Here is a 57,671-nt window from a genome sequence, read left to right on the forward strand (position 1 = left end):
GAAAGGTTGTTGATGGAAAAGTAACAGATGAAATAGAATATTTGACAGCTCATGATGAGGAAAAATACCATATAGCAGATGCTAATGCTCCTTTGAATGAAGATGGTACTTTCAAAGATAATCTTATTTCAACAAGATTTAGAAGTGAATTCCCATATTCTTCACCAGATCAGGTACAGTATATGGACGTTTCACCTCAGCAGATCGTTTCACTTTCAAGCTCTTTGATACCATTCTTGGAGCATGACGACGCTAACAGAGCTTTGATGGGTTCAAACATGCAGCGTCAAAGTGTGCCTTTATTGTATCCAGAAGCTCCTATAGTAGGAACAGGTGTAGAGGCTAAGATTTGTCAGCCTGGAACAGGTATAGCAGTTCATGCTAAAAGAGCTGGTAAAGTTATAAAAGTAGTTCATGATGAAATCATAATTAAGCCTACTAAACAAAATAGTGATGATGATTTAGATGTTTATGAATTAGTAAAATATCAAAGAACCAACCAAGATACAAATTATCACCAAAGACCAGTAGTTAATGTTGGTGATGTAGTTAAGGCTGGAGGACTTTTAGCTGATGGTCCTGCAACAGATCATGGTGAATTAGCTTTGGGAAGAAACGTTCTTGCTGCTTTCATGATTTTTGAAGGTTATAACTTCGAGGACGCTATTCTTTTAAGCAGAAGATTAGTTCAGGAAGATGTATTTACTTCTATACATATAGAAGAGTTTTCAGTTGAAGCTCGTGAAACAAAATTAGATAAAGAAAATATTACTAGAGATATACCTAATGTATCAGATGCAGCTTTCAAAAACTTAGATGAAAGAGGTATTGTAAGAATAGGTGCTAAAGTAAAAGCAGGAGATATATTAGTTGGTAAAGTAACTCCAAAAGGAGAAACAGAAATAACTCCTGAATACAGACTTCTTCACTCAATATTCGGTGAGAAAGCTAGAGATGTAAAAGATACTTCTTTAAGAGTACCGCATGGTAAGGATGGTACTGTTATAGATGTTAGAGTATACAGTAGAGAAAATGGCGATGAATTAAAGCCTGGTGTAGAGGAAGTTGTAAAAGTATTCCTTGCTAAGAAACGTATAATACAGGAAGGCGATAAAATGGCAGGACGTCACGGTAACAAAGGGGTTGTTGCCAGAATCATGCCTATAGAGGATATGCCATTCTTAGAAGATGGTACTCCTGTAGATATATGTCTTAACCCATTAGGTGTACCTTCACGTATGAACATAGGTCAGGTAATTGAGATGTTACTTGGTTGGTCTGGTCATAAAATGGGACTTAAATATGCTTGTCCAGTATTTGAGGGTCCTAAAGAAGAGGCTTTAAGAGAAGCATTCGTTGCAAGCGGTATGAATCCTAATGGTAAAGTTAGACTTTATGATGGAAGAACAGGAGAACCTTTCAAAAATGATGTAGCTGTAGGATATATGTATATGCTTAAGCTTAATCACTTGGTTGAAGATAAAGTACATGCTAGAAGTACAGGTCCTTACTCACTTGTTACTCAGCAGCCTTTGGGTGGTAAATCTCAATTCGGAGGTCAGAGATTAGGAGAGATGGAAGTTTGGGCATTAGAGGCTTATGGAGCTGCTAATATGCTTCAAGAGTTCTTAACTGTTAAATCAGATGATATGACAGGACGTGCTAGAATATATGAATCTATTGTTAAAGGTGATGTTATATCCTCTCCGGGTATACCAGAAAGCTTTAACGTATTAGTTCAAGAGCTTAGAGGTTTGGGTCTTAATATTACTATTCATGATGAAGAAGGCAATCAGCTTCCTTCTACTGAAAAAGAGCTTAGACAAAAAACTAAGAAACAAACCAAGATTTTTAAATAATTAGGAGAAGTTTAGGTATATGCAATTTTCAAACTTTGACCAAATAAAAATTAGTATAGCAAGTCCTCAGGTTATGAGAGAATGGAGTTATGGTGAAGTAAAAAAACCTGAAACTATCAACTACAGAACTTTAAGACCTGAAAGAGACGGACTTTTTTGTGAAAAGATATTCGGAACTACTAAAGAATATGAATGTTATTGCGGTAAATTCAAAAGTATTCGTTATAAAGGTGTAGTTTGTGATAAATGCGGTGTTGAAGTTACTCATTTCAAAGTTAGAAGAGAAAGAATGGGGCATATAGAATTAGCTGCTCCTGTTGCTCATATTTGGTATTATAGAAATACTCCTTCAAGAATAGGACTTCTTCTAAATATGAATATTGCCCATTTAAGAAGCGTACTTTATTTTGAAAGATATGTAGTTATTGATCCAGGCGATAGTTCTTATACTAAAGGAGATCTTTTAACTGAAGATGAATATAATGAAGCTTTAGATAGATATGGTGATAATATAAGAATAGGTATAGGTGCTGAGGGCATAAGAGATATGCTTAAAGACCTTGATATGGATGAAGAAATCAGAAAACTCAGAGAGGAAATGATTAAAAAAGGTGAAAAGAGTGATAGGCGTTTGAGAAAACGTCTTGAAATCTTTGAAGACTTCAAAGCAAGCGGAAATGATCCTACTTGGATGATACTTGATGTAGTTCCTGTTATTCCTCCAGAGTTAAGACCTATGGTTCAGCTTGACGGCGGAAGATTTGCGACTTCAGATTTAAATGATTTATATAGAAGAGTTATAAACAGAAATATTCGTTTAAGAAGATTATTGGTTTTAAGAGCTCCTGATATTATCATAAGAAATGAAAAGAGAATGTTACAAGAAGCTGTAGATGCTTTATTTGATAACAGCAGAAGAAAGAAAGTAGTTAAAGGACCAGGAAACAGACCTTTAAAATCTCTTTCTGATATGCTTAAAGGTAAGCAAGGTCGTTTCAGACAGAACCTTTTGGGTAAACGTGTTGACTATTCAGGACGTTCCGTTATCGTTGCAGGTCCTAGACTAAAAATGCATCAATGCGGACTTCCTAAAAAAATGGCTGTAGAATTATTCAAGCCATTCATAATGAAAAAATTAGTTGAAATTAATTCAGCTCATAATATAAAATCTGCTAAGAGATTTGTAGAAGAGGGCAGAGAAGAAGTTTGGGGAGTATTAGAGGATATTGCTAAAGAACATCCTGTACTTTTAAACAGAGCACCGACTCTTCACAGACTTGGTATTCAGGCATTTGAACCTGTACTTGTTGAAGGAAAGGCAATTCAGCTTCACCCATTAGTATGTCACGCTTATAATGCTGACTTTGACGGTGACCAGATGGCTGTACATACTCCACTTTCTGCTGAGGCTCAGATTGAGGCTTGGACTTTGATGCTTGCTCCTCATAATATATTAAACCCTGCTAACGGTGAACCTATTGTTAACCCTACACAGGATATAGTACTTGGTATCAGCTATCTTACTAAGTTAAGAACAGGAAGTAAAGGTGAAGGAAAAATATTCTCATCTCCTAAAGATGCTTTGCTTGCTTATGATAATAATTTGGTAGAGCTTGAATCAAGAATTAAAGTTTTAATGAAAAATAAAGACGGAGAGGAAGAATTTGTTGAAACTTCTGTTGGAAGATTAAAATTCAATGAAGTTATTCCTGAAGATTTCAGATATCAAAACAGAGATTTTAACAGTAAAGATTTAGCTAAATTTATTCATGAGGTATATTTAAAACATGGTACAGCAGTAACAGTTAATATGCTTGATGATATTAAAGAACTTGGTTATCAAAGTGCTACAGTATTCGGTTCTACTATTTCTATTGCTGATATACTTATACCTCCAATGAAAAAACAAGAAATCGAGGAAGCTACTAAACAGGTAGAATTCATTGAAAATCAGTATATGAACGGTATTATCACTACTGATGAGAAAAAGCAGAAGGTTATGGACCTTTGGACTACTGTTGAAGGTAGAATAACTGAAGCTATGATGGATAATTTAAGACAAGACCAAGACGGATTCAACCCTGTATATATAATGGCTGATTCTGGTGCGAGAGGTTCTAAACAGCAGATAAGACAGCTTGCTAGTATGAGAGGTTTGATGGCTAAGCCTTCCGGTGAAATTATCGAACTTCCTATTATTTCAAACTTTAAAGAAGGTCTTACTGTACAGGAATACTTTATTTCTACTCACGGTGCTAGAAAAGGTCTTGCAGATACTGCGTTAAAAACTTCAAGTGCTGGTTATCTTACTAGAAAGCTAGTTGACGTTGCAATAGGTGTTGTTGTTTCAGAACATGACTGCGGTACTGTTAAAGGTATTGCTATAGAGGCCATAAAAAATGGAGATGAAATCAAAAAATCTCTTAAAGAGCGTGTTGTTGGTTTCTTTACAAGCGAGCATATATACCATCCTGTTACTAAAGAGCTTATATGTTCTGCTAATACTGAAATTACAGAAGAAATAGGTGATTTAATAGAGAAAGCTGGTATAGAAAAAATAAGCATTAGACATCCTCTTACTTGTGAAAGCAGAATGGGTGTATGTCAGAAATGTTATGGAAGAAGCTTATCTACAAATAATTTAGCTTCTATTGGTGAGGCTGTAGGTGTAGTTGCCGCTCAAAGTATTGGACAGCCTGGTACACAGCTTACAATGAGAACTTTCCACATCGGTGGTGTTGCTACTCAGATGGTAGAAGAAAATGAAATTAAAGTTAATTATCCTATATATATAGAACAATTCTCTAACTATGTTGTTCAGCCTAATGGTATTAAAATAACAGCTAGAAAGGGTGATTTGGTTATTAGAAGAGTTTTAGATAAATGGGAAAAATCTGCTCTAAAAGATATTATAACAGAACATAATACTAAAGTACTTATAGGAGATGTTATAGCTACTCTTAAAGATGGTACAGAAATTAAAGCTACTTATAATGGTACTTTTAAAATCACTGATGATGATAAATATATAATGATTACTGGTGATAAGCATACAATTGTAATTAAAGTTGGAAGTGAATATAAAGTAGATGAGCATGTATTTATAGAAGCTAATACAGTTATTGCTAGCTTCGATACTTATAATGAACCTATCATCTCAGAAAAAGCTGGTATAGTAAGATGGCAGGATATCATTCCTGGAAGAACATTGGTTGAATCTATAGATGATCAAACAGGAAATGTAACTAATATTATTCAAGAGTTTAAAGATGCTAGTATGCAGCCTAAAATCTTGATTACAGGAGAGGGAGATCCTTTTGAAACAGATATACCTAATGGTGCACAGCTTCTAGTTGAAAACAACCAAAGAGTTGAAATAGGAGAGGTTATTGCTAAAACTACTCGTATACAGCAGAAAAGTAGGGATATTACAGGAGGTCTTCCAAGAGTACAGGAATTGCTTGAAGCTCAGAAACCTAAAGATACTGCTATCATTGCTGGTATTGACGGTGAAGTTGAAATAGGTGGTTCTCATAAGGGTAAAAAAGTAGTTAAAATCAGAAATGAATTTGATGAAACTAAACATTTAGTACCTCATGGTAAAATGCTTCTTGTTAGAAACGGAGACCAGGTAAAAACAGGTACTCAATTATGTGCTGGTAAGATAAACCCTCATGATATATTGGAAACTCAAGGTGATTTGGCTTTACAAACTTACTTGCTTGAAGAAATTCAGACAGTATACAATCAGCAGGGTGTAGGTATTAACGACAAACACTTCGCTCTTATCATAAGACAGATGTTAAGAAGACTTGAAATAACTGATCCAGGCGATACTAAATATATTGTTGGTCAGTATGTTGATAAATATGAGTTTGAAGAAGAAAATAGACGCTATGAAGAGGCTGGCGGTTCTCCTGCAAGTGGTAAGCCTGTACTTTTAGGTTTAACTAAAGCTGCTCTTAATACTGAAAGCTTTATATCTTCTGCTTCATTCCAAGAAACTACTAAAGTATTGACTAATGCTGCTATTAAAGGAAAAGTTGATAAATTGCTTGGATTAAAAGAAAATGTTATTATAGGACATTTAATACCTGCTGGTACTGGTGTTAAATTGTATAACAAACTTCATGTCTACAACAAGCAAAGCGGAGACTTGGATAAGAAAGATAATATAGATAATAGTGCTAAAGAAGAAGAGGTTATGCAAATAACTGTATAAATAAATCATTTCAATAAAGGAGGTTTTCATAAGTATTTATGGAAACCTCTTTAATTATATTGATTATCAATTTCTAATTTAAAAAGTCTTAATAATGAATAATTCAAAAATCTAAATAATAAAGTGTAATAAAAAATGATAAGTAAAATTAATAAAATGCCTTTGGCTCTCACTGGTTTAGCACTTGGTGTAGGAGGTATATTTAATGCTTGGACTATATTCACAGGTATTAAATATTTTGCCTATGTAGGTGCTTTAATCTCATCTATTTTAATATTAACCATTATAACTAAAATATTTTCATCATTCGGAGATTTTCTTAATGATTTAGAACATCCTGTTGCAGGAAGCACTATTCCTACTCTTGATATGGCTGTTATGGTGATATCATCTTCAGTAGTTCAATTTGTAAAACCCCTTGGTATTGCTATGTGGTTTACAGCGATTGCAGTTCATGTGATATTTGCTTTTACTTTTTTAGCTCATAGAATCAATTTAAAAGATTTGCATCATATACTTCCTAGCTGGTTTGTTCCTCCTGTGGGAATAGTTGTAGCTGCTGTTACTGGTACTAATATGGGATTTCCTCAAGTATCGCAAGTTATAGTTTATATAGGTACAGTTCTATATATTATACTATTTCCATTTATATTTTATAGAATAATTTTTCATGATCCTTTGGCTGATGACAGATTTCCGGCATTTGCTGTAATGGGTGCACCTGCTAATCTTTGTTTATGCGGTTATTTAAGTGCATTTACCGATTATAATACTGCTTTGCTTAATTTTCTTTTGGCATTGGGATTATTTACTACATTCAAAGTATATTTATCTCTTATAAGGGCTTTTCAAATAAAATTTATACCTTTATTTGCAGCTTATACTTTCCCTTTGGCGGTTGGTGCTCAAGCCTTACTAAAATATGCTAATTATTCTAAAAGCATTAATGGAGAGTATTATTATATATGGAATATTGTTTCTATATTTGAACTTATAGTTGCAAGTATGATGATAATTTATGTATTTGTTAATATGATGTTCTTCGTTCATAATAATGTTATAAAAGAAAAGAAATAATATTTTTGATAATTAATAAATATATTTATATTAATAGAGTAATATAAATATATTTTTATTTTATACTTAAACAACTATATTTTGTAAGAAATTATTTTTGAAAAAATATAATTGTTTGGGTATATTTTATTAAAAATTGTAATATTTTCTATTTAGCTTTAATTACATATCCCGCCCTTTATTCATTATTGTTTAATGAAAAAATCTAATTTCAATTATCTTTATAGTTTAATAAGAAATTAAAGCACCCACCCAAGTTTTTATTAAATTAAAAATGCATTCAACGCACGGTGAGCTAAACTTTATATCTAAATAAAATTAATATTCAAAATCAATTTATATTTTTAATTTTGTTCAGCGTGCGGTGAAGAGATTATAAATTTAAATAACGCTAGGGTGGGATTTATAATTACAGTAAAAGCTAAAAAGAAAAATAGTGTAAAAATGATAAATTGAAGTTATAAATCAAAAAGGGTGGGCAAGTGAAAGTAAAATTTACTTTCACTTTTTATAAATTAAATACTATTAAAACCTTACTTTTACAGAGTTTGCATGTGCTTCTAAACTTTCATGCTCTGCAAAATTGATTATATTATCTTTTACTTTGCTCAAAGCATCTTTAGTGTAGTATGTAATATAAGATTTCTTTATAAAGTCATCTACTGATAATGGAGAAGCAAATTTAGCTGTTCCGCTTGTAGGTATTACATGGTTTGCCCCTGATAAATAATCCCCTAATGCTTCCGGTGTATAATCTCCTAAAAATATTGAACCTGCATTTTTTATTTTGCTTAATACACTGAAAGGCTCTTTTATACTTATCTCTAAATGCTCCGGTGCTATTTCATTGCTTATATATATTGCTTCATCTATAGTTTCGGTTATTATTATTCTTCCGTTATTTTCTATAGATTCTAAAGCTATATCTTTACGGCTTAATTTTTCTAATTGTTTGTATAATTCTTCTTTTGTTTTTTCAGCTATTTCTTTAGATATTGTTACTAATATGCTTGAAGCTAATTTGTCATGTTCAGCCTGTGCAAGCATATCAGAAGCTATATGTATATGATTTGCTGTTTCATCTGCTATTATTAATACTTCGCTAGGACCAGCCACCATATCAATAGAAACCTCACCATATACAAGTCTTTTAGCCATAGCAACATATATATTTCCCGGCCCTACTATTTTATATACTTTTGGAATAGACTCTGTGCCGTAACTTAAAGCTGCTATTGCCTGAGCTCCGCCTGTTTTGAATACTCTGTTTACTCCTGCTATTTTTGCTGCTGCTAATATATTATCATTTATTTTTCCTTCTTTGTTTGGAGGAGATACCAATATTATTTCATTTACTCCGGCAACTTTTGCAGGTATTACATTCATAAGTACTGTAGAAGGATAAACTGCTGTGCCTCCAGGAATATAAACTCCAACTTTTTCTATTGGGTTTATAATCTGTCCCATTACTATGCCGTCTTCTTCATTTGTTATATAGCTATTTCTTAATTGTTTTTTATGGAACTTTTCTATATTGTTATATGCTAGATTTAAAGTTTCTTTAAACTTATCATCAACTCTGTTATATGCTTCTTCTATTTCTTTTTCTGTTACTTCTAAAGTTTCTATTTCAGCATTATCAAACATCTTAGAATATTTTTTTAATGCATTATCTCCATTTTGTTTTACATCTTCTAATATAGCCTTCACTTTTTCATTAACATCATCATGACTGAATTGGCTTCTTAATAATATATCATCTAACGATTTGCATTCTTTATAATTAATTACTTTTATCATAAAACTTCCTTATAAAACTTCTTCTATATTTTTCACTATAGTTTTTATTAAATCATTTTTAAACTTATAGCTTACTTTATTAACTATTAATCTTGCACTTATATAGTCAATAATTTCTTTTATAACTGTGAGATTATTTTCTCTTAAAGTGCTTCCTGTTTCTACTATATCAACAATCACATCAGAAAGATTAAGTATAGGAGCTAACTCAATAGAGCCGTTCAATTTTATTATTTCAACATCTCGGTTAATAGAATTAAAATAATTTTTTGATATATTAACATACTTTGTAGCAACTCTTAATCTTCTTTCAATATCTTCTTTATATCCATTTACAGAAGCCATACAAACTCTGCATTTTCCGAATTTTAAATCAAGAAGTTCGTATACATCATGATTATTTTCAAGAAGTATATCTTTTCCCACAATACCTATATCAGCAACACCTTTCTCAACATATATTCCAACATCAGAAGGCTTTACTATTAGATATCTCACATTTTTATCTTTATTTTCAAATACTAATTTTCTATTATCTTCTAATAGTTCTTTATTCTCATAACCTATTTTTTCAAATAGAGTATATACTTTATTTACTAATCTTCCTTTTGGTAATGCTATATTAATCATAATCTGTATTCTTTGATATATTTTAAATTTTGGAAAATATTATAATATTAATAAGACATTTTTTCAAATAGTAATATTTAAAAAGTTTCAAATATTTGTTTTATATTATAAAAAACAAATAATGTGAAATAAAGTATTAATATATTGTTTGTAAAATAGTATACTGTATAAAGAATTTTGTATCAATAACTTTTATTAGTATCTTATTATAAATAATGTGTAAAAAATACTTAATAAAAATAATATTTGTTGATATTTTCTTGACAATAATAACATGATTTATATACTTTAAATTAGGAGTGCAGTATATGTCAAATAAAAAAACTAAAAAATTACAAAATTTACCGGTTATCTTGACCGAACATAAATTAGATGATGGAACAGTTGTAAAAGTTAATCCTACAGTTACAAGAATAGTATTGTTTGATAGTGATAAACGCTAATAGATAATTATGCATTATTAGTTAAATATCATTTTCAAATTTCTCTATTTGTATTTATATTCTGTATTGTAGTTATTAGTGTGTGTATCTGTTCTTTTTGTTATCGCTAATAGAAATTTCTCATTCATAAACAACTGTCATTTTTACAAATATTAGTCATTTGCAATTTTTATAAACTAACAAAATTATCGTTTTCAAATATGTATTTTTCTCTGTAGCTATAATCTGTATTATAATCATCGCTGTATATATCAGTTCTTACTTTCTTATTCTCTTTTATAAAACTTTGTACTTTGCTTAATAAAATTTTTTATATTATTGCTAATAAAAATTGCTCATTTATAATCCATGCCATTTTTACAAATATTAGTCATTTGCAATTTTTATAAACTAACAAAATTATCGTTTTCAAATATGTATTTTTCTCTGTAGCTATAATCTGTATTATAATCATCGCTGTATATATCAGTTCTTACTTTCTTATTCTCTTTTATAAAACTTTGTACTTTGCTTAATAAAATTTTTTATATTATTGCTAATAAAAATTGCTCATTTATAATCCATGCCATTTTTACAAATGTCAGGCATTCGCAATTTTTATGAATTAATTAAATCATCATTCTCAAATATGTATTTTTCTCTGTAGCTATAATCTGTATTATAATCATCGCTGTATATATCAGTTCTTACTTTCTTATTCTCTTTTATAAAACTTTGTACTTTGCTTAATAAAATTTTTTCATCGCCGCTTTTATATAGTATAAGTATATCAAAATCATATTCATTTTTAGCTATGTCGTTTGTGTATAGCTTGTCCATATAAACAGCGAAACCTATTGCATTCTTTTTGTTTTTTTCATTTTGAGTATGGGCATTAAATTTTGCAAGAAGTTTATCATATCTTCCGCCTGATAATACAGCATCATTATTGCCTTTTATATATCCTTTAAAAATTATTCCGTTATAATAACCAAGTTTGCTTTCTATTGAGAAATCAAGTAAAATTTTATCAAAGTTATTATAGTTTTCAAATACAGCTGATAGGCTTTTTAATTCATCGTATGCTTTTTGCATTTTGTCATTTATTATTATGCTTTCTATTTTTTTTAATATTTCTTTATAGTTTCCGCATAAGTCTATTAATGATATTATATTGTTTTTGTATTTATCATCTATATTATTAGATATTAATGTTTTTTCTAAATCATGTTTATTTTTGCTGTATATGAAATTAAGTATTTCTAGTTTTTTATCTTCATCTAAATTAAGTTCATCTATCAAAGAAAACATAAAATCTATACTTGATATTTCTAATATATATTCATCATTTATAGATTTTAAACTATCTACTGCCATACTTATTATTTCTAAATTTGAATATGTGCTTAGAGTTCCTATTATTTCTACTCCTACCTGTTGTATTTCTTCATATTCATTTGAAACGCTGTCTATTTTATAAATATCCTCTATATAATAAATTTTGTTTGTATATTTATTATTATCTTTCAAAACTTTTTTAACTATTGATAATGTAACATCCGGTCTTAATGACTGTAAATTTCCATTTAAATTCATGAATGTTAATATATGTTCTGTTTGAAGAAAATCTTTATAATTGTTATATAAATTATAATCTTCAAATTTACTTAATTTGATTTTTTTGTATCCGTATTGTTCATATATTTTTGTTAATTTAGAAACTATATTATTTTCACTCATAATTTTATTCTTCTCTATTATCTATTTTCATTTTGAATATATATTATAATCTAAAAAATAAAAATTACCATATAAAGTAATTAAAAGATTTATATTTTTAAGCATTAATTTGAAATAAGTATAAAAAAAGTATATTATTATTTATAAATTTAATTAAAGGTGTGTTAATGAAAACTCCAGAAGAATTAATAAAAAAATTAATGAAAAATCAAATGGATTATAATATATTTATAAAATTTAATTCAAAAACAGCTTTAGAAAAAACATCTCTCACTAATTTGATAAGAAAAGCTATAAGCAGCGGATATATAGAAAAAACAGCAGGTAATTTACTTCGTGTAACAAAAGAGGGAAGACAATATATTAATAAATTAGAAGGTAAAGAGGAAGCTCCTAAAACTGTAAAATCTGTAAGGGTGAATGTTGATCCTAAAGATGCTAAATCAGATTCTAAGATCATAGCTAAATCTTATAATATAAAATTGGATTTCAGCGAAGAGCTTTTAAAATTGGCTGAAGAAATTAATAATAAAGCTGATTTCACAAATATAGAAGATGACAGAGTTGATTTAAGAAATTTAAAAACAATAACTATAGACAGTGAAAGTTCAAAAGATTTGGACGATGCTTTCAGTATAGAAAAAACTGATAATTATAAAGTGTATGTTCATATTTCTGATGTAAGCCATTTTATAGAGCTTGATTCTCCATTAGATTTAGAGGCTAGGGCAAGAGGAAATTCTACTTATTTGATTGATACAGTTTATAATATGTTTCCTGAAGTTTTGTCTAATAATATAATTTCTTTAAATGAGAATGAAGATAGATTTTCTATTACTTTTATTTTTGATATAAATAATGAAGGTGAAATATTATCTTCATCTGTTTGTAAAAGCGTTATAAGATCAGACAGAAAATTATCTTATGATTATGCTGAGAAGCTTATAAAAAAAGAAGAAAGTGATGAGGATTGGATTTTAGAGCTTATTGATAATGGTTTAAATATAAAAAATATTTTGTATAAAAAAAGAAAAGAGGGCAGGGGAGTAGAGTTTGAAAATCAGGATATAAAAATAGTTCTCAATGATGAAGGTATGCCTATAGAGTTTTATGCAGAAGAGAAAAAAGAATCTATGGCTATAATAGAAGAATTAATGCTTCTTGCTAATAGTCAAATAGCTGAGAAGTTATCTAATTATGACGGCGTTATATTCCGCTATCATGGACTTCCTGATGAATACAGATTCAATAATTTTAAAATACTTGCCCATACTAAAGGTTATAATTTAAAAGAAAATCCTGATAAAACTTATGATATAAAAGGATTCATTGATAATGTTAAAGGAAAACCTGAAGAAAATTTGCTTATACCTGTACTTCTTCGTTCTATGACTCCTTCATCTTACAGTATAGTTAATAAGAGCCATTTTGGTTTGGGACTTGATTATTATACTTATTTCACTTCGCCTATAAGAAGATATGCAGATTTACTCATTCATAGAATAGTTAAAGATACTATTTTATCTAATAAAGATGTGATAAATGAAAAGTTAAAAAATATATGTAAGGATTCTATTGAAAGTTTATCTCTGCTTGATAAAACTTCAAAGAAGGCTGAAAAATATCTCATTCAAATAAAAGCAGCAAGATATATGAAAGACAGACTCGGTGATGAGTATTATGGAGCGGTTAGTTCTATCACTCCAAAGGGAATATATGTTGAAATAGAAGGTTTGGAAATAGAAGGCTTTATTGAGGCTACTTATGTTGGTTCTAATTATAGATTTTATCAGGATATGCAAAGCGTATATGTTGATAAAGTAAAGGCTTATGAGTTAGGTGATAGAGTAAAAGTTTTGGTTGCCAGCTCTAATGTGGAAAATGGAAAAATATTTTTCTCTTTATAATAAATAGTATAGACATTAATAAAATGATAACTAATTTTTATTTATATAGAGTTAGTTATCATTTTTTATTGAGTTCATTATATCAGATAAGCAGCTTTCTAATTTTTTATCATCTATAAATTTTGAATCTATTTTTATATCATTCTCTTTTATAATGAAATACTGCATTCCAGCCTTATTAATTAACAGCTCTTTTATCATATCATTGTTTTTTATTCTTTCTTTCATATCTTCAGTATTACCGAAATGTCCCGCTCCGTCATATTCTATTACGGCAATAGGCTCATTTATTTTATTTCCTTTTTTGTATGTTATTAAAAAATCGCAGTAAAAATCTCTGAAGCTTTTCCATACATAAGTATCTTCTTCAGCATCTAAAAATGCTTTGAATGATACCTGCTTATAAATATTATAATCTTTAAATATGTTAAGCATAGAATAAAAAATCTTTGTTTCTTCTATGTTCATGATTTTTTTTATTGATATATTGCCTGTTTCCATGTTTGATAATCTTTGTTCTGTTATATCCTGTATTCTTTCTGCTTCTGTTTTTTTATGTCTTTTATAATATTTATTTCTTCTATAGTACCCTTGTTTATAATTGGATTTAGATAATAAAAATAATATTGAAAATAATATAAGTACTAATACAATAATAGCCATATACTTTCCTTTAATTTTGTTTTATTTGATTAGATAAAATGTTATTAATATCATTAAGAAATGAGTTTAATTTCTCTTCATCTATTAATCCGGATTTCATTTTTATTTCATAGTCTTTTATTATAAAATATTTAAGTCCTATTTTATTAAAAAGTTTTTCTCTTACATAATCATTATTTTCTACTTTCTTTTTTTGATTTTCAGTATCTCCGAAATGTCCTCCTCCATGATATTCTATAACAGCAACAGGTTCATTTATTTTACTTCCTCTCTTGTATGTTACTAAAAAATCACAGTAAAAATCTCTGAAAGTTTTCCAAGTTTCAGTATCTTCTTCGCCTTTTAAAAATGCTCTGAATGATACTTGAGGATTGATATTGTAATTATTAAGTATTTTCACCATAGAATAAAAGATTTTATTTTCTTCTATATTCATAATTTTTTTTGTTTTTATATTTCCGCTTTCTATGTATTTTAATCTTTGATCTGTTATTTTATTGAATATGTATTTATCATTACTATTTACTTGATTATTATCATCTTTTTTGTAATTTGTATCTTTTTGTTTTTTAGACAAGAATATCAAAAATAAAATGATAATTGATAAAATAGAAACTGCCATTGCTATTTCAATCATATAAAACTCCTATATATTAATTATATGCATATATTAGAGTTATTCAATGATATATAGTTGTTATAATTTGACTAAAATATAATTATAGTTCATTTTTTAGAATTGAATCTATTTCTTCTTTGGTGAGATTTGTAAAAGAGCCTTCTTTAAGATCGCCCAATAAAATACCGGATATTCTAAGCCTTTTAAGTATTATAACTTCAAAACCTATTGTCTGACACATTCTTCTTATCTGTCTATTTTTGCCTTCTGTTAGTATTATATGAAAAGAATTTTTATTAACTCTTTTTACTTTAGCAGGCTTAAGTTTTTGTCCGTCTAATGAAATACCATATTCTAATTTTTTTAAAGCTCCGTCAGGCACGCTGTCATTTACTTTTACATAGTACTCTTTTTCGCAGTTTGTATTTTCGCCTATTATCTGTTTAGCAAATACTCCGTCATTAGTAAGAAGTATAAGTCCGCTGCTGTCTTTATCCAATCTTCCCACAGGATATATATTATCAAAATCATTTTTTATGAGATTGTATATAGGTTTTCCTTCGTTTTTATTTGATGATACAACATAACCTCTAGGCTTATTTAATTTTATATATATTTTATCTTCTTTATATTGTTCTATACTGCACTCTACTTTATCGTTTTCATCAACTTGAGTAGCCGGATTAGTATTCACTATTCCATTAACTTTAACTTTTCCGTTTTGAATAAGTCTGTCAGCTTCTCTTCTGCTAGCCAAATTTAAAGATGCTATATATTTATTTAATCTCATTTATCCGTCTTTTTCTAATAAATTTTGCTTACATATTAACATAATATAATTTTTAATCAAATTTTAATAATATTGACTAAAATTATATAGTTATGATATCGATATAATATATTAGAATTTTATATTTTATAGTTGACAATTTTTGTTGATTATAATATAATTGTGCTAAGTTATTGGATATAATTGCTTAGCTATAAATATTAAGGAGAGTGCGCTATGAAATTCTATAGAAGTACGAGAGATTTTTCTCGCTACCTCATAATCATTTGTCTATTCATAAGCATATGTTCATTTGCTGTTTATGGACAAACTTCTAGTGTTTACATGGAAACTAGATTGCTTTACAACTTTGAAACATTAGACGAATGGCAACCAATATCAAATGCTAGCCGTTTTATGTTTAGAGGTGATAGAACAAATGAAAATGGTGTTGTAATGAAATATCCTAACATGAGATTGTTCGCTACAAAACCATATGGTATGGGTAACCAAAGTTATAATTCAACTAATTCATTATCAGTAAGTGTTTCTTTTTTCAGAAAATCTTATAACTTCTTTGACTTAGTTCCAACAGTACAAAAAATCATACCAGGTAAAGCTCAAACTTTCGACGTTTGGGTATGGGGTGGTAATTATGACTATACTATGGAAATGATATTTGAAGATTATCGTGGTTATACTTATACATTACCTTTGGGATCTATAAGATATATAGGTTGGAGAAATATGAGTACAGCAGTACCATCTTTCATTCCTCAAGAAGAGCCTTATGTTCCTAGAGCTAAAGGTTTAAGATTTATGAATTTCCGTTTCTGGTCATCACCAGAGGAAAGAGCTGATAACTTTGTAGTTTTATTGGATTACTTCCAAACAGTAACAGATACATTCAGAGAAGCTTATGACGGTTCTGATATTGAAACTACATTAGGTCAGGAAGTTGGTGGAAGATCTTCTGAACAATATACAGAAGGCGGAGCTAAAGTAGTAGGTGAAGACGGCGGTAATGCTGGAACTACTACAGAACAGCCACAAGAAGCGCAACAATAATGTATAAGTAAGGAGAAGAATGAATATGAAAAGATTAAGTATCTTGATAACAATGTTAATTCTAACTGTTGCATTCTTGTTGTTTGCCCAAGATGCGGCTCAAACAGGTGAGCAAACTACTCAAAATCAGGGTGAAAATGGTAATAACTTTGTAACTGAGGCTATCACTAATTACTTAATAGATGATTTTGAATTTGCTAATACTTGGCAAGCTTCTATGCCTAGAGATTATGGTGTAGTTAGTATTATTCGTCGTGAAGGCGGTCCAGCTGATGTTGTAGCTGAAGGTGCTGAAAATAATAAATATATTTTAGGTGCTAAAGTAGAGTACTTCAGAACAGGTTATCCTTGGTTCTCTGTTACTCCTCCTAGACCTGTTAAAATACCTGGTTATACTAAAGAACTTAGTGTTTGGGTAGCAGGACGTAACCATAATAACAAAATGAGTTTCTACATTTACGATGTAAATGGTAAACCTCAATCTGTTGGTAATGAAGCTCTTAACTTTATGGGTTGGAAAAACATTACTGTACAAGTTCCTGCTAATGTAAGACAAGAAGAATTCAGAGGTCAAGTTGAACAAGGTATTAGCTTTATGGGTATACATGTTAAAGTTGATCCTAAAGATTCTTATGGTAAATACTATATCTATTTCGACCAATTAATGGCTAAAACAGATATGTACTTAGAAACTTATAGAGAAGAAGATGACCCATTAGATACTTGGTAATAATAACCAGTTGAAATGAATATTAAAGGTGAAGTATTATTAATTAGTACTTCACCTTTTTTATTATTTAAATTTTATAAATAACTTGAAATTAATATAAATTTATATTAAACTAATAAAATATTTTATTTAAAAGAGAGTTTTTATGTCTAATATAAATTTACTGCTTCTTATTGGATTTATATTACTGGCTGTATATTCTATAACAACTAGAATTGTAAATAGTAGAGCAAATAAAGATAAAAAAGAAAATGATAATAATTATGAAGAAGATAATGATTCAAAAGAATAAAATATAAAAGGTATAAAATGAGTGAATTACTTATATATTTAATAATAGCCGTTATATGGGGTATAGTAAGTTTGATTCAAAAAGCAACAAAGGGAAATAAACAAAACAAAAAACCAAAACAAAAAACTTATACTCAAAATAATAAAAAAGTTAATAATAAAAGATTTAATAATAATAAAAATGAAGAACAAATATTTAAAGAATTACAAAGAAATATTAAAAATTTAAAGAACTATAATGAAGAAGTTCTCAGAGAAAATACAAAAAGAGAAGAAGTGTATACTAGTAGTTATGAAACTTCAAATAATGACAGAGAAATATTAGAACTGCAGGAAAAATATAATTCTAAATTGGCTCAAATTAATACCATAAAAGAAGAAACGGTCAGCAGTAATTTTAATAATATCATAACATCAGAAAATAAAAGACAAGTTAATCATATGTTATCTTCATTGGATATAAAGAATGCTATAATATATAATGCTATACTTGAACCTAGAAGAATTAATTATATGAGAGTAAAAAAATCAAAACTTAGTTAAAGAGTCATAATAATGAAATCATTTGAAGAACTTATATCTATAATACAAACTTTAAGGGGTGAAAATGGATGTGCTTGGGATAAAGTGCAGACTTTTGATAGTTTAATACCTTGTTTTTTAGAAGAGTCTTATGAACTTGTAGAAGCTATCAATAATAAAGATTATGAGAATATTAAAGAAGAGCTTGGAGATGTGCTTTTACATGTTGTATTTTTTTCAGATCTTGCAAAAGATGAAAATAAATTTAATATAGATGATGTTTGTAAAAATATTAATGAAAAACTTATAAGAAGGCATCCTCATGTATTTGCTGATAGTGATGTAAAAGATGTGCAAGGTATACTTAAGCAATGGGATAAAATAAAAAAAGAAGAGAAAGGTATTGATGGCTCAGATGAATTTAAAAGTGTGCTTGATGGAATACCTAAATCACTTCCTATTATGGAAAAATCCTACAAATTAATGAAAAAAGCAGCTAGTGTCGGATTTGAATATGAGCATATTGATGATTCTTTATCTAAAGTAGAAGAAGAACTTTTGGAAGTAAAAGAGGCATATAAAGAGCAAGATAAGGAACATTTGGAAGAAGAAATAGGTGATTTGATTATGACTGTTCTTGATTTTGCTCGTATGAATAAGATTAATCCTGTAAACTCTCTTATTAAAGTTAATGAAAAATTTAGAAAAAGATTTAATTATGTTGAAAAAACTGCTTATGAAATGAATAAGAAATTAGAAGATATGTCTTTAGATGAAATGGATCAACTCTGGAATGAATATAAGAAAAAAGAAAGAGAAAATAAATGAGCATATATGATTTTAATGTTAAAGATATTAATGGTAATGATGTATCTTTGGCAAAATATAAAAATAAAGTTATTTTGATAGTTAATACAGCTACTAGATGCGGTTTCACCAATCAATACAAAGATTTAGAAAATATATATGAAAATTATAATAACAGAGGTTTTGAAATATTAGATTTTCCTTGTAATCAATTTTTGAATCAGGCTCCTGAATCGGATGAAAAAATAGATAATTTCTGTAAACTTAAATATAATACTACTTTTGATAGATTTAAAAAAATAGATGTTAAAGGAAATAATATAGAGCCTTTATATTCATATCTTATTAATAATAGCAATTATTTATTTAATAAAGATATAAAATGGAATTTCACAAAATTCTTAATAGATAGAAATGGTAATATAGTAAAAAGATTTTTTAGTTTTTCATCTGGCAGTACTATAAGTAAATATATAGATAAAATTATATAATATTTTGTTATTGCAGTATACTAAATCCCATTTTTATAAAGTTATTTTATCAATTTTTTGCATATATATTACGGTCTATTTATTGCAAAATTTCAAGTTTATATTATAATGTTGGCATATTAAATTTAGGGGTTTTAGTTAATGCCTATTAATGCTAATTTGTATAAAAGATCCAAATTATATGATTTGCTTAGTAAGATCATTAAAAAGAAAGATGATGAAAATTTTGACCTAGAGGATCACATAAATAAATTATTGGAGCTTATATCAAAAAGTACAGAAGAAGAAGTAAATTATGCAGATAATAAAATAAGCTGTCTTCATCTTGCTGTACAGATAGATAATCCTGATGTAGTATCGGCTTTAATAGAAAAAGGTGCTAATGTTAATGCCATTAATGAAAGGGGAGTTAGCCCATTGCATACTGCTATCATCAAAAATCAGCCTGAAGAAGTCATAAAAGTATTATTGGATAATGGAGCAGATTATAATATAGAAGAAGCAAATTTTTCAGCTCTTGCTTTGGCAGAGATAATGAATGTTCCATATTTGCATTTATTTAAAAAGTAAATTTATTCATATTTATTTTTAGGTATATATTATATTAATTTAAATATAGTTATAAATCATTTTAGTTTATGATTAAATATATTTTATATTTTTTATAGTTATTTCTAGCTATATTTATTAAATTATAAGCATTTTAATTAATATGCAAATTTCTATGGTTATATTTTTGATTTTTTATAATAGAATATATCTATATTATAAAGATTGAAATATTTTATGATTTAAGTATATAATGCAAATCTATTAAATATATATTTGCATTATATACTTAATTTTATTTGATTCTTTTTAACTTACTCTGTCAGTTTTCATCTTATAAACTTTATCTGCTATATTGAGAGTAGAAAGTCTATGAGAAACTAAAACAACTGTTCTGTTTGCACTGTTATCCTTTATTGACTTCAATATAACCGCCTCATTCAAGCTATCAAGATTACTTGTAGGCTCATCAAGAAGTATGAAAGGAGCTTTATGTAAGAAACTTCTTGCTATTCCTATTCTTTGTTTTTCTCCACCTGATAAAGTATCACCAAGTTCTCCTACATTTGTATCATAACCATTAGGCAGACTAATAATAAAATCATGCAATGAAGCTTTTTTGCATGCTTCTACAACTTCTTCATGTGTAGCATTTTTATCAGCTATTTTTATATTGTTTTCTATAGTATCTTTGAATATAGAAGTTTCCTGAGTTACATAGCTTTCCATATCTCTTAATGTATCTGTATTAATATCTTTTATATCAGTATTTGATATTTTAATATTTCCTTTTTTAATATCCCAGAAACGCATGAAAAGTTTAAGAAGTGTTGATTTTCCGCTTCCGCTTTTTCCGCTGATACCTATTATTTTGTTAGGCTCTATCTCTAAATTATAATCATTTAATATATTCTCGCCCTCATAATCGAAATATACATCTTCGCATTCAACACCATTGAAAGAAATATCTTTTTTACCTTCATAAACTTCTTCTACTATAGGTTTTTCAGCAAGTAAATTGAGTACTCTCTCTCCGCTAGCTAATGTCATAAATAAATTGTTTGACAAATTGCTCAATGCTATAACAGGGCCGAAAGAGCTTGCCATTGCTATAGTAGGTATTATAATCGCAGCAAAATTTGATTCTTTTGATATCATTATACTTACAATAAGAACAGCTAATGTAAATAATGATACAGCAGAAGTTGTAAGACCAGATATTATACCTTCATATTTTTTTAATTTTTTATTTAAATCCATCAAATCATCAGTCTTGCTTTCTATATTTTTTGTTCTTTTCTCGCCATATCCGAATTGAAGTATTTCTTTTATTCCCCATAAACTGTCAAGAAAATAACTGTTTAATTTTCCAAAATTATTTCTATAAGCCATTCCGTCATTTTTTCCAAATTTAGATGAAAAATAAGGAATAATAAAACCTATAGTAAAATATCCCAAAAATGCAATAGCACCCAGTATGATATTAAAACTTCCTATGAATATTGTCATTATAAGAGAAGTTAATATTCCTATAGCTATAGGTGAAATAGTATGGGCATAAAATACTTCTAATAATTCTATATCGCTTGTAATAAGTGCTATTAAGTTTCCTTTATCTCTTCCTTCAAGTTTAGCAGGAGATAATTTTCTTAAAGCTTTGAAAACTTTATCTCTTATTAAAGCAAGTAATTTAAATGCTATATAATGATTGCTTAACTGTTCAATATAGTGAAGTATGCCTCTTAAAGCTGCAAGCACTAAAACAGTTATAAATATAGTTTTTATTGTAAATAGAGAATCCAAACCTAAATATGTTAATATGGCATATCCTCCAAATATAGTTATAGATATAGCACATAAAAAACCTAACACTCCTGTAGTTATAGCTAATATCATAACATGCATAAGCGGAGCAATTAATCCAATTAGTTCCGCCATAATTCTTATACCGCTTCTACGCATTATAAACTCCTATTAAATTTATTTTTTATAATTATTAATGATGAAAATTAAATGGCTATGCTTAAACTTTCGCCTTTAGTTATGCTTTCTAAATTGCTTTGTTCATTGTAAATTTTAGCATACTCTCCATTTAGGTTCATCAATTTATTATGAGTTCCTTCTTCCATTATTATTCCGTCTTTTAAGAAATATATATGATCTGAAGGTATACAGTTGTAAAGTCTATGGGATATTAATATAACAGTTTTTTCTTTGGCAATATCTCTTATAATCTGCATAATGCTTTCTTCACTTTCAACATCAACATTAGAAGTAGCTTCATCAAATATATATATGTCAGCATTAAAAAGTATTGCTCTAGCCAAAGCCAATCTCTGTCTTTGTCCTCCAGATAAATTAGCAGCTTTCTCCATTATTATAGTATTAAGTCCATTTTCAGTTTGAAGAAAATCATAAAGCTCAACTTTCTTTAATGCTTCATTCATTTGCTTTTCTGTTATAGTGTTTCCTGCCATTTTTAAATTATCATATACAGTTCCTTCAAATAAATAACTGTTATGATCAACAACAACTATTTTTTTGTATAAATCATCTTTATTTATTGTATCAAGTTCTATATCTCCAATTTTTATTGAACCTTTATAATTTTCATTTTTCAAAGATATGAGTCCTGCTATAGTGCTTTTTCCTGAACCTGAAACGCCTACTATAGAAACGAATGATTTTTCTTTTATAGTCATATTAATATTTTTTAATATAGTTTTATCTTTATTGTATGCAAAACTTACATCTTTAAAAGTAATCTCTTCATTTTCTTTATTTATATTATTTACTCTTTTATCATCTTCTTCCATATCAAGTATTTCAAACATCTTATCGCTTGCTGATATTCCGTTCATAGCTATATGGAAGAAAGAGCCTAAAAGTCTTAAAGGTATAAAGAATTCAGCAGAAAGCATTATTATAGTGAATGTGCCTGCTAAATTTATATTTCCTTTCATATATTCAAGTACAGATATTATTACTCCCAAAGCAGCTCCGCCATAAGCTATTATGTCCATTATAGTAGTAGAGTTAAGCTGCATAAAAAGAAGATTCATAGTAGCAATTCTAAACTTTTCAGCCTCTATATTCATTTCTTCATTTTTCTTTTCATCTGCTTTATATATTTTTAAAGTAGTAAGTCCCTGTACATCTTCTAAAAATATTTCACCTAAATCACTATAACTTCCCCAATATTTTTTTAATATTCTCTTAGCAATTTGTACTATAGCAATGATTGATATAGGTATAAGAGGAACACATATCAAAAGTATAACAGCCGACTTAACGCTTATAGTAGAAAGTACGCAAAAAAGCACTATAGGAGCTATCATACTATAGAAAAACTGAGGAAGATAACGTCCGAAATAAGTTTCTAATTGATCAACGCCTTCCATAGATATCTGTACTATTTCACTTGTAGAGAATTTTTCTTTATATCTGCTTCCAAGTGTTAGAAGTTTTGAGTACATTTTTTCTCTTAAAGTTTGTTTTACTCTTCCTGAAGCATGATATGACATGTTAGCCATTAAAATATTGAATCTGAATCTCAATATTACTATAACAAAAATAGCAATAGCAACTTTTAATATATCTTCTTTTAATACATTTCCTTGTGAAGCTTTTTGTATTATATCAGCCATGAAAATTACAGCTGTTATATTTAGAGCCAAATTCACAAGCTGTATTATCACATGCCATGCTATGTATTTTTTAGCATTTCCCATTAATGATATAAGTCTTTTATTAATCATAAACTTTCCTTTATTTTTTATTTTAATATATTAATAAATGGTTCTTTTTATTATTTCTTTTATCATAGAACCATCATAATCTGCATTAATCATAGAACTTATAATAAATGAGAATATAGTATCTATAAATTTATCAGCAGTAAAATTATCATTGAAAGCATCTTCTCTTACTTTTTTATCATTAATAAGAGTTTTATATAATCCCTCTTTAATATGCTTTTTTACCATATTCATCATATTGATACCTTTGCTTTTATTTTTTCCAAACATCATAGTAGAATGCATAGAGAAAAAACTAGGATATTTTTTACTTCCTTTCTCCAAGTTTTTATAAATAGTATCAACAATATCTAAAAAGCTATCAGATTCCAAGCAAACATTTGAAGGGTGAAATATATCCATCCATACACTTCCTATAACTTCTATAGTAAGTTCCTCTTTGGATTTAAAATAATTGTATATAGATCCAACAGCTATATTAGATGCTTCTGCAAGAGAACGCATATTTATTGAGTTAAGCCCTCTTTTTTTTATAAGTTCTCTGCTTACTCTAAGTATTTCTTCTTTTGAAGTTACAATATTGTTCATATACTAATTCCTTAAATTGTACTAGTTAATATAGTATCTAGTTCCTATACTAATTCTTCCAAAACCTGCCGTATTTAATTTTTTCGGGTATCCAAGTTTTGCTCCGTCATATACATCATGAAGACCTCCGCCGAATTCTAACATTATAGCAACATGTCTGCTTACATTAATATTAAATCCGGCACCTCCTCCTACTTCCCAATACATAGGTGTTGAAAATAAAAACTTTCCGCTTGTATCCGGATCGAATGATAAAAATCCGAAACTTACAAAAGTAAAAGCGTATCTTCCTATACTTATTTCTCCTGTGTATTCATCTTTACTTCCAAAAGTAAATTTTTGCATGAATCCTAATTGATACATATCAGGATTTTCATCGTATATTTTTGAACCTACTATTGAAGTATAACTTTTCATCTCAAAATTATTAAATTTAAATAATTTAAATCCAAACTCTATATTAACACTTGTTTTTATAGTATCAGCACTGCTGTAAAGTCCTATAGAAAAAAATCTATTATCAAGTCCTGATACAAATTTATTTTTTTTATCCTCTTCTGTATAAGCAATATCAAATAAACTCAATGAAATAATATTTATAACAATAATATATTTATATATTTTCATAACCGTATCCAAATAATTAATTTTCCTTATCCAATTCGATATTTGTTTCTATGCTGCCGCTGTATTCTTTTGTGGTTTTTATATAGGCAAAGAAATATATATATTTTATTAATAGGACTACAACTAATGCTATTCTAGCATGCAGATGATTTATAAATACTAATGCTATTGATAGCATAATAGTAACTGGTATCAATATAGTTAATTTAGATTTTAAAGTCATAGTTTTTGATTTAACAAAACTTTCTAAATGCTTTTTATAAAGATTAGTTGATATAAACCAATCATGAAATTTTTTAGACCCTTTAGCAAAAAAGAATCCTGATAAGAGCAAAAAAGGTGCTGTTGGGAGTATAGGAACTACCACACCAATAACACCTATGCCCATAAATAAAAAACCTAAAGATATAAATAATATTCTCATAATTTAGCCTTCATATTGAACATTGTTCAGTATTTGAGTAAAATAAATGTTCAATATATCATTGCTTTACGCCTTTATATTGAACATTGTTCATTATAGACTATATTTCAATTTTGTCAATAAAAATAATATATAATTACAAAGTTTTTTTCTTTGTATTGTTTCTATCTAAAGCTTCTTTTAATAATTCTCCGTTAGGATATATTTCTCTACACATATTGATATATTTCTGATAATTTTCTTCATCTTTTGTTTTGAAATAATACTGAGATATCCAAACATAAGATAAATATTTTTGATATTTTTCTTTAGCATTTGCAAGAGCATCATTAAAATATTGAAAAGCTTTTTTATCGCTTCCGCCTGCTATTGCCGGAGCATGCATATATCCTACGCCTGTACCAAGAAGTGCAAAAAAGTTTTTATCATCTGTTTCTAATATTTTTTTGTATATATCTTTGCTTTTTGATCCGAAAGAAATCTTTTCAGAAAGTCCTGAATAATAAACAATATAATTCATAAGTTCAGATACGCTTATCAAATAATCAGCATCATTAGATTTTTCATAATCTTTATTTTGATTTATAGCTTCTTTTAAGTAATTATATTTTTCTTTATCATTAGTCATAGTTTTTGCTTTTATAAGAGAATAAATATTTTTATAAGTTTGTGAATTATTATTTTCTATAGTTTTTATATTATAGTTTGATGAATAATAGTCATTGTAAAAATTATTAATATCCTTTGAATTATAAGAATATAAAAGGCTTGCTAATATAAGCATAATTATCATAGTTTTGATAGTATTCATAGAGGTATCCTTATTTGTTTTTAATTGAATCGTCATTCTAATATCAAAAAAAATAAAAAGCAAGAAAATAATAACTTTATGATAAAAAGTTCATTTTGAATTGTTATATATGCTTTTTATACTATAAGATTTTTTATAATTTTTATTTTTTGATTATATTGATAGGAGAATATAACAATATAAAAAAGTGAGCCGAAAATATAAAATAAATTTATTTATTTTATGCTCATAGTTTTAGGCGAGCATAGCAATAATAAAAAGCTTTTAAATAAGCCTATTATTATTGCTATTTATTTTTTAATTATCTTCTTATATGTCTTGAATGTATTTCGCCTATAGATTCTATTCTTGCATAGCTAATTTATCGGCAGCTTCATTTGTAGAAATATTTTCTCTGTCGGATATTTCAAATATTTCTAATATTCTATTATATATTTTTTCTGTAGCACTTTTAGCAGCTTCATAATTATAGGTAGGATTTTCCATAGCCACATTGATAACGCCTCCTGCATTTGCAACATAATCAGGAGCATAAACAATACCTTTCTCTTTCAATATTCTTCCATGATGAGATTCTTTAAGAACATTATTAGGCGAACCTGCTATAACTTTGCATTTTAATTTTGGTATAGTTTCATCATTTATTATAGCACCTAATCCGCAAGGAGCGAATATATCCACATCTTGTTCATATATAGAATTAACATCAACTTCTTTAGCTTTATAGAGTTCAACAACCTTTTTTACTTTATCATTATCAATATCAGATACGAATAAATGTACATTATCTTTAGCTAAATAATCGCATAATACCAAACCTATATGTCCAAATCCCTGAATTGATATTTTCTTTCCTCCTAAATTATCAGTTCCGAATGCCTTTAATGCACTTGCCTTTATAGCCATATAAACACAATAAGCAGTCATAGGAGAAGGGTATCCGGATTTGCTTCTTAGTCCTGCAACGAAATTAGTTTCTTTAGCAAGATATTCCATTTCTTCAGTACTTGTGTTTACATCTTCAGCAGTGATATATCTTCCATTTAAAGATTCTATAAATCTTCCGTAAGATCTCCAGAAAAGCTCATTTCCTTTAACTTTTTTGGATCGGCCATTATTACAGTTTTTCCGCCTCCTAAATCAAGTCCGGCGCATGCAGATTTTAAAGATATTCCTCTTGCAAGCCTCAAAATATCTTCTATAGTTTCATTTTTATAAAAAATATTAATTTAATAAAAAATATGTTAAATATTTTTACTAATTTAATTGATTTTTGTTATATAAATATAGTTTAATTAGGTTATTTCATATGAAAAAACAAGATGTAAAAAATAATAAAATAAAAGTATCAAAAGAAGAATTAGAAGCAAAAGAAATTCCTTTGCTGTTTAGTGTTGTAAATTTTTCTTCAAATTTACATATTTCTATGTATGTTGATAGTATAGGTATTAAAACATCAGAATCTTCGTATAGGGCTATGATGTATTCTGAAGTAAATAGGAATATTAGTGAAGAGTATCTACTGAATTCTAAAAAATCATCAATAGATTTAACATCATTGCTAAACGTTGGAAATTATTCGTTATTTCCTATAGGGGCTTCTCTTAGTAATAGAAAACTATTAGAAGATGATGTTCATAAAAAAGGAAATGCTATTAAGCTACCAAATTATAAAAATCTTAATGCTCCTATAGGTGCTGTAATAAGATCTAGAAGAAGTAGAAGAGATTTTAAAGGTGAAGCATTAACATTAGTAGATTTGTCTACTTTGTTATATTATGGAGACGGTATCTCTGGAGATTTTAGTTTTAATTTTCCTAAAGAAGATTATGGTACTATAACTTTGGGCGATGAGTATATATCTAAAGTCCGTACAGCTCCTTCAGGCGGAGGTCTTTATCCTATATATCTTTATATTGTGGCATTAAATATAAAAGGTATTGATAAGGGTGTATATAAATATATGCCTTATACTCATTCTCTTGAAAAGATAAAAATATTTAGTGATGAAGATGTAGAAAATTATTGTAAAGATAATGTATTCGGTGGGGGTATAGATTTAAGAAAAACAGCTTTATCTGTTTATTATGTTTATAGTTTGTTTGAGAATACAAGAAAATATGGAGATATGGCATTGTCTTTTGCTTTGATAGAAACAGGTGAAATAGCACAAAATATACAGCTTGCTGCTGCTGCAAGCGGTATTTCAGCATGCGATATTGGTGGATTTAATAAGTCTCTATCTGAACAATTGTTAAATATAGATGGTCAAACTAATCATATTGTTCACTTGACTTTATTGTCAAAATGATATATATTTAATTTAGGTGAATAAAATGGATAATAAAAATATTAAACTTTATGATAATGTAACTATTTTTTTTAATTCTAATGATGAGATTAGATTTAGAAAGGGAATATGGAATTTTGAAGAGGCTACTTTAGGGCTTAATGATTTAAATGATAATATAAAAGAAGCTTTAATATTCTTTGCTAAAGAACTTTTTGATGATAAATTAATTTCTTTTGAAAATATAGTAAAGAAATTTTCTCTTAATGAGAAAGACAGTAATTTTTTGGATGAAATTATATCTTCTCTTATAGGTAATAGATTTTTAGAGTATGATGATAAAAAAAATAATATGCTTAATACGGTTTATGAGTTTATAGGAGAATACTTTTATGATATACCAGATGAAAGTAAAGTACAGAAAAATAAAGTAATGTTTATAACTGATAATGCAAGATTAAAAGAGTATGCTAAATTGACATCAGAAGATTTATATATGAATGTTGCTATGATGGATTCTGATGATATAAAAAATCTTGAAAAAGCAAATCTTACAGATACAAGTGATGCCATTGAAAATATTGAAGCTTATAAAGAATTAATAAAATTATTTGATGGTATATCATGTGTTGTTGTAAGTGTAGAGAAACCTAGATTAAATTTGCTTAGAAATATAAATAGGCTTCTTCTTGATAAATCAATACCAATAGTTATATCGATATTAGATGGACCGTTTTTAAATATTACTACTATAAAAGGTAAAGAGACTGGTTGTTATGAATGCTTTGAAAATAGGGTGGTAGCTAGAAATGAAAGTTTGTCGGTTTATAATAAATTTGTAAAACAAACTATGGATTTTAAATTAAACAGTAAAAAAACTTATATAACACCTATTTTGCAAACATTTACTTCTCTTGCGTTATACGAGGCGTTTTTATTTGCAACTATAGGTAGATGCAAACTTGCAGGACGAGTTATAAATGTTTATATGCCTCTAATAGAAATTCAGATTCAGGATTTACTTAGAGTTCCTTTTTGTCCAGCATGTGGTCATATAAGTAAAGCTAAATATGATGAGATGTATACTTCGTCAAGAAAAATAATAGAAAATCTTTCTAGTAAAGTTATAATAAATGGATGATATATGATTAATTACTATCCAAATCATAAAAATATATTAAACAAATTTAATTCTATTTGTGGACACCAAACAGGAATTATGAATTCTCTTATTATAATGCAATCTAATTCTATTATATCTGAGAATATGAATACATGTACTGCAATGCTTCCTGATTATCATAAAATATTATTAGGAGATAATGTTGAGGTTAATTATCACCTTTCAGGTTATGGTATTTATAGAGATGAGGCTATTATAAGGTTATTAGGTGAAGGTGTAGAGAGATATGCATTATTTACTTCAAATTTGTATTTTGAAGAAAAACTAAAATACGCTTCTTATAATCAGTTAAAAAAAGAATACCCTAATAATGTAATACCATTTGAATACATTAAAATATATAGTGATGATGAATGTCAAAAATTAAATAGTATTGGTATTTTAGAAAATATAACAGAGGATGATATATTATCTTGGATACTTCTTCCTTCTTTATTTGACAAAGAGAAAGAATATTATATGCCAGCACAGAATTTCTTTTTATCTCATCCTATTAGAAGAGATAAGGGGGAAAAAGTATTTATAAGCGGATTTTCAAAAGGAAGTGCAAGTCATAAGAATATACCTCTTGCTTTAAAATCAGCTATAACTGAAATAATAGAATGCGATGCATGTATGATAAAATGGTATACAGAAAGTAATGTTAAAGAAGTTATAATTGATGATGATATTCTTAATAACGCTATAAATAGTATTTTGAAAGATATTGATTATAATGTTAGAGTTTTTGATTATACAGTTGATGAAAAGTTAGGATATGTTTTTACCGTTATGCTTGTTAATAAAAGCGAAGAATCTCCTTACATTGTAGTTGGAGCTTCTTCAGGGCTTAATCCTAGAAAAGTAATATATAGAGCTTTTATGGAGGCTTTAGCTATACTTATCTTAAATATTAATGGTCCTTTATCAATGCCATTAGATTATTTGGAGACTGTGTCTCAAAAAAGCTATATTAACCTTGATAGTAATGTTAATTATTGGGGTGATCTTATAGATAAAGAAAAAAAATTGAAATTTATTGATAGTAAAATTAAAGATAAAATTGAATTAAGTAAATATAAAAACCTAGAAGTAGATACCAACTCAGATTTGGAATATTTAATAAAAGGACTTCATAGTATATCAAAATATGCTGTTTATTTAGATATTACCCCTGTTGAAATATATGATAAGGGTTTACATGTTATTAGGGTGTATGTTCCTGAGCTTATTCAGATGTCTATGCCAGCTTTTCCTTATAATAAGCATCCTAGAATTATTGCAAATGGAGGCGTTTCAAACAATGAATTTCCACACCCTCTACCTTGATAAAATTCTTGTGTTACTTTCTGTTTCTTTTCCAACTTCTTTAACAGGAATATTTATTAAATTACATTTTGATAGAATAAATAGAATTTTTCCAAATACTTTAAGTCATCTAATATTTGTTTTAATAGTATTTTTTACAGGATATGTGGGTTATATAAATTATAATGTTAATGTTTATTTTATTATTTTAGCTTTTATTATGTCTTTTGTATGTATAGGTATAGAAATTTTTGAGGCTATGTTGGTTCATTTTTTTAAATACAAATTTTGGATAAAAAACATAGAAATTCATGAAGTAATTGAAAAAAATAACATACTGTCTGATACGATAATTATATTTCTTGGAGTTTTGTGTGAGGAGATAATTTTTAGGCAGGTATTTTTTAATATTACATATAATTTACTAGGTATTAATATCTATGTTGTAGTTATGCTTTCAGCATTTATATATTCTATTAATCATATATATTTTGGAACTAATGTTGTATTACAAAAATTTATTATAGGAATTATATATTCTTTATTATATGTATATTCATCTTTTTGTATAGTGATACCCGTAATTACTCATTTTGCGCAGAATTTTATTTTATATATATTGTCATTCAAAAGAAATAAAAGAGAGGCATTAAATTGATATTTTTGAATCTTTTACCATATATAGCCATATCTTTTCTATTAGGAATTATAATTAAATTTTTAAAGCACACTAATATAATTAATAATATTTGTTTCAATGTAATGAATTATAGTAAACTTGAATATGACGAAATATATGTTTATGTAAGTACTTATATATATTGGCTGTTCATAATTATTTTTGCTGTTATAATAAGTATTAGGAAAGAACAAAATATTTTATCATATTTAATTATAGATAAAAAATATATAATTTATATTTTTATAAATATTTTTGCTATTATTTCTTCATTTGAATTAATCATTAGTATATTAAGTCTAATTAGTATAGATATAAAAAATAATATATTTAAAAATGTATTATTAATACCTTATATTTCTTCACTTTACTACTTAAAGGGAAATAATAAGTGGACATTAATTATGTTGGAAAGTATAATAAAATCTATATTTTTTAATGGAGTATTATATTTTACTATAAAAAAAGAATTTAATGAGTATAATATTTTTACAATTATATTTATAATATGTTTATTATCTATATTAGAGGAAATTTTGAGATTAAATAGTATAAAACAATTTTTGATATTGACAATAATTTGTTTTTTTATTATATTTATTAATGGTATAATAATTGAATACACTAAAAGCTTGATACCGTCTGTATTGGCAACTACGTTTTTTAGTATTTATTATATTGGGCATATTGATAATATGCTAGCTAGTTATAATAAACTTAGATATTAATTTTTTATAAAGTTAATATAAATTAAATAAAAGGAGTTTCTTATGAAATATTCTTCTAAATTAAGTACAACTTGTTCTTTAAAAAGTCAATCTGTTGTATTGGCTCCAGGCGGTTGCTGCTGTTCTTGTTGTTGTTCTTGCTGTATAAGTGTAACAGTAACTAAATAATTTATTGTTATACCTTAGGTAAGGATAAGTCTGCTATATTATTTTTTAATATAGCAGGCGATTTTAAAATAAAGTTGGATATTATGGAAATTTTAATTAGTGCTAATAACATAAAAAAAAGTTTTAATAAAAGATTAATATTAAAAAATGTTGATTTTAATATTAATAAGGGTGAAGTTGTAGCAATTGTTGGCCCTAATGGATCTGGTAAAACTACTCTTATAAATATACTACTAGGTATATTAAAACCTGATTGCGGAGAAACAAAAATAAACATAGATAATTATAAAAAACATATAGGTATTCAGCTTCAATCTACTCCATTTTTTGAAGGTTATAGTGTAAGAGATAATATATTAATGTTTTCAGCTCTATATGATATGAAAATTAGTGATGAAGAAATAGAAAACATTACAAAAAAATATGGATTAGATCAAAAAACTCTTGCTATAAAACTTTCAGGTGGTGAGCAGAAGAAACTTGCTATAATGATAGCTACTATGCAAAATCCAAGTTTGCTTATATTTGATGAACCTACAGCAAGTTTAGATCCAAGAGAAAGATATAATGTAAAAAATATGATATTGGAACTTGTGAAAGAGGATAAAACTATACTTTTTACTTCTCATGATTTAGAAGAGGTTGAGGATATAGCCAGTAGAATAGTATTTTTATATAAAGGAGAAATATTAGAAAGCGGAACTAAAGATGAACTTTTAAAGAAATATAATTTTGATAGTTTAGAGAAGGTCTATTTACATATTACTAATTCTTAATTTTGAATTATAATAAAATTATTAAATTTCTTAATTTTTATTTCATTATATAATTTTGATTTTTTAATATTATAAATATTAATATATTTATTTAAAATAAGTATGAAATTTAAATTTATAAAATTTCAGTTTTTATTATTACTATAATCTGTGTTTGTTTTATTATAAATAAATTATTAGGTATATAGTCTGTATGTTTAGTATGATAAATCAATATCAATAATAAAGTATGATAATCAAATTAATAATAAGATATATATTTATATAAAAGAGAGAATAATTATGAAAACTATATTTAAACTTACAATGAAAAAAGCTATAAGAGACCCTTTCCTTATATTTTGGTCTATATTCTTTCCTTTAGTTATAGTTATATCAATGGGAATCTTTTTCAAAATGGAAAGTTATACTATTCATATACTTACTGCTATGAGTTGTGTTAGTGTACTTGCTTATTCATTTATGACTACAAGTTTTAATGTTCTTAGTCAGAGAAGAAGAGGGGTTTATAATCTACTTAAAGTAACACCTCTTCCTTTATATAAATATATAATAAGTTTGTCATGTGCTTGGGTGATAATATCTATTATAAGTTGTTTATTTGTATTTTGTGTATGTGCTTTATTTTTTAAATTAGAGTTTTCTTTTGTTTCTATACTTTTGTTTTTGCCTGTAATTATATTTGCATCTTTGCTTTATATATTTATAAGTTTCTTTGTTTCTAGTTTGGTAAAAACTAATGAAGTAGCAAGCATATTGTATAATATTATATTAATGGGATCTATGTTTTTGAGTGATGGATATTATTCTTTATACAATGCTCCAAATATAATAAAATTTTTAAGTAAATTAAATATTTTTCAGCATTTTTTGAATGCTTTTAGAGGTGCTTTTTATTTTGATTTTTATGCATATTTTACAGGAATAGCTGTAATTTTAGTATGCTTAGTAGTTGCTTTGATACTTGCTGTTAATACTTTCAGATATGCTGATAAATAATAATGGACTTGTTTTGAAATTACTTTATAAAATTAATATCTATAATTTTATTTATATAATAATATTTTATATATTGTATAATCAATGATTTTAATCTAGAAATATAGAGTTTTGTGCTAAGTATCAGATAATTGAGCACATAATATGTTTTATCTTAATACTGAAGTATCTACTAGATAAAAGAACTGAGGTTTATGAGGTACACATAGTACTTGTGTAAATCCACTACAAATTAAAAAACTAATTTTTTATAAATTTAAAATTTTTTTAGTATACTTTATGTAATATATTAATAGTTAAAAAATTACAATAATTTCATATATAACTTTCTCAACTAGTTTTGAAGAGGTATAAATTATTTTTTGGTTATTGAAAAAATCGTATATTTTTTTAGTTATAAAAAATAATTATAATTAGTTTAAGCTTAATATTAATGTATAATATATAAAGTTATATAATAATATATCAGATATATGCTGTTGTTTGAATTTTTTTAAAGATAATGATTCTTATAGTTATGAACTTTATAAATTAATTACTGGTAAGAGTTATAGAGAATATGAGATTACTAGCATACTTTATACAGTGCTATAAGAAGATTTGAAGCTAGAACTTAATAGAAAGTTATTATGGTGCTGAAAGTTACTTAGGGATAATAAAATATTATAAGATTACAGAAGAAAAAAATATTTTTGCAGGATAGAAATACGGCTATTCAGTAAAAAATAATAGATAAACTTTTTTATATTCAATATATATTGTATATATAGAATGTTATAAGAAAATATTATTATAGATGATTTTTGTAATGAATAAAAAAATAAATACTATAATACTCAAAAATTATAGATCATATGAGAGAGCTTATAAATTATTTATATATGAAAAGCAAGAATATATAAATGATTCTAAAGAAAAAGCTTTTAAAAAGGTACTTAAATCTTATGGATATGTAGATTCAATTATCAAATGATGCAAAAATAGTTAATGAATACAGATTATATTTATTTGATATATTATTGATATTGTTATTGTGGCATTTTTTAGTTTATTATTATGCTTTATATCTAAAATAATAAAAATATAGGATTTTTTATTATAAAATAATCAATTGATTGTTAGTATATTTTTTATTATTTATTGAATAATTAGTATTTTTTACTCATAGTTATACAGTTTATTAATATTTGTAATATATACAGAATAGTAGAATATAGTTATAATGATTGTAAAATAAATTTGAAATATTTTATAATAAGTTTTATTATTATATATATCTGTATTTATATTTAATATATTTTTTTATTCTTCATCATATTCGGTTTGCATTTTTTATTATAAACTTTTTATCTTTGAGTGTGTTTTTATTTCATCAATTTTTTAAAAATTATTACAAAAATATTAAAAAGAAATATACTAATACCAAAGAAGTTATTGGCAATTATATGAAATGAAAGATATTCTAAATTCTAAAGTTCGCATTATGTTAAAAATAGAATAAAATATAAAAAATAATCAGCAAATTTATAGATTGACTTGTAAATATTAATGAAGTTTTTGATGATATAATCAAAGATGGAAAATTGTATATAATTTATATATAAAAATATTAACATCTTTAATATAATATTTTTATACAGCTATTTTAGCATTTATTTTTGCTTTAATTGTATATAATTGGACTTTTTAATGAAACTACTAAAATTGGCTATAAACTCACTGTGTCTTATTTTTATTTAGTATTATTTATATAGCTATTTACTATTTTTGGAATTTTTCTGATAATATAAAATCAAAAATAAGAGAATATAGCTATGATATATATAATTTGAAAAATTCTATTATTGCTGTTATAATTTATTTGGTAATAATAATTATTATTATCAATATTATCACTACTAAGTAAAATAATTATTTGTGGTTTATTTAGGTTTTTAATGCAATATTAAATTGGACTATTTCTATAATTGCAAATTATTATTTAATTATAAGTAAAATATTTATATATAAGAATAAAAACATTAATATTTTACTCAAAGTATATTGACATAGATAATACTTTTGTTATAATATTAAGATAAGATAAATAGCAGGCGTATTGTATTTTATGAAAAAATTGTTATTTGTATTTTTGATATTATCAAGCTTTCTTTTTGCTCAGAATGATTTTGTAAATTCAGGTTTTCATTATAGCTATAATTATTTTGGATTCCCATTTTCTGTAGATTTTGGATACGCATATAAGAAAAATTCACATTTCGTGTATATTCCTCGCATTGGAATAAGTTTTGATTATGGTGCAGAATCATCATTTGGAATATTCGCTAATGCTGGTATGGAATACAGATATAGAAGGTTTTTTATAGATTTGAATTATAAACAAGGAATTACCCCTCCATTTGCTACATTTAATTATAAAGATTTGGAATATTATGGACAATTAAGATTAGGGTACTCTTTTGATAGTGTTGTTATTTCCTATGGTATGAATATAGGTAAAATGATAGCTTCTGAGAGAGAGGTTTATAGATTAAGTTCTATATTTAAAATTAATCAAAGTATTGGTTTAAGTTCTACATTTGTTGATGATGGAGTTAATAAGTTAAAATTCAATGCTGGTGTAGGTGCTAGTATTATACCTAACGAAAAGCAGTATTCTTATAATGTTTCAGCCAGTATTCCTTATTCATTCTTTCATTATTGGGGAGAACTTGGAATTATGCCTTATATAGGGTACAGTGCTTATTTTGATAAAAGCGAGAAAAAATATTCTATTGGATTTAAATATTTATACTCTCTTATGATGATGCCTTTATCAAATTTAGAGGCACATGTTAAAAATATGGATTTTCTTACATTTGCCCATTTTGAATATAAATTTTTTATGAGATTTCTTCCTTCCGGTTTTAATGATATATATTTAGTTGCTTTTGGAAACGTAGGTTATGGAAAATATTTTGAGGATAGTATTGATAAAGGTAATTTATTATATGTAGTAGGAGGAGGAATAGGGTATAATCTTTATGGTACAACACCTTTACAATTAACTTTTGGTGTTGATAATAATAATAGTTTAGTTATGAATTTGATAATTAGTACTATAGTGTTTTAATATTTTGGAGTTTATTATTAATGGTAAGTATTAAAAATAAAATAATATTTTATTTTATATGTTTTGTACTTTATATGGCTTGTTCTTTCTTGCCTTTTTTAAAGAGCTTTACTTTATTAAAAATATTTTTTATACTGCCTGGTTTTTTGTATACTTCTGTTTATTCAATAGGGATTGGAATTGCAAGTTATATATTTTTACTTGTATTTAGCATAATAAAACTTCTTCCTTATTTGAATAGTTTAAATAAGAATAATGTTAATAATTCTAATGGGTATTGTGCAGTATTTAAGGAGGATTTAATATGATGAGAAAGATTTTGACATTTTTATTTTTGTCTTTTATTTTTAGTTTTTCAGCTTTTTCGTACAGTAGAGATTTTAATGAGCTTTATAATCTTTATTATATGGCTAATGCCAATAAAGAAGATGATTTAAATATTGCTATAGAAAAAATGAAGAAGGCAAATGTTGGAAAAATAGAAAGGCAAACTTATGATAATCTTATTTTACTTATGGATATATATATGAATCCTAAAAGTAAAAGAGAGGCTTATAAATTATTTAATGATAACATAAAAAAGAATACTCCTCTTTTATCGGAGAAAGATGTAGATTATATGGCTTCTGTTGCTGATGTTATGAGTGGAGCTATTAATTATTCTTCATTTAATGATGTTATAAAACTTTCAGGTAAGGCAGGGGAGATATATGATAATGCTTTAAAAATCAATGCGAATCATTTTCCATCACTTTTAGGTAAAGCCATACTTACAGCATACAGTCCTGAATTTGTAGGAGGAGGAATAGATAAAGCAATTCCAATATTTAAAAAGGCTGAAATTAATGCCAAAGAGAAATGGGAAAAACATACAGTTTATTTATGGACTTCTCAGGCTTATTTTAAAAATAATGACAAAACCAATTATGATAAGTATATAAAAATGGCAAAAGATATTTTCCCAGAAGGAGTTTTTATAAAAAATGTTATTGATATGAACACTAAAGGAAAAGGAATGTTTAATTAATAATAAGATAATGATTAAGATATATTGTATATGTTTATGAGGTTAAAAGTTGTATTTTTTAGATAAAAAAGTTTTTTGTTTTTATAGGCGTATTTATATGTAGTACACTTCGCAAGACTTGCAGTGTCTATATGAAATAAGGATATTAAAATGTTTAGAGTTATTGTTTTGATTTTTATTAACGCTTTCTTTTTATGCGGATTATATGGCGAGATTTCAAACGAGGCTAATGCTGTATTAAAAGAAATAGATAATAAAAATAATGAATACCATTCAGGAGCAAGACTTGTAAGAACTAGTGAAGCTAAAGATATTTTAAATAGAGTTAAGAACAGTAATTTAAGCGAAGAAGAGAAAATGCATTTAAGTATAGAATGCTATACTCTTTGGGCTAATGTGTCTATTGCAAGCGGAACTTTTGAAGAAGATTATAAGACTCTGAGTGATATATATAATAATCTTAAAAAAGATAAAGTTTTCAAAAAAGGTTCTTCAGATATTTATGCTGCATTTGCTAATTTTGCAAACTCGTTTACTTCACTTGCATTTTTTAATAAAAAATATCCTTATAGTGTAATAGTTGATATGTATACTTATTCACGTTTGGCTTTATTAAAAGATAGAAATAACATAAAGGCAAAACAAGTATATGGAATGTGGCAAATAGCTACTTTGGGTTTTTATAATAATGCTGCTTTTTATTCTGTAATAAGTTCTTTAAATGATACAACTAATTTACCAGACTATATGGTTTATAGGGCTTATATTTACAGATCTATGGCATATATGAAAGTAAATGAAACCAGCAAAGCTTTTAAAGAATTAGATGAGGCTTTAAAAATGTATCCTAAAGGTTTTTATGGATATTTATTAAAAGGTTCTTATGATAAAGGCAAGGATGGATTTTTAAGTGCGGAGGGCGCTGATTTTTAATTATGATAAGATGCAAAAATATTTCAAAAATATATAAAACTAAGGATTATAATATAACAGCAAATGAAAATATAAGTTTGGAAATAAAAGATGGAGAAATTGTATGGGTAGCTGGAGTTTCCGGAGCTGGTAAAAGTACACTTCTTCATATATTATCAAGCATAGACATTCCTACAGAAGGTTCTGTTTATTGGAATGATAATGAGGTTTCAAAATTAAGTGATAGAGAAAGAAGCAATTTTAGGCTTTCAAATATAGGTCTTATTTTGCAGTCACTTGAACTTTTAAAAACTCAGAGTGTATTTGATAATGTTGCATTGCCTCTTAAGTTTTTAAATGAAAGTTATTCTAATATAAATAAAAAAGTTAATGAGATATTAGAAAATTTAAAAATAGATAATTTAAAAAATAAAAAACCGGAACAGCTCTCAGGAGGACAGAAACAGAGAGTTGCTATAGCTAGAGCATTAGTAAGTGAAGCACCTTATATATTTGGAGATGAGATCAGTGCGAATTTAGATACTGAAACAAGCAAATTTATTTATGAATATATAAGAAACACTATAAAAAAAAGAAACGGTATAGGTTTTTTTATTTCGCATGATGAATTAATAGAAGATTATGTGGATAAAAAATATATTATGAGAGATGGTGGTGTAACACTAAATATATAATAAAATTATATTAATGACTATAATTGGATAAATAAATGAATATAATAAAATTAGCATTTGATAACCTTTGGTATAATAAAACCAGAACTATTTTGAATATGATACTTATTATAGTGTCTTTTGTATCTCTTATGATGATAAGTGGATATAATAACTTCACAAAAGAAGGTATTATTACTAGCATCAATATGAGTGGAGGTTCTGTTGTAATAGCTGATAAATCTTATTGGGATAATAAAAGCGAAAAAATTAATATGCTTAATAACAATGATTTTGAAGCAATTTATAAAAAACTTGATACTATAAATGAAGTTAATGATTATCAGAAAAAACTTGATATAAGCGGACTTATAGGTAATGAAAATAAAAGTAAATTTTTTTCAGGTTATGCCTATGAAAAACCTTCAAAAATAATGTCATCAGTTTCTTTAAAAGTAGGAACTCCTATATTTGACGATGATATTAGTACAATGGTTTTAGGTAAAGATTTAGGAGAATTTTTTAATCTTAATTATGATGAAGAGCCTTATTTAAATTTGATGACTGATTTTGGAGATGGTATAAATTTAGGTTCTTTAATGGCTGTTGGTTTAATATCTTTAAATAATACTGCTGCTGATGAAATTACAATATATACTCCGCTTAATGCAGTATATGAAGTATTTGGACTTGAATATGGTAATGCACATAATTTATTAGTATATTTAAAAGATTATAAAAAAGCAGAAGAGATAAAAAATGATCTTAATAAATATTTTAGTGAAAATAATTTAAATTATGAAGCTAAAGATTGGAAGGATTTAAATGCATTTTTACTTTCTGTTATTGATATGAATACTAATAATTATTTAATAGCATTACTTATATTAAGTATATTAGTATTTGTTTCAGTTATGCAAATGCTTACAACAAATTTTTTAGAGCGTTTAAATGAATTTGGTACTATGAGAGCTTTGGGTATAAATATAAAAAATGTAACTTTGCTTTTATTTTTGGAAATTATTATAATGGCAGTATTGAGTTCTGTTATTTCAATAATAATTTCTTATGGAGCTTCAGGTATATTGAATGCTTCAAACTTTATAATGAAATTTCCAGGTGCTACAGACGGTTATCCTTTAAGTTTATTACTAACATTTAAAGATACTGTTTTAATATTTGCATGGGTATTATCTGTATCAATATTGGCAGGTATTTATCCAATAATAAAGGTTATAAAAATGCCTATAATAGAGGTGATAAAGTATGTGTAAAAAAATAACAAAAATTTTATTAATGGTAAGTGTTTTATCTTTTAGTTTGTACGGTCAGGACATATTTAGTGATTTCGTAAAAATCTATAATAGAGATGGAAAAAGTTATAAAATGTCCGGCACTTTCACAGATATAAAAGATGGTAAAAAGAAAGTTAATGATTTTGATATGATAGTAGGAAAAGATTATAAATTAATGTATTTAAAAAATAATAATACTCTTTTTCTTGCTAATAATCAGGGATTTTTTGTCCAGTCAAGAGGGCAGATTTCTCCTTTAAAAATTTCTGGAAGTTATATTGTAACAGGTGCAGCAAATATGAATGATTTGATGTCGATTAATTTTGTTGATGATTATGAAGTAGAAAAAATTGTTAGTACTGAAGAAATAAATTTAGTAAAGAAAAATAAGAGTGTACCTTATTCCAAAGCTATTTTAAAAAAAATGTCTGGAGGATATACTATAGACTTTTTTGATAATAGCGGTAAGGCTTTGAAAAGAGGAATATATAAGATAAGTAATAATTATTTTAATGATATGGAGTTCTATAATTTGATTATTAGTAAAAATATAAGTACGGTATGCCATGTAGAAAAAATAGAATCTTCAAGCTATTCAAGCTCATATTTCAGAAGTGATAATATGAAAATGCTTTTTGGTTTGTTTAAAGAATAATAAAAATAATGAAACCTACTTTGTTTAATAGATTAATAGTATATTTAACTTTTTTTATATTTATTGTATCATCTATAGCATTTGCTGATATGATTCCTAGATTTGGTATAAAGAATAGTTTTAATTATGTAGATTTAAAAGAAAATGAATATCTAGGAGATTCAATATTTAGTAATGAAACATATATCTATTTAGGTTTTGAATATATTGACAATAATTTTTATTTTTCATTTAAACCTGCAATTAAGATATATACTAAAGATGATACAGAATTTATTTATGAGAATGGAAGTCTTATAAAACAAAATAATAATAAGGCTTATGCTTCTTTTACATTTGATGAAATACAATTTAATTATATAAATGAGATTTTAGGATTTTATATAGGAAAGAGGAAATTTCATTTCGGAGAAGGTTTCAACAGGCAATATATGTTTGTTGGTGAAAGTGTACTTTATAATGATTATGAGTCTTTATATAATACAGAGCTTAATTTTTATCAAGGAAATATTACTCATTCAATAGGATTTATTACGGACACTAAATCAATAGACTTATTAAAGGAACCAGAGTATTATACTTCTTGGTATTATTTAAAATATTCTTCATCTCATTTGGGATTAATGGGTATAACAAAATATACTTATGATTTACAAAAGAAAAATAATTTAATGCTTGGTTTTGAGGCTTCATATATATTCGATATAGGTTTTAAACTTTATGGAAATGTTACTTATAATATTTTAAGCAGTAATAATTTAGGAAAGAGTCTCAATGATATAAAAAGTTTATTAGGCATTAATTATGCTTTTATTTATAATTATAATTTTATACTTAGTCCCTATGTAGAATATTTTTATGAGGATAGTCATTCTTTTTATTCTATAGGGCTTTATTTATCTTTACTTAATAATTTATTTAATATAATAACTTATTTCTCTCATTCTCCTAATTATAAAATGGATTTAAATACAAAACTTCTTATTAATTATAATAATTTTAATTTTACTTTTAATTATTATACTCCTTTCAATAATGATGAAATTTTAGAGCATACATTTGAAATATCATTGGAATATAACTATTAACCCTATATCCTTATTAATTTTAATCATAATATTTTAATTATGAAAACTTTATATTGACATAGTAAAAAATATATTTATAATTAAAAGCTTTGGGAGGGTTCTATGAAAAGAAAAAGAAACATTTTTAAACTTTTATTTATTTTATTAACCTTGAGTTTATTTTCTTTAAGCTGCAGTATGTTGGATGTAACAGGTTCAGATGAAGGCATAGAAAAAGAGTACAGAGGAAACAGATATTCAGGCGATCTTATTGATGAATCAGGAGTACTTTCAAAAGCTGAAATTTCAATAAATAGTGATGGTTCTTTTGATTTAAATTTAAATGGCACAGTAAGAATTGAAGCAAAAAACATAATAAGTCTAGGTAATGGCAAATATACTGCTTCACAGGGAACAAGCGGTTTTGACTTGCAGTTCAGCAGCACATCATTAGATGTAACAATAGTATATTATGATAATGGTAAGCAATTATCGGGCACGCTTACAAAACAGTAAGAAATAAACTATAAAAAATAAATGAAGCTTTTAATAAGCTCCTTTTTTTGTATATAAAATTAAAATTTTATTATCAATATTATTAATATAAATTTAATTTTTTATTCATTGAATAATTTATTAAAAAATATACAATATAAATATATTAAAAAAGGAGCAAAACTTATGATGAAAAAATTATTTTTGTTTACTTTATTAGTTGCAAGCTTTTTAGTAATAAGTTGTAGTAATGGCCCTACAAATCCTACAAATGGCAGCACTACAAAACCTACAACTGAAGAATACAAAGCTAATGGAATATCTTCTATTTATGCAAATAGCTCTTATAAGTTTTTTAGTATGGATGGTGAAACTTATGCAATAACTATTAAAGATGGAGCTATAACAGGTTTACAGCAGGGTACAGTAAAAGTTGATTTGACTAAAGCAGACATATATAGTAAAAATCTTGAAGGAGATGCTGTTGGTAATATTCCTAGAGTTTATTTGATATATAATAATGAATTAAAAGGATCTCTTATGATTAAGAATAATCGTATAGGTGTAAATATAATTAAAAATGATGGAACTCAAATAGAAGGAATAATTGCTGAAGATTTACCAGAAAGTTCAAAGATTCCCCAAACTCTTTATGGTCCTTGGGAAGGTACACAGACTGCAACAGGTGAAAAGATCACTTTAAATATTGATGCTAAACTTGTTTCAATGATTTATAAAGATCTTGATATTAAGATACCAAATTTATTTTTTGAGTCTACTCAACAAAATACCTATGAAGTAATTGGATATAGTTATACTGGAACTAGTATGGTTTTAGATGAGAATGGGGCTGGAACATTAACAATTCATTTTAAAAAGAATGAGATAACAAAAATTGATCCAGTTATACAAGATGGTAAAGTTACCGGAGCTCAAGATAATTCGCATTCAGGAGGAGTAATAACTTTACCTGTATTAAGTAAAAAATAATAGTATAACTGTTTATTTGAATCAGCTATATAGTATTAAAGAAACAGTAAAAAGTATTTTGATTTTAATAAAATAAATGGTTCTTAGAAAACTCATTTTTAATTATTAACTGTTTTTATATTTAATAATTAAACAAAGATACATATTATAATAAAAAATTAAAAAAAGGATAAAATATAATGAAAAAATTATTTTTATTTACTTTATTAGTTTCAACTTTTTTAGTGATAAGTTGTAATTATAAACTAATCACTCCTGAAGTTAAAGAATACAAAGCTAATGGTATATCTTCTATTTATGAAAATATAGGTTATAAGTTTTTCAGTATGGATGGCGAGACTTACACAATAACAATTAAAGATGGAGGAATAATAGGTCTACAGCAGAGCGGAGTAAAATCTGATTTGACTAAATCTGATATATATAGTGTAAATGCTGAAGGTGATATAATTGAATCATTAGGAAATGATGCCAGAGTTTATTTGATATATAATAATGAATTACAAGGATCTATTATATTTCCTACCGATGTAAATGGCCGTAAAGGAGGCGTTAATATTACTAAAAGTGATGGAAGTACAATAGAAGGTATAATTCGTACAGATTTACAGGAAAATCATAAAATACCTAAAGATTGGTATGCGGATTGGGAAAGTATGAATGTAAGCGGTTTATCATATTTTTTAACTATTAATTCAAAAACTATTACAAGTTATTCAGATGTATATTCTAAGCTGATTATACCAACTTCATTTTTCGAAGCTGATGGCAATACATATTATGTATTTGGAAATTATTATAATGGAACTTCAATAAGTATGGATACTGACGGAAAATTAAAATTGGTTAGGTATGATAAAGAAACAGCAATAAAATTTAATCCAAAAATAGAAGGCGGTAAAATCACAGGTTATACAGATGATTCAATAATACCTAAAGAAGAAGTTGTAACACCTTTACTTAGTAAAAAATAGGATTACAATATTATAGTATTAATATTGTAATAGAAAACGGGGCTTTTAATAGAGCCTCGTTTTTATTTGTATTGAAAAATATTTATATAAAAAAATTATAAAAATATTTCATATACTATTGACATTATTTATATTTGTATTATATTGAAACCCATTAAAAATAATTATGCAATAGCTCAAGTAATGGATATTCTTTGCAGGTGTATCTGTTGACTAAGAAAGGCTTATTATTAATTATAATTAGCTAGAACGAAAAAAACCCTATGCGGGTAAGCGACGAGTAAACTGCGTTTTATACGTTAAGATGTATATACGTAATTTTACGGAGGCTATTGCAAATATACGCATAGGGGGCTTCATTATGAGCGATAATATTATCGTGTCTTTAAAAAATATCAATGTTTCTTATGATGAAAATTCTATACTAGAAAATCTTAATCTTGACATCAAAGATAAAGAATTTTTAACTCTTTTAGGGCCATCAGGCTGCGGTAAAACAACCATACTTAGAACTATAGCAGGTTTCATAAAGCCTAATTCAGGGGAAGTGCTTTTTGACGGAAAAGTTATTAATGATACTCCGGCTTATAAAAGAGAAGTAAATACTGTATTTCAAAGATATGCTTTGTTTCCGCATTTAAATGTTTTTGAAAATATTGCATTCGGACTTAATCTTAAAAAAGTTCCTAAATCAGAGATTAAAGAAAGAGTTCATCAAATGCTAAAAATGGTGAACTTAGAAAATTACGGAAATAGAAATATTGCCAGACTTTCAGGCGGTCAGCAGCAGAGAGTAGCAATTGCAAGAGCACTTATTAATAAACCTAGAGTTTTGCTTCTTGATGAGCCTTTGGGAGCATTGGATTTGAAACTTAGAAAAGAAATGCAAATAGAGCTTAAGAAAATTCAGCAGTCATTGGAAATTACTTTTGTATATGTTACTCATGACCAAGAAGAGGCACTTACTATGAGCGATACTGTAGCAGTAATGAAAGATGGTGAAATACTTCAGATAGGCACTCCAGAAGATATATACAATGAACCTAAGAATGCATTTATAGCTGACTTTATAGGTGAGAGCAACATTATAGACGGCATTATGCATGATGATTACGTTGTAGAGTTTGCCGGTTATATATTCGATTGTGTGGATAAGGGATTTGAAAAGCTAGAGAAAGTCGATGTTGTTATACGTCCTGAAGATATAATAGTTGTACCTCCTGAAAATGCTAATATATCAGGATTGGTAGAATCTGCTATATTTAAAGGTGTGCATTTTGAGATGATACTTGATGCTCATGGTTATAAATGGATAATACATTCTACAGAAAAATGGGAAGCAGGCACTGAAATAGGAATAGATATTGCTAAAGAAAATATACATATTATGAAAAAAACTATAGAAGAGGTGATAATATGAAAACAAAAATACCAGCAATACCTTATTTAATTTGGACATTAGTTTTTGTATTAGTACCGCTTTTTTTAGTTATATATTTTGCTTTTACCAATCAAAGAGGAGATTTCACTCTAAACAACTTTGCAAATGTTACAGGATTTACTCCTGTTATAATTCGTTCTGTAATACTTGCTTTTATTGCTACATTGATATGTTTGATACTTGCTTATCCTTTGTCATATTATATATCAAGACAGGAAAAAACTGTTCAGAATGCTTTAATAATGCTTGTAATGCTTCCTATGTGGATGAACTTTCTTCTTAGAACTTATGCTTGGATGACAATATTAGAAAATAATGGTCTTATAAATAAAATGTTTATGTTTATGGGACTTTCTCCTGTAAAACTTATAAATACTCAGGCAGCTGTACTAATAGGAATGGTTTATAACTATTTGCCTTTTATGATACTTCCGCTTTATTCTGTTATGACTAAAATACATCAGAGTTTAATAGAAGCCTCTCAGGATTTGGGGGCCAATTCTTTCAATGTATTCAGCAAAGTAATATTTCCATTAAGTTTACCGGGAATGGCTGCTGGAGTTACAATGGTATTCGTGGCTGCTGTAAGTACATTTGTGATTTCGCGTATGCTTGGTGGAGGATCCAATATACTTATAGGCGATTTAATAGAGATGCAATTTTTAGGCATGTCTTATAATCCTAATTTAGGTTCGGCTATAAGTTTGGTATTAATCGTAATATCTTTATGCGCTATCATGCTTATGCAGCAGATAGATGAAGAAGATGAAGATGTTAAGGGTATGTTTCTATAATTAAAAGAGTATTTTAAGGATATGCCGTTATGATAAAGAAAATACTATCAAGAACTTACATTGCTTTTATATTTCTATTTTTATATGCTCCTATAGCTATACTGATTTTTTTCTCTTTTAATAAAGCAAGAGGAAGAGGAGTATTTACCGGTTTTACTTTGCATTGGTATAAAGAATTATTTTCAAATGATTTGATACTTAATTCTTTTTTTAATACTATAATTGTTGCTGCTGTATCTTCAGTATTTGCTACTATACTTGGTACAATGGCTGCTATAGGAATAAACAGTTTCAATAAAAAGATGAAGAATGCTGTTATGGGTATTACTTATGTATCTATAATCAATCCTGAAATAGTAACAGGTATATCTTTAATGCTTTTATTTGTGATAATGAAACTTAAATTCGGATTTACTACTTTGATTTTAGCACATATAACTTTTAATGTACCTTATGTTATATTGAATGTGCTTCCTAAATTAAGACAGCAGGATAATAGTTTATATGAAGCTGCTTTAGATTTAGGATGTACTCCATCAATGGCTTTTTGGAAGGTTGTCATACCGGATATACTTCCTGGAATACTTGCAGGATTTTTAATGGCATTAACATATTCATTAGATGACTTTGTTGTAAGCTATTTTACTACAGGTATTACTTCTCAAACTTTACCTATTACAATATATTCTATGACTAGAAAGAGAGTAAGTCCAGAGATTAATGCTATATCTACTGTTATATTTATAGTTGTGCTTGTAAGTCTCGTTATTATGAATTTAAAAGAGATTAAAAAGGAAAAATATTTGATGCAGTTAAAAAGGAAAATAAATAAACATTAATTAAAAAAATTATTTATAAGGAGAAAATAAAAAATGAAAAAGAAAATTTTTACGATTTTCATATTAATTGCTATAGCAGCAAATGCACAAAAAACTGTTAGTCTTAGTGTATTTGATACTAATTATTATCATAAGTACAAAGGACAAAACTTATCTGTTAATGTTTATAACTGGGGAGAGTATATATCAGATGGTTCTGATGGATCATTAGATGTAAACAAATTATTTGAAGAACTTACTGGAGTAAAAGTTAATTATTCTACTTTTGCTTCTAATGAAGAGATGTATGTAAAGTTGAAAGTAGGTGGTATTCAGTATGATGTTATTATTCCTTCTGATTATATGATAGAAAGACTTATAAGGGAAAATTTAGTAAGAAAATTAAATTACAATAATATCCCTGCTCATACTAACATAGCTAATAGATTTAAGAATCTTCCATTCGATCCTACAGGAGAATATTCTTTAGCTTATACTTGGGGTGTAACTGGAATAATTTATAATAAAACTTTAGTAGAGGAAAGTCCTGAGAATATAGATTGGAAAATACTTTTTGATAAGAAATATAAAGGACAAATACTTATGTATTATAATCCTAGAGATGCTTTTGGAATAGCACAGGCATATTTAGGATATTCTCTTAATACTACTAATGAATCAGAGCTTAGAGAATGTGCAAAACTTTTAAAGAGTCAAAAACCTTTAGTTCAGTCTTATGTAATGGATGAGATGTATGACAAAATGGAAGCTGGAGAGGCTGCTATAGGTGTTTACTATGCTGGAGACTCATTAACTATGATCGATAATAACCCTGATTTAAATTTTGTTATTCCTAAAAAAGGTGCTAATTTATTTGTAGATTCTATATGTATACCTGCTTCTTCAGGATCTCCAGAATTAGGTGAAATGTATATAAACTTCTTATCAGAACCTGAAATAGCTTTAGCTAATATAGAGTTTATAAATTATGCTTCTCCAAATGACGGAGCTATTGCTATAATGAGCACTGAAACTAGAAACAATAAAATAATATATCCTGATAAGGAAACTTTGGATAATTGTGAAGTTTATATAACATTACCTGATGAAACTAATATATTAATGGAAGATTTATGGAATGAAATACTTTCTAATGACACTACATATAAAGGTTGGGTAATACCTGTTGCTTTGGGGGTTATAGTTCTTCTTTGTGTAGTTATTATAGTATTGAAAAAGATGAAAAGAAGAGAAAATTAATATAAAAAATTAATATTTTATTATATATATGAGCCTAGTATATTTTTTAGTATACTAGGCTTTAATATTTATTATTATTTTTTAAATTGTCTTGAAAAAGAGAATAATATATATATAATTTAAATATAATATTTTTAAGGAGCATTCAGATGTTTAAAAGATTGCATGTTATTTTGTTATTATATTTAATACTTTTGTTTTCATATTCCTGTTCTAATTCTGCTTCAAAAAAAACAGGAAATACAGGTAATTTAACTATAATACATATGAACGATACTCATGGAAAAGATGAGGAAGAGAGAGTTGTTAATAGCGATGTAAATCCTCCTGAAACAAATTATATGTACGGAGCTGCTAGAAGAGCTTCATATATAAAGCAAGTTAAAGGAGATAATAACAATGTATTAGTTCTTCATGCAGGTGATACTATTACAGGAAGTGTTTATTCTACAGTATTTCAGGGAAGAGATGAAGTTGATATTATGAATATGATAGGTGTTGATGCTGCTGCTGTTGGAAATCACTTTGTAGATTACGGACTTAGTAATTTTACAGAAATAATGAAAGAGAGAAAATTTCCTACACTTTCTCTAAACATCAAAAATAAGTCAGACAATAGTTATTATGCAACTCCATATATAGTTACAAATGTTAATGGTCTTAATGTGGCAATTATTGGTGTAACAACAACAGATTCTGTTTATAGTCCTAAAAATATAGAGGGTTTAATATTTGAAGAAGAAATTAAATCATTAAAAGATTTCATAAAACAAACTCCTCTTAATACTACTAATGATGTTACAATATTACTTAGTCATGTAGGATATGAAGGCGATAAAAAAATTGCTGAGGCTATACCTAATACTTTTGATATAATAATAGGAGGACATAGTCATACTGAATTAGAAAAAGCTGAAGTTGTTAATGGTACTCCTATAGTACAGGCTGGATCTTACGGACATTATTTAGGACATGTTAATTTAAATGTTAATAATGGAGTAGTGGATAAAAATAATTTAGATTATAAATTGGTAGCAATGGATCAGACTATAGAGCAGGATCAAGATATGCTTGCATTTATTGATGAGATGAAAGGTACAGTGGATAAAGAATTTAATGTAAGAATAGGAACTTTGCCTGTAGAATTAGCTCATGATGGAATAAGATCAAACTCCATGGCTATAGGAAATTTTGCTTGTGATTTAGTAAAAGATTCTTATGAAAATGTTGATATTGTAATGATTAATTCTGGAAATTTAAGATCTGTATTAAAAGCTGGTGATATTACTTTAGGAAATATACAGAATGAATTTGCTCCTTTTAACAATGAAGTTATTATAGTTTCATTGAATGGAAAAGATGTACTTGATATGATTAAACTTTCAGGTGAAAAGAGAGGAAAGGGCGGATTTTTACAATATTCAAAAGGTATGGAAGTAAAATATACTGCAAATGGTGAGTTAGTATCTGCTAAATTAAATGGAGAAGATATAAGCGAATCTAAAGATTATACTGTAATTTTATCAGATTTTGTATTTGACGGCGGAGATGGATATGTTGATGCAGAAAATAATCCTATAGGAAGAAAAGGAAAAAATGCTGTTTATACAGGAAATGATATAAGAGATGCTTTAATATCAAAGATTAAAGAACTTAATAATATATCGACTGATTATATTGACAACAATCCAAGAGTAATATTTGAATAATTATAGTTGATTATTTAAAAGATCAATAGGAGTCTGGCTTAATTAAGCTAGGCTCTTATTTTTTATATACAATAAAATTATTTACATGCGGTAATTAGATTTTAAAATATAAAAAAATGCTATCATTGATTTATATGCAAAATAATTTTCATTTTAAACGCGTGCTGAGATAGATAATAAATACTAAAAAATTAGAGTGGGGCATGCTATAGCTATAATAATAAAATTGAAATAAAAAGTAAAAATGACTAATTATAATGATAAGGAAATAGGGTGGGATTTATAATTAATTTTAAAATTATTCTATAATTTCCGCCCATTATTATTTTTAATTTTATTATGAATTATTGATTTTAAATTATGCTTTTTATATTTTTATAAATAAAAAATACCCGCCCAAGTTTTTATTATAATTTAAAATGTAACTTAACGTACGTTTAATTTTGTTTGCTATTTTTATATTAATTGTGATAAGAACTTTATTGATATTTTTAATTTTACTCTGCGTACGCAGTAATATATTTAATTTGTTTTTACAAAAATTAAGACTGACATTAAATTAATAATGCCAGCCTAAAAATTATTTATGAGTATTATTATTAAAAAATATCATTATTATCATATAGATAAATTTGTTTTTAAGTCATTTATAATATATAAATTTTATTATAAAAAACAACCTTCTAATTCAGTATTACCAATTAAATGCTTTTCTATTGATGCCGCTATAGAAACAAAAGATTCTTTTATTCCTATATTAACATTTTTTCTCAAATTTTTTCCATAAGCAAGTATAGGTATATATTCCCTTGTATGATCGCTTCCTTTGTATGTAGGATCGCATCCATGATCTGCAGTTATGATAAATAAATCATCATCATTTAAATTTTCTATCATTTCTGGTATATATTTATCAAATTCTTCCAAAGCATTTTTGTATCCTTTAGCATCTCTTCTATGCCCATAAAGCATGTCAAAATCAACTAAATTTGTAAATATTAATCCTTCATCAATTTCCTTAATAGCCTTAATAGTTTTTTCTATACCATCAAGATTGTTTTTATTAGTCTGTCTATTTTCTGTAATTCCAACTCCTGCAAATATATCGCTTGTTTTTCCTATGCCTACAACTGGAATATTATTATTTTTTAATCTGTCAAGCATAGTTTCACCGCTTGGAGGTACAGAATAATCATGTCTTCTTTCAGTTCTTTTATAATTACCTTTGCTTCCTATATAAGGACGTGCTATAACTCTTGCTACAGGCGAATATTCATTGCATATTTCAAGAGATTTTTTGCATATATTATAAAGTTCATCTATAGGTATTATTTCTTCATGTGCCGCTATTTGAAGTACAGAATCAGCAGAAGTATAAACTATCAAAGAACCATTTTTTAATTGTTCATCTGCATAATCATCTATAACTTCTGTGCCTGAGTAAGGTTTATTACATACAACTTTTCTTCCTGAAAATTCTTCTATTTTTTTTATAGTGATATCAGGAAATCCATTAGGATATGTATTAAATGGTTTTTTAGATACAAGTCCTGCTATTTCCCAATGTCCTGTAGATGTATCTTTTGCTTTTGAGGCTTCCATAGCTTTACCATAATATCCTATAGCATCATTATTTTTAGCAACCCCTTCTATATCTATTATATTTCCAAGTCCTATTTTTTCCATATTAGGAAGACTTATTCCACCATTAGCTTTAGCCAAATGAGCAAGAGTATTTACTCCTTCATCACCAAAGTCGGAAGCATCGGGTAAAGCACCTACACCGCAGCTATCCACTACTATTAAAACGGCTTTCTTTTTATTCATATTTTTATTATCCTATATTTTGTTTTTATATATAATATAAATATAACCATTTTTTGAGAATTATATAAAATAATATCTAATAAAAAAAATTATATTGATATTTTATTAGATAATAGAGCATTATAAAGTATTAAATGTAGTAAAATAAGTTAAAAAATACAAATATTTAGGCATAAAAAAGGATAGTATGAAACTATCCTTTTTTTATAATAAACTTAATAATTATTTATTATTTTTTGCATCCTTTTTTCTGCTTTAATTCAGGTATTGTATCAGCGATTTCTTGATCTATAACAACAACAACATCATTGTGAAGTTTAAGGAAAGTAACTGGACATTTAGTTGTGATTTTATCTCCTGTAAGAAGCTCTTTCATAGCAGCAGCTTTTGCTTTACCTATAGCAGCTATAACTATTTTTTTTGCTTTTAATATTCCGCCCATACCCATACTAAATGCTTCTTTTGGTACATCTTTTTCTGATGCAAAGTATCTTGAATTAGCTTTAATAGTTTTTTCATCAAGTTTTACACATAAAGCATCAGCATGTAGGAATTCGTCTGGTTCATTAAAAGCTATATGTCCATTAGGTCCAACTCCTAAAAGCTGTAAATCTCTGCTATATTTGTTTAATTTATCATTAAATTCTTTTAAGTTTTTTTCTTTATCGCCTATACCCTTTGGAACAAAAGTATTTTTTTTATCAATATTAACATGATTAAATAAATTATTATCCATGAAATATCTATAACTCTGTTCATTTTTTCCGTCTAAACCTTTATATTCATCTAGGTTTATAGTTCTTACATTTTTAAAATCTATTTCTTTTTTCTGATAAGATTTTATAACATGAGGATAAACAACTTCAGCTGTTCCTCCTGTTGCAAGTCCTAAAACAGCATCTTTCTTTTCTTTTAAAAGATTAATGATTTCTGATGCAACTTTTTTACCAACAGCATTAGCATCTTTAGCAATTACTAATTTTAATCCCATAATGATTGCTCCTTTTTATTAATTTTATAGATTTTTCATAAATTCCCTTACTTGGAAATTATAACATATCTACTATTTATTATCAAACATAATCATTATTTATTTTTTTAATACCTTACTTAATTCATTATATATTTCATCAAATAAAGCTTTTTCATTTTTCAAACCTGTTACTTTTAGAATTACATCTGATAAATTTTCACTATCAAGCATTTTTTTAAGTTCTTTACTTTCATTATCATCTTCACTATAGAATTGGAAAGCAGCTACAACACCTTTAACCAAATTATCATGTTTTAAATTATATTCTAAAGTACCTAATATAGGCTTTATTAGTCTATCATTATATGATAATTTACGCATAGGTTCTCTTCCAACTCTTAAAACAGAATCTTCTAAATAAGGATTAAAAAATCTGCTTAATATTTTTTGTATATAAGCTTCATGTTCATCTTCTTTAAATCCATGTCTTTTTATTAAAACAGCACCGCTTTCTCTCATAGCACCTAATACTGTATTCTTAATGCTTTCATCATTTATAGCATCATATACAGTCTTTTTATTGTTTTTGAATCCTAAATATGCAGTTATTGCATGTCCTGTATTTAAAGTAAATAATTTTCTTTCAACATAGGCATTTAAATTTTCTTTTAAAGATAATCCCTCAACTTGAGGCAAATCTCCTATGAAAACTGCTCTGTCTATTATAAGATCAGCAAAATTTTCACAAGTAACAGTAAGCGGATCAGAATTTTTTATAGTAGGAACTATACAGTCAACAGCAACATTAGGGAAAACTATTTTATTTTCCATCCATTTTTTTATACCATCATCTATAAGTTCATAAACACTATCTCTTAATTTAGAAGAAGCTCCAGTAGTATTTTCACAAGCAATAACATTCAATGCTTTTTCATTTTTTGTTTCATATCTTCTTTTTATAGCCTTAGCTACAAATGGAGCTATTTTAGGAAGTATATTAACTCCCACAGCAGTTGTTATAATTTCTATGTCATCAAATAATTTTAATAAATTCTCTTCATCTTCGGGTACTTTATCAACTTTATCTATTTTTATTGTTTTATCAACATCTTTTCCAACCATTCTTATATTATAAGACTTGCTATTTGATATTAAAGATAGTAATTCAGTATTTACATCAGAAAAATATACATCATATCCAGCTTCATGGAATAATCTTCCAACACAAGCTCTTCCGATATTTCCTGCGCCTATTTGAATCATTTTTTTCATGATATTATATCCTCTTATTATTTTTTATTTTCTTTAATTTTATCTACTATTTCATTGTAGAAATTTTTATCCATAAAATTATTAATACTTAAATGTATTTTGTTAGGCATCTTTTCTTTAGCTAAATTAGTCAATGATTTTTGTGTTATTATTATATCAGCACTATCATCTAAATTAGAAATAGCTGAGTTTACTATAGTGATAGTTTCTAAACCTTTTTCTTTAGCAATTTTTTTAAGTACTGTAGCTCCCATAGCACTTGAACCCATTCCTGCATCACATGCTACTACTATCTTTTTGATTTCTAATTTTTTTATTGCATCTTCAAAACTGATTTCTGTTATTTCTACGGCATTGTTATTTTCATTTTTATCTGAAGTATTATCAGAAGTTTTATTTGTAATTTTGTTAGACTTACTTTTTTCTATTGCTTCTTCCAAATCTTCTTCAGGTGCTCTTTTTACAAATATTGAAGCAATTAAGAATGTTACAACAGTTGCAACTACTACACTTGATATTGTAGCTAAAAATCCGCCTTTAGGTGTTACTGCTAACATTGCTATTATAGAACCAGGAGCAGGAACAGCTATCAATCCGCCTTTAAGTATCAAAGTAGTTAAAACTCCACTCATACCTCCAACTATTAATGCTAAAATTAATATAGGATTTATTAATATGTAAGGGAAATATATTTCATGTATTCCGCCGAAGAAGTGTATTATAGCAGCTCCAGGTGCAGTTGCTTTAGAACGGCCTTTACCAAATATAGTATATGCTAATAATACGCCTAAACCAGGTCCAGGATTTGTTTCTATTGTGAAAAATATTGATTTACCAGCTTCTGTAACTTGTTGTATTCCTATAGGTGAGAAAACTCCATGGTTTATAGCATTATTCAAGAAAAATACTTTAGCAGGCTCTACTAATATTGAAACTAGAGGTAATAATTTTAAATCAACTAATACTTGTACTCCAGATGATAATGCACTGCTTATAGCTTCTACTACAGGACCTATTATAAATAGAGATATAATTGCTAAAATCATACCTAATATTCCGGCAGAAAAATTATTAACAAGCATTTCAAAACCTGTAGGTATTTTAGGTGTAATTAATTCATCTAATTTTTTTATTAGGAATGCTCCTAGAGGACCTGTAATCATAGCTCCTAAAAACATAGGTATATTTGAACCTACAATTACACCAGCTGCCATTATACTTCCAACAACGCCTCCTCTATGTCCATATACCATATTTCCTCCTGAATATGCTATCAATATAGGAAGCAGATATGTAAGAATTGGGGAAACTAAACCGTTTAATGTTTCATTAGGAAACCATCCGGTAGGAATAAAAAATGCGGTTATTAATCCCCATGCGATAAAAGCTGCTATATTTGGCTGTACCATATTACTTAGGTATCTTCCAAATTTTTGTACTTTATCTAATTTCATAATAAAAACTCCTTGAAATTTAAGTACTATTATTATATCATACTTTTATATATTGTAAATTAATTAATACTTTAAATAATTTTTTTATATTTTAAAGGATCTTATATGGATATTATAAAACCTAAAGCTATAATATTTGATTTTGATGGAACATTAGTTAATAGTGAAAGTATATATACAAAATCATTAATAGCTATTGCTAATAAAATGGATACACTTAAAGATGTTGATTTTGAAGCTATGACAGGTATGCATACAGAAGATATATACAATAACTTGAAAGATAGAGGTTATAATGTTCCTGATAATTTTTTTAGCGAGACAGAAAAATATTTTCATAAATTACTCGAAACTGATTTGAATGTATTTGATGGTGTTATGGAAACATTTGAAAGATTTAAAAATTTGAATATGGTTATAGCTTCCAATAGTAATATT

Annotated in this window: 55 protein-coding genes (2 of these 55 cut by a window edge); 37 read left to right on the forward strand and 18 right to left on the reverse strand. The window is 26.8% G+C overall.

Annotation, left to right across the window (positions count from 1 at the left end):
• The 3 genes from rpoB to BRSU_RS01900 form a co-directional block, all read left to right on the forward strand.
• Nucleotides 1-1,859: the 3' portion of a DNA-directed RNA polymerase subunit beta gene (gene rpoB / locus BRSU_RS01890; RefSeq protein ID WP_048593521.1), read on the forward strand. The gene continues 1,663 nt to the left of window position 1, outside the view; only the last 1,859 of its 3,522 coding nucleotides appear in the window; the start codon falls outside the window, past its left edge; its stop codon occupies nt 1,857-1,859.
• A gap of 19 nt (nt 1,860-1,878) precedes the next feature.
• Nucleotides 1,879-6,081, forward strand: a complete 4,203-nt coding sequence (gene rpoC / locus BRSU_RS01895; protein ID WP_048593523.1) for a DNA-directed RNA polymerase subunit beta' — start codon at nt 1,879-1,881, stop codon at nt 6,079-6,081.
• 135 nt (nt 6,082-6,216) lie between these two features.
• The gene (locus BRSU_RS01900; protein ID WP_048593525.1) at nt 6,217-7,158 is read left to right on the forward strand and encodes a TDT family transporter; all 942 of its coding nucleotides are present in this window, start codon (nt 6,217-6,219) and stop codon (nt 7,156-7,158) included.
• Between the two features lie 525 nt (nt 7,159-7,683).
• Here the strand turns inward: BRSU_RS01900 and hisD are convergent.
• Complete coding sequence (hisD, locus tag BRSU_RS01905) at nt 7,684-8,958, reverse strand: histidinol dehydrogenase (RefSeq protein WP_048593527.1); 1,275 nt, start codon at nt 8,956-8,958, stop codon at nt 7,684-7,686.
• A 9-nt stretch (nt 8,959-8,967) separates the two neighbouring features.
• The gene (gene hisG, locus BRSU_RS01910; RefSeq protein ID WP_014488763.1) at nt 8,968-9,588 is read right to left on the reverse strand and encodes an ATP phosphoribosyltransferase; all 621 of its coding nucleotides are present in this window, start codon (nt 9,586-9,588) and stop codon (nt 8,968-8,970) included.
• 308 nt (nt 9,589-9,896) lie between these two features.
• On the opposite strand from hisG, the gene BRSU_RS14985 reads away from it, so the two are divergent.
• The gene (locus tag BRSU_RS14985; protein ID WP_280642033.1) at nt 9,897-10,031 is read left to right on the forward strand and encodes a hypothetical protein; all 135 of its coding nucleotides are present in this window, start codon (nt 9,897-9,899) and stop codon (nt 10,029-10,031) included.
• A 597-nt stretch (nt 10,032-10,628) separates the two neighbouring features.
• On the opposite strand, the gene BRSU_RS01915 is transcribed toward BRSU_RS14985, so the two are convergent.
• Nucleotides 10,629-11,750: an ATP phosphoribosyltransferase regulatory subunit gene (locus BRSU_RS01915; RefSeq protein WP_048593528.1), complete on the reverse strand. Its 1,122-nt coding sequence runs from the start codon at nt 11,748-11,750 to the stop codon at nt 10,629-10,631.
• 167 nt (nt 11,751-11,917) lie between these two features.
• On the opposite strand from BRSU_RS01915, the gene BRSU_RS01920 reads away from it, so the two are divergent.
• Nucleotides 11,918-13,657, forward strand: a complete 1,740-nt coding sequence (locus BRSU_RS01920; RefSeq protein ID WP_048593530.1) for an RNB domain-containing ribonuclease — start codon at nt 11,918-11,920, stop codon at nt 13,655-13,657.
• A 51-nt stretch (nt 13,658-13,708) separates the two neighbouring features.
• Here the strand turns inward: BRSU_RS01920 and BRSU_RS01925 are convergent, their stop codons facing one another.
• From BRSU_RS01925 to BRSU_RS01935, 3 genes are all read right to left on the reverse strand, one after another.
• Nucleotides 13,709-14,320 (reverse strand): DUF2726 domain-containing protein, encoded by a 612-nt coding sequence (locus tag BRSU_RS01925; protein ID WP_048593532.1) that lies wholly within the window; start codon nt 14,318-14,320, stop codon nt 13,709-13,711.
• A gap of 10 nt (nt 14,321-14,330) precedes the next feature.
• Nucleotides 14,331-14,957 carry a DUF2726 domain-containing protein gene (locus BRSU_RS01930; protein WP_083997852.1) on the reverse strand — a complete coding sequence of 209 codons (627 nt, stop codon included), beginning with the start codon at nt 14,955-14,957 and terminating at the stop codon, nt 14,331-14,333.
• An 82-nt stretch (nt 14,958-15,039) separates the two neighbouring features.
• Entirely contained in the window at nt 15,040-15,729 is a 690-nt protein-coding gene (locus BRSU_RS01935) for a pseudouridine synthase (RefSeq protein WP_048593533.1), read from the reverse strand.
• Nucleotides 15,730-16,053: 324 nt separating this feature from the next.
• Between BRSU_RS01935 and BRSU_RS01940 the strand changes: the two genes are divergently transcribed.
• From BRSU_RS01940 to BRSU_RS01965, 7 genes are all read left to right on the forward strand, one after another.
• Complete coding sequence (locus BRSU_RS01940; protein ID WP_083997853.1) at nt 16,054-16,776, forward strand: flagellar filament outer layer protein FlaA; 723 nt, start codon at nt 16,054-16,056, stop codon at nt 16,774-16,776.
• Nucleotides 16,777-16,801: 25 nt separating this feature from the next.
• Entirely contained in the window at nt 16,802-17,506 is a 705-nt protein-coding gene (locus BRSU_RS01945; protein WP_048595117.1) for a flagellar filament outer layer protein FlaA, read from the forward strand.
• Nucleotides 17,507-17,651: 145 nt separating this feature from the next.
• Complete coding sequence (locus tag BRSU_RS14565; protein ID WP_167336121.1) at nt 17,652-17,798, forward strand: hypothetical protein; 147 nt, start codon at nt 17,652-17,654, stop codon at nt 17,796-17,798.
• A gap of 17 nt (nt 17,799-17,815) precedes the next feature.
• Complete coding sequence (locus BRSU_RS01950) at nt 17,816-18,340, forward strand: hypothetical protein (RefSeq protein ID WP_048593536.1); 525 nt, start codon at nt 17,816-17,818, stop codon at nt 18,338-18,340.
• Between the two features lie 12 nt (nt 18,341-18,352).
• Nucleotides 18,353-19,147: a nucleoside triphosphate pyrophosphohydrolase gene (gene mazG, locus BRSU_RS01955; RefSeq protein ID WP_048593538.1), complete on the forward strand. Its 795-nt coding sequence runs from the start codon at nt 18,353-18,355 to the stop codon at nt 19,145-19,147.
• Entirely contained in the window at nt 19,144-19,617 is a 474-nt protein-coding gene (locus BRSU_RS01960) for a glutathione peroxidase (RefSeq protein ID WP_048593540.1), read from the forward strand. The genes mazG and BRSU_RS01960 overlap by 4 nt, the downstream gene beginning before the upstream one ends.
• 141 nt (nt 19,618-19,758) lie before the next feature.
• Nucleotides 19,759-20,187 carry an ankyrin repeat domain-containing protein gene (locus BRSU_RS01965; RefSeq protein ID WP_048593541.1) on the forward strand — a complete coding sequence of 143 codons (429 nt, stop codon included), beginning with the start codon at nt 19,759-19,761 and terminating at the stop codon, nt 20,185-20,187.
• A gap of 288 nt (nt 20,188-20,475) precedes the next feature.
• On the opposite strand, the gene BRSU_RS01970 is transcribed toward BRSU_RS01965, so the two are convergent.
• The 8 genes from BRSU_RS01970 to BRSU_RS14735 form a co-directional block, all read right to left on the reverse strand.
• Nucleotides 20,476-22,128, reverse strand: coding sequence for an amino acid ABC transporter ATP-binding/permease protein (locus BRSU_RS01970; protein ID WP_048593543.1), 1,653 nt, complete (start codon nt 22,126-22,128; stop codon nt 20,476-20,478).
• Nucleotides 22,129-22,175: 47 nt separating this feature from the next.
• Nucleotides 22,176-23,924, reverse strand: a complete 1,749-nt coding sequence (locus BRSU_RS01975; RefSeq protein ID WP_048593544.1) for an ABC transporter ATP-binding protein/permease — start codon at nt 23,922-23,924, stop codon at nt 22,176-22,178.
• Nucleotides 23,925-23,954: 30 nt separating this feature from the next.
• Nucleotides 23,955-24,512: a TetR/AcrR family transcriptional regulator gene (locus tag BRSU_RS01980; RefSeq protein WP_048593546.1), complete on the reverse strand. Its 558-nt coding sequence runs from the start codon at nt 24,510-24,512 to the stop codon at nt 23,955-23,957.
• A gap of 21 nt (nt 24,513-24,533) precedes the next feature.
• Nucleotides 24,534-25,139: a hypothetical protein gene (locus BRSU_RS01985; protein WP_048593548.1), complete on the reverse strand. Its 606-nt coding sequence runs from the start codon at nt 25,137-25,139 to the stop codon at nt 24,534-24,536.
• A 16-nt stretch (nt 25,140-25,155) separates the two neighbouring features.
• Nucleotides 25,156-25,563, reverse strand: coding sequence for a YbaN family protein (locus tag BRSU_RS01990; protein WP_048593549.1), 408 nt, complete (start codon nt 25,561-25,563; stop codon nt 25,156-25,158).
• A 136-nt stretch (nt 25,564-25,699) separates the two neighbouring features.
• Complete coding sequence (locus tag BRSU_RS01995) at nt 25,700-26,374, reverse strand: hypothetical protein (protein WP_048593551.1); 675 nt, start codon at nt 26,372-26,374, stop codon at nt 25,700-25,702.
• A 342-nt stretch (nt 26,375-26,716) separates the two neighbouring features.
• The gene (locus BRSU_RS02000; protein WP_245158027.1) at nt 26,717-27,370 is read right to left on the reverse strand and encodes a Glu/Leu/Phe/Val dehydrogenase family protein; all 654 of its coding nucleotides are present in this window, start codon (nt 27,368-27,370) and stop codon (nt 26,717-26,719) included.
• Between the two features lie 56 nt (nt 27,371-27,426).
• Complete coding sequence (locus BRSU_RS14735) at nt 27,427-27,564, reverse strand: Glu/Leu/Phe/Val dehydrogenase dimerization domain-containing protein (RefSeq protein ID WP_245158028.1); 138 nt, start codon at nt 27,562-27,564, stop codon at nt 27,427-27,429.
• A 119-nt stretch (nt 27,565-27,683) separates the two neighbouring features.
• On the opposite strand from BRSU_RS14735, the gene BRSU_RS02005 reads away from it, so the two are divergent.
• From BRSU_RS02005 to BRSU_RS02120, 24 genes are all read left to right on the forward strand, one after another.
• Complete coding sequence (locus tag BRSU_RS02005; protein ID WP_048593553.1) at nt 27,684-28,685, forward strand: SagB/ThcOx family dehydrogenase; 1,002 nt, start codon at nt 27,684-27,686, stop codon at nt 28,683-28,685.
• A 25-nt stretch (nt 28,686-28,710) separates the two neighbouring features.
• Complete coding sequence (locus tag BRSU_RS02010; RefSeq protein WP_048593554.1) at nt 28,711-29,805, forward strand: streptolysin associated protein SagC; 1,095 nt, start codon at nt 28,711-28,713, stop codon at nt 29,803-29,805.
• A 3-nt stretch (nt 29,806-29,808) separates the two neighbouring features.
• Nucleotides 29,809-31,155 (forward strand): YcaO-like family protein, encoded by a 1,347-nt coding sequence (locus BRSU_RS02015; protein WP_048593555.1) that lies wholly within the window; start codon nt 29,809-29,811, stop codon nt 31,153-31,155.
• Nucleotides 31,130-31,792 carry a CPBP family intramembrane glutamic endopeptidase gene (locus BRSU_RS02020; protein WP_048593556.1) on the forward strand — a complete coding sequence of 221 codons (663 nt, stop codon included), beginning with the start codon at nt 31,130-31,132 and terminating at the stop codon, nt 31,790-31,792. The genes BRSU_RS02015 and BRSU_RS02020 overlap by 26 nt, the downstream gene beginning before the upstream one ends.
• 791 nt (nt 31,793-32,583) lie before the next feature.
• The gene (locus tag BRSU_RS14990; protein ID WP_280642034.1) at nt 32,584-32,709 is read left to right on the forward strand and encodes a streptolysin S family TOMM toxin; all 126 of its coding nucleotides are present in this window, start codon (nt 32,584-32,586) and stop codon (nt 32,707-32,709) included.
• Nucleotides 32,710-32,792: 83 nt separating this feature from the next.
• The gene (locus BRSU_RS02030) at nt 32,793-33,485 is read left to right on the forward strand and encodes an ABC transporter ATP-binding protein (RefSeq protein ID WP_012671842.1); all 693 of its coding nucleotides are present in this window, start codon (nt 32,793-32,795) and stop codon (nt 33,483-33,485) included.
• Nucleotides 33,486-33,767: 282 nt separating this feature from the next.
• Entirely contained in the window at nt 33,768-34,484 is a 717-nt protein-coding gene (locus BRSU_RS02035; protein WP_012671843.1) for an ABC transporter permease, read from the forward strand.
• An 808-nt stretch (nt 34,485-35,292) separates the two neighbouring features.
• Nucleotides 35,293-35,457 (forward strand): hypothetical protein, encoded by a 165-nt coding sequence (locus BRSU_RS14745; RefSeq protein ID WP_245158029.1) that lies wholly within the window; start codon nt 35,293-35,295, stop codon nt 35,455-35,457.
• Between the two features lie 1,134 nt (nt 35,458-36,591).
• Nucleotides 36,592-37,596 carry a hypothetical protein gene (locus BRSU_RS02045; RefSeq protein ID WP_048593558.1) on the forward strand — a complete coding sequence of 335 codons (1,005 nt, stop codon included), beginning with the start codon at nt 36,592-36,594 and terminating at the stop codon, nt 37,594-37,596.
• A gap of 20 nt (nt 37,597-37,616) precedes the next feature.
• Complete coding sequence (locus tag BRSU_RS02050; RefSeq protein WP_048593559.1) at nt 37,617-37,904, forward strand: hypothetical protein; 288 nt, start codon at nt 37,617-37,619, stop codon at nt 37,902-37,904.
• A complete protein-coding gene (locus BRSU_RS02055; protein ID WP_048593560.1) occupies nt 37,901-38,623 on the forward strand; it encodes a hypothetical protein in 723 nt (240 codons plus the stop codon). The genes BRSU_RS02050 and BRSU_RS02055 overlap by 4 nt, the downstream gene beginning before the upstream one ends.
• Nucleotides 38,624-38,773: 150 nt before the next feature.
• Nucleotides 38,774-39,556, forward strand: coding sequence for a hypothetical protein (locus BRSU_RS02060; RefSeq protein ID WP_048593561.1), 783 nt, complete (start codon nt 38,774-38,776; stop codon nt 39,554-39,556).
• A gap of 2 nt (nt 39,557-39,558) precedes the next feature.
• Nucleotides 39,559-40,230: an ABC transporter ATP-binding protein gene (locus tag BRSU_RS02065; RefSeq protein WP_048593562.1), complete on the forward strand. Its 672-nt coding sequence runs from the start codon at nt 39,559-39,561 to the stop codon at nt 40,228-40,230.
• 35 nt (nt 40,231-40,265) lie between these two features.
• The gene (locus BRSU_RS02070) at nt 40,266-41,483 is read left to right on the forward strand and encodes an ABC transporter permease (protein WP_048593563.1); all 1,218 of its coding nucleotides are present in this window, start codon (nt 40,266-40,268) and stop codon (nt 41,481-41,483) included.
• Nucleotides 41,476-42,159: a LolA-like protein gene (locus BRSU_RS02075; protein WP_048593564.1), complete on the forward strand. Its 684-nt coding sequence runs from the start codon at nt 41,476-41,478 to the stop codon at nt 42,157-42,159. The genes BRSU_RS02070 and BRSU_RS02075 overlap by 8 nt, the downstream gene beginning before the upstream one ends.
• An 8-nt stretch (nt 42,160-42,167) precedes the next feature.
• On the forward strand, nt 42,168-43,247 hold the full coding sequence (locus BRSU_RS02080) for a hypothetical protein (protein ID WP_048593565.1): 1,080 nt from the start codon (nt 42,168-42,170) through the stop codon (nt 43,245-43,247).
• Nucleotides 43,248-43,349: 102 nt separating this feature from the next.
• The gene (locus BRSU_RS02085; RefSeq protein ID WP_048593566.1) at nt 43,350-43,742 is read left to right on the forward strand and encodes a hypothetical protein; all 393 of its coding nucleotides are present in this window, start codon (nt 43,350-43,352) and stop codon (nt 43,740-43,742) included.
• A gap of 165 nt (nt 43,743-43,907) precedes the next feature.
• Entirely contained in the window at nt 43,908-44,711 is an 804-nt protein-coding gene (locus BRSU_RS02090) for a hypothetical protein (RefSeq protein WP_048593567.1), read from the forward strand.
• A 179-nt stretch (nt 44,712-44,890) separates the two neighbouring features.
• The gene (locus tag BRSU_RS02095) at nt 44,891-45,685 is read left to right on the forward strand and encodes a hypothetical protein (protein WP_048593568.1); all 795 of its coding nucleotides are present in this window, start codon (nt 44,891-44,893) and stop codon (nt 45,683-45,685) included.
• Between the two features lie 361 nt (nt 45,686-46,046).
• A complete protein-coding gene (locus BRSU_RS02100; RefSeq protein WP_048593569.1) occupies nt 46,047-47,105 on the forward strand; it encodes an ABC transporter ATP-binding protein in 1,059 nt (352 codons plus the stop codon).
• Entirely contained in the window at nt 47,102-47,920 is an 819-nt protein-coding gene (locus BRSU_RS02105; protein WP_048593570.1) for an ABC transporter permease, read from the forward strand. The genes BRSU_RS02100 and BRSU_RS02105 overlap by 4 nt, the downstream gene beginning before the upstream one ends.
• A gap of 29 nt (nt 47,921-47,949) precedes the next feature.
• The gene (locus BRSU_RS02110) at nt 47,950-48,759 is read left to right on the forward strand and encodes an ABC transporter permease (protein ID WP_012671858.1); all 810 of its coding nucleotides are present in this window, start codon (nt 47,950-47,952) and stop codon (nt 48,757-48,759) included.
• 33 nt (nt 48,760-48,792) lie between these two features.
• On the forward strand, nt 48,793-49,998 hold the full coding sequence (locus BRSU_RS02115; protein WP_048593571.1) for an ABC transporter substrate-binding protein: 1,206 nt from the start codon (nt 48,793-48,795) through the stop codon (nt 49,996-49,998).
• A 149-nt stretch (nt 49,999-50,147) separates the two neighbouring features.
• On the forward strand, nt 50,148-51,707 hold the full coding sequence (locus BRSU_RS02120; protein ID WP_048593572.1) for a bifunctional metallophosphatase/5'-nucleotidase: 1,560 nt from the start codon (nt 50,148-50,150) through the stop codon (nt 51,705-51,707).
• A gap of 666 nt (nt 51,708-52,373) precedes the next feature.
• Here the strand turns inward: BRSU_RS02120 and BRSU_RS02125 are convergent.
• The 4 genes from BRSU_RS02125 to BRSU_RS02140 form a co-directional block, all read right to left on the reverse strand.
• Nucleotides 52,374-53,534 (reverse strand): phosphopentomutase, encoded by a 1,161-nt coding sequence (locus BRSU_RS02125; RefSeq protein ID WP_048593573.1) that lies wholly within the window; start codon nt 53,532-53,534, stop codon nt 52,374-52,376.
• Between the two features lie 229 nt (nt 53,535-53,763).
• The gene (locus BRSU_RS02130; protein ID WP_048593574.1) at nt 53,764-54,525 is read right to left on the reverse strand and encodes a glucosamine-6-phosphate deaminase; all 762 of its coding nucleotides are present in this window, start codon (nt 54,523-54,525) and stop codon (nt 53,764-53,766) included.
• Between the two features lie 99 nt (nt 54,526-54,624).
• Entirely contained in the window at nt 54,625-55,779 is a 1,155-nt protein-coding gene (locus tag BRSU_RS02135; protein WP_048593575.1) for a mannitol-1-phosphate 5-dehydrogenase, read from the reverse strand.
• Nucleotides 55,780-55,796: 17 nt separating this feature from the next.
• Complete coding sequence (locus tag BRSU_RS02140) at nt 55,797-57,233, reverse strand: PTS mannitol transporter subunit IIBC (protein ID WP_048593576.1); 1,437 nt, start codon at nt 57,231-57,233, stop codon at nt 55,797-55,799.
• A gap of 105 nt (nt 57,234-57,338) precedes the next feature.
• On the opposite strand from BRSU_RS02140, the gene BRSU_RS02145 reads away from it, so the two are divergent.
• Nucleotides 57,339-57,671: the 5' portion of an HAD family hydrolase gene (locus BRSU_RS02145; RefSeq protein ID WP_048593577.1), read on the forward strand. The gene runs 324 nt beyond the window's last position; only the first 333 of its 657 coding nucleotides appear in the window; it begins with the start codon at nt 57,339-57,341; the stop codon falls past the right edge of the window.

Origin of the sequence: Brachyspira suanatina, from assembly GCF_001049755.1 — a bacterium.
GTDB classification, from domain to species: domain Bacteria; phylum Spirochaetota; class Brachyspiria; order Brachyspirales; family Brachyspiraceae; genus Brachyspira; species Brachyspira suanatina.

Excerpts from the sequence above, each read along its gene's own strand:
- rpoC (WP_048593523.1), top strand. The coding sequence starts at position 1,879 with ATGCAATTTTCAAACTTTGACCAAATAAAAATTAGTATAGCAAGTCCT.
- BRSU_RS01900 (WP_048593525.1), top strand. The coding sequence starts at position 6,217 with ATGATAAGTAAAATTAATAAAATGCCTTTGGCTCTCACTGGTTTAGCA.
- hisD (WP_048593527.1), bottom strand. The coding sequence starts at position 8,958 with ATGATAAAAGTAATTAATTATAAAGAATGCAAATCGTTAGATGATATA.
- hisG (WP_014488763.1), bottom strand. The coding sequence starts at position 9,588 with ATGATTAATATAGCATTACCAAAAGGAAGATTAGTAAATAAAGTATAT.
- BRSU_RS14985 (WP_280642033.1), top strand. The coding sequence starts at position 9,897 with ATGTCAAATAAAAAAACTAAAAAATTACAAAATTTACCGGTTATCTTG.
- BRSU_RS01915 (WP_048593528.1), bottom strand. The coding sequence starts at position 11,750 with ATGAGTGAAAATAATATAGTTTCTAAATTAACAAAAATATATGAACAA.
- BRSU_RS01920 (WP_048593530.1), top strand. The coding sequence starts at position 11,918 with ATGAAAACTCCAGAAGAATTAATAAAAAAATTAATGAAAAATCAAATG.
- BRSU_RS01925 (WP_048593532.1), bottom strand. The coding sequence starts at position 14,320 with ATGGCTATTATTGTATTAGTACTTATATTATTTTCAATATTATTTTTA.
- BRSU_RS01930 (WP_083997852.1), bottom strand. The coding sequence starts at position 14,957 with ATGATTGAAATAGCAATGGCAGTTTCTATTTTATCAATTATCATTTTA.
- BRSU_RS01935 (WP_048593533.1), bottom strand. The coding sequence starts at position 15,729 with ATGAGATTAAATAAATATATAGCATCTTTAAATTTGGCTAGCAGAAGA.
- BRSU_RS01940 (WP_083997853.1), top strand. The coding sequence starts at position 16,054 with ATGGAAACTAGATTGCTTTACAACTTTGAAACATTAGACGAATGGCAA.
- BRSU_RS01945 (WP_048595117.1), top strand. The coding sequence starts at position 16,802 with ATGAAAAGATTAAGTATCTTGATAACAATGTTAATTCTAACTGTTGCA.
- BRSU_RS14565 (WP_167336121.1), top strand. The coding sequence starts at position 17,652 with ATGTCTAATATAAATTTACTGCTTCTTATTGGATTTATATTACTGGCT.
- BRSU_RS01950 (WP_048593536.1), top strand. The coding sequence starts at position 17,816 with ATGAGTGAATTACTTATATATTTAATAATAGCCGTTATATGGGGTATA.
- mazG (WP_048593538.1), top strand. The coding sequence starts at position 18,353 with ATGAAATCATTTGAAGAACTTATATCTATAATACAAACTTTAAGGGGT.
- BRSU_RS01960 (WP_048593540.1), top strand. The coding sequence starts at position 19,144 with ATGAGCATATATGATTTTAATGTTAAAGATATTAATGGTAATGATGTA.
- BRSU_RS01965 (WP_048593541.1), top strand. The coding sequence starts at position 19,759 with ATGCCTATTAATGCTAATTTGTATAAAAGATCCAAATTATATGATTTG.
- BRSU_RS01970 (WP_048593543.1), bottom strand. The coding sequence starts at position 22,128 with ATGCGTAGAAGCGGTATAAGAATTATGGCGGAACTAATTGGATTAATT.
- BRSU_RS01975 (WP_048593544.1), bottom strand. The coding sequence starts at position 23,924 with ATGATTAATAAAAGACTTATATCATTAATGGGAAATGCTAAAAAATAC.
- BRSU_RS01980 (WP_048593546.1), bottom strand. The coding sequence starts at position 24,512 with ATGAACAATATTGTAACTTCAAAAGAAGAAATACTTAGAGTAAGCAGA.
- BRSU_RS01985 (WP_048593548.1), bottom strand. The coding sequence starts at position 25,139 with ATGAAAATATATAAATATATTATTGTTATAAATATTATTTCATTGAGT.
- BRSU_RS01990 (WP_048593549.1), bottom strand. The coding sequence starts at position 25,563 with ATGAGAATATTATTTATATCTTTAGGTTTTTTATTTATGGGCATAGGT.
- BRSU_RS01995 (WP_048593551.1), bottom strand. The coding sequence starts at position 26,374 with ATGAATACTATCAAAACTATGATAATTATGCTTATATTAGCAAGCCTT.
- BRSU_RS02000 (WP_245158027.1), bottom strand. The coding sequence starts at position 27,370 with ATGGAATATCTTGCTAAAGAAACTAATTTCGTTGCAGGACTAAGAAGC.
- BRSU_RS02005 (WP_048593553.1), top strand. The coding sequence starts at position 27,684 with ATGAAAAAACAAGATGTAAAAAATAATAAAATAAAAGTATCAAAAGAA.
- BRSU_RS02010 (WP_048593554.1), top strand. The coding sequence starts at position 28,711 with ATGGATAATAAAAATATTAAACTTTATGATAATGTAACTATTTTTTTT.
- BRSU_RS02015 (WP_048593555.1), top strand. The coding sequence starts at position 29,809 with ATGATTAATTACTATCCAAATCATAAAAATATATTAAACAAATTTAAT.
- BRSU_RS02020 (WP_048593556.1), top strand. The coding sequence starts at position 31,130 with ATGAATTTCCACACCCTCTACCTTGATAAAATTCTTGTGTTACTTTCT.
- BRSU_RS14990 (WP_280642034.1), top strand. The coding sequence starts at position 32,584 with ATGAAATATTCTTCTAAATTAAGTACAACTTGTTCTTTAAAAAGTCAA.
- BRSU_RS02030 (WP_012671842.1), top strand. The coding sequence starts at position 32,793 with ATGGAAATTTTAATTAGTGCTAATAACATAAAAAAAAGTTTTAATAAA.
- BRSU_RS02035 (WP_012671843.1), top strand. The coding sequence starts at position 33,768 with ATGAAAACTATATTTAAACTTACAATGAAAAAAGCTATAAGAGACCCT.
- BRSU_RS14745 (WP_245158029.1), top strand. The coding sequence starts at position 35,293 with ATGAATAAAAAAATAAATACTATAATACTCAAAAATTATAGATCATAT.
- BRSU_RS02045 (WP_048593558.1), top strand. The coding sequence starts at position 36,592 with ATGAAAAAATTGTTATTTGTATTTTTGATATTATCAAGCTTTCTTTTT.
- BRSU_RS02050 (WP_048593559.1), top strand. The coding sequence starts at position 37,617 with ATGGTAAGTATTAAAAATAAAATAATATTTTATTTTATATGTTTTGTA.
- BRSU_RS02055 (WP_048593560.1), top strand. The coding sequence starts at position 37,901 with ATGATGAGAAAGATTTTGACATTTTTATTTTTGTCTTTTATTTTTAGT.
- BRSU_RS02060 (WP_048593561.1), top strand. The coding sequence starts at position 38,774 with ATGTTTAGAGTTATTGTTTTGATTTTTATTAACGCTTTCTTTTTATGC.
- BRSU_RS02065 (WP_048593562.1), top strand. The coding sequence starts at position 39,559 with ATGATAAGATGCAAAAATATTTCAAAAATATATAAAACTAAGGATTAT.
- BRSU_RS02070 (WP_048593563.1), top strand. The coding sequence starts at position 40,266 with ATGAATATAATAAAATTAGCATTTGATAACCTTTGGTATAATAAAACC.
- BRSU_RS02075 (WP_048593564.1), top strand. The coding sequence starts at position 41,476 with ATGTGTAAAAAAATAACAAAAATTTTATTAATGGTAAGTGTTTTATCT.
- BRSU_RS02080 (WP_048593565.1), top strand. The coding sequence starts at position 42,168 with ATGAAACCTACTTTGTTTAATAGATTAATAGTATATTTAACTTTTTTT.
- BRSU_RS02085 (WP_048593566.1), top strand. The coding sequence starts at position 43,350 with ATGAAAAGAAAAAGAAACATTTTTAAACTTTTATTTATTTTATTAACC.
- BRSU_RS02090 (WP_048593567.1), top strand. The coding sequence starts at position 43,908 with ATGATGAAAAAATTATTTTTGTTTACTTTATTAGTTGCAAGCTTTTTA.
- BRSU_RS02095 (WP_048593568.1), top strand. The coding sequence starts at position 44,891 with ATGAAAAAATTATTTTTATTTACTTTATTAGTTTCAACTTTTTTAGTG.
- BRSU_RS02100 (WP_048593569.1), top strand. The coding sequence starts at position 46,047 with ATGAGCGATAATATTATCGTGTCTTTAAAAAATATCAATGTTTCTTAT.
- BRSU_RS02105 (WP_048593570.1), top strand. The coding sequence starts at position 47,102 with ATGAAAACAAAAATACCAGCAATACCTTATTTAATTTGGACATTAGTT.
- BRSU_RS02110 (WP_012671858.1), top strand. The coding sequence starts at position 47,950 with ATGATAAAGAAAATACTATCAAGAACTTACATTGCTTTTATATTTCTA.
- BRSU_RS02115 (WP_048593571.1), top strand. The coding sequence starts at position 48,793 with ATGAAAAAGAAAATTTTTACGATTTTCATATTAATTGCTATAGCAGCA.
- BRSU_RS02120 (WP_048593572.1), top strand. The coding sequence starts at position 50,148 with ATGTTTAAAAGATTGCATGTTATTTTGTTATTATATTTAATACTTTTG.
- BRSU_RS02125 (WP_048593573.1), bottom strand. The coding sequence starts at position 53,534 with ATGAATAAAAAGAAAGCCGTTTTAATAGTAGTGGATAGCTGCGGTGTA.
- BRSU_RS02130 (WP_048593574.1), bottom strand. The coding sequence starts at position 54,525 with ATGGGATTAAAATTAGTAATTGCTAAAGATGCTAATGCTGTTGGTAAA.
- BRSU_RS02135 (WP_048593575.1), bottom strand. The coding sequence starts at position 55,779 with ATGAAAAAAATGATTCAAATAGGCGCAGGAAATATCGGAAGAGCTTGT.
- BRSU_RS02140 (WP_048593576.1), bottom strand. The coding sequence starts at position 57,233 with ATGAAATTAGATAAAGTACAAAAATTTGGAAGATACCTAAGTAATATG.